We start from the raw sequence: 57671 nt of genomic DNA, 5'->3' as shown, positions 1-57671 counted from the left end.
TTAATAAATGGCTACTCAGAAAATCATCTATCGCATTGCTTCCAATCCATAAAAACGCAGCCAATATGATCAGAAGAATTGACACAAAACCGGCTGCATGCATGAGCAGCTTTTTGTAATATTTATTTAACAGATAATATAATCCCAAAAAAGGTATCATAACCAGCGCATACAATTTGGCCGCGATGGAAACCATCATTGCCGAACCGGAAACAAATGGCCGCGTAATTAAATAGCGGAGTGATACCGCGGTTAAGAAGGCAGTAAACGGGTCGAAACGGAACAGGAAGATGGGAAGTGATATGATTAACAAACCAAAATACCAGATCGCGACCGGCTTGCGGTTATCCGGGACTATATTGGAAATCAGATAACCTCCCGCCACGCCCAGCGAGATATTTTGTGCTGCAAACCAAAATATGTAGCCGTCAATCGTATCGTAAAAAATGCGGTTAAGAACTTCGGGCACGACAACCGGAATCAATGCCAGGATGGGGTATTCGATATGAAAATCCCGGTAAGGAACCTGCCCGTCGAGTATTTTAGAGGCACTCCCGTAATAAAGAGAAAGATCTGTGAAATGACTGACCTGCCGAAAGCAGAGGTAATACATTTCAAGGGCCAGATAGAGGGTGAATGCAGATGCGAAAAGATAATCGACAGCCGAAAAGCTGTTTAAACTGAACCGCTTCCAAATGTAGCCGGAGGAGTTATTTATTTCTGCCATGCATATAAAATTGTACTAAATATAATGACATACTATTTCCGGCTTCTTAATGTGACTGACTTTTTGAATAAACGACCATTGGTAATCTTTTTCCAGGCCGGTCTCCCATTAAGTTATTACAAGTGATCCCTATAAAATAGAAAATATAATGTCTTTTCCAGGCAGCGTTCCGAAGTGGAAATGTGTCCTGGTATTTCAAGGTAATTCAACAAAAAATCTATCGGCATGAGAAAGTACCTTTTACTTACCCATTTAATAGTTTTCGCACTTTTTGCCGGCTCCTGCTCGAATATGGAGGTGGGCAAGGAGGAGACCCGGGACACAAAGCTTGACAAGGACGAAGTGCTTGATCTCTTAGGCAGGAAACCTTTGTATATAGCGGCGGCCACCCGCGAAAGCAGTAGCGGCACTGAGGATCTGATGCTCGATCCGAAGTACATTACTTACCGAGAAAACGTGTTTTTAGTGTTTTCTGAGGACTTCGTCAATTTTTACGGAGGCTCGGCCATCACAAACGACACCATTCCACCAACCGCAAGAGCGTTCACCCTGAACACCCGGATTGCACTTCCGACGAATATCAGCCACAGTTGGGACGATGCAAAAGGCACGATGTTGTTAAAATTTAAGGGAACATCGTCGTACTTTCCAATGCTTCGCGACAACCAAACAGCTTATCTCGATCCGGAGGGCTTTAATCTTGTGCCGACTTACGATCCGAAAACGGATGGAATACCTCCATCGCTGAAATTTATTTCGAAGGAAAACGATCCTAAGCTGGGAGAGGTTACGTATACTTTTACTTTTAAACCGATGTGGTTTTATTATCGAATGCCTGGTCAGCAGGTGTATGAAAATTTTGTGGTGTATTGACAGTACCCATTCTAGGCTGCTTATTTATCTCCCAGCATCCGCCGCAGGTACCTGGCCGCCTTACCCAGCGACCCCAGCTTGTCCGACAGCGTTTCGATAAGCGCACTGTCTGCCTGCTCGATATCACTCATGTTAATACCTGATTCAAGCTGTTTCGGATAGATCAGGATCAGGCTCTGCTGGTGGAAATAGTGGGACAGGTAATACGGCAGCTTCTCCAATTGGGGAAGGTAGGAGGGCGAGGCTTTTCTTGCGGAAATAATCACGAAAAGGTCGTTTATTTTTAATTCTCGCGAAAAAATCAGAAAATCGTCCCACTCGTTGAAAATGCTGAATTGCGCTTCGACCGTTCCGCTTTTTCGCGAAATAATGCTTTTGGTAGCTTTAATCGTCTGAGCCGACGCGTAGAAATGAATGGGCAATGAACTCATTTTCCCGAACGATACCAGCTTGCTGAGCCAGTGCAAAAATCCCGGCTCGGTGCTGGCAGCCGGCGGTACAGCTACCACGATCCTGGTGAGTGTATTGAACGGCTGGGCCGGTTTGTATATATAAATCGTTTCAAAAATCCGTTTAACGATATTTTCGATTTTCGGGCCAAGAAAGGTTTTATGGTCTGTATCCTGGTGCAGCCCGATCACCACGTCGGTAATATGCTGTTCTTTAATAGTGTAGGTGATGCCATTGCTGATATTGGCGTCGTAGCGGGTGAGGGGTATCAAGGTGTTTTCGGATGCGCTCGCGTGCTCTACGGCTTTATTAAGTATTTTTTTGCCGTGCGAAGCCGAGTCATGCTTCTGGTCTTCGTCAGTTACAATATGCAGTCCGTAAAGTGGCACGGCACTCTGTTTCATTTTCAGCATAATCCCGAAATCGACCATATCTGCAATCATGTCCGGATAGGACAGGGAGACTAGTATTTTCTCGTCGGTATCAGAGCTGGAATCCTCGGAAACTTCCTCTTCCTGCAACAGCGCCAGTTTTTTCGAAGCTTTTTCTACAACAAACGAGCTTACGCCGCAGCTCACCAGGATCAATACGATCGTACCATTCAGAACGTCCTCATCCAGGAGACGGATCGGCTCACCCAGTGCCGATTCGCCTACTATAATATTGTATCCCACTAGAATGATGGCCAGGGTAGCGGCTGCGTGCGAGGCGCTCAAACCAAAGATCATCAAACCTTCATCAGCCGAAAGCCTGAATATTTTTTGCGTAAGCCATGCAGCAAGATATTTACTTGCGAGTGCGACGACCAGGATTACGCCAGCTACCTTAAATGCGCCCCAGCCTTTGAACAAAACACTGATATCCACCAGCATCCCTACGCTGATCAGGAAGAATGGGATGAATAACGCATTACCTACAAAATCGATCCGGTTATTCAGAGGGGAAGAATGCGGAACGAACCGGTTCAATACAAGTCCCGAAAAAAACGCGCCGATAATGGCCTCGACCCCCGCGAGCTCAGCAAGGAAAGAGGCAAGAAAGACCATCGCCAGCACGAATATGTATTGCGAGATACTATCGTCAAAACGCTTGAAAAACCACCGGCAGATAACAGGGAAAAGCAAAAGGACGACCGCGACAAAGACGATAAAAGAAAACCCGAGCCGAAACCAGAATGCCGGTGAAACGTCCCCCTTGGACATTCCGGCCACTCCGGCGAGGATTAAAAGTGCGAGAATATCGGTGATCATCGTGCCGCCGACAGTCATATTGATCGCCCGGTTGCGGGTCACGCCGTACTTACTCGCGATCGGATAGGAGACCAGCGTGTGGGTTGAGAACATACTGGCCAGCAGCAGAGAGGAGAGAAAGCCGTAACCCAGTATATAGTAACTCGCCAGTGTGCCCGAAACGAGCGGCAGCACAAACGTTAAAAGTCCAAAAACGACGATTTTATTACGGTTTTTTCTGAACTCCGCCAGATCGATTTCGAGTCCGGCCAGGAACATAATATAAAGCAAGCCCACCGTCCCGAACAGTACGATGCTGCTATCGCGGCTCAGCAGGTTCAATCCGTAGGGGCCCACGATCATCCCCGAAATGATCAGGCCGATAATGTGCGGTACTTTGATCCGGTTGAAAAGAATAGGGGCAAAAAGAATGATAAAAAGCACCACCGAGAAGATGATGACCGGGTTTTTAAGGGGCAGTGAAAGGTCGACTAAAAGCAAAGAAATCATACGCACATGTTTAGCTTATTTCGGCCTTTCGGCCGTGAGGGAGTAGCGAATTTTACAATCTGTGCGCTCTACTACCCTGGTACCTTCCATTTTATTTTCTTTAAGTTCCAATATCACACGCATCACCGATTCGGATCCCGGCTGGCCGTTTGTGGCTTCCAGCTGGGTTTGGGAAAAAGAACCGTTATAAATGCGTGAGAGTTCGTTCCCGGCAAAAGCATTGACGACAATTCCCTTGTTACTATACGTAATTTCCCAGGTTTCAGTTTTAGAATCCCCGATTGCCGAGCCGCTGCAATTGGTCTCCGTGCACCGCATTTTCACGACCCATTTACCGGTAACCGGCTGGGCATGCAGCGAGTCGGTGATGGCTGTGGAATCTTCCTGCTGCTTTTTCTTCTTCTCCTGCAATTCCTTTTCCCACACGGTCAGCTGCTGTTCCCATTGCATCAGTTTTTGTTCTGTTTTTGCAATTTGCTGTTCACGCAGGGTCAGTTTTTCCTCCCTTTCTTTATAGCCACAGCTCTGGGAGCATGCTGCCAGAATCAGCAAAAACAATGTCCATTTTTTCATGTGCGTCTCTATTTAATGGCATAAGGTAATCGAATTAAAGGTTTTTTTTACCCGGATGAAAAAAAAGCACCTGAATTCCCGCGAAGGAACCAGGTGCCGGTTCAGGGTTTAAACGGAAATTAGTGCTCAGGCAGGACTGAGATTTTTCTTTACAAGCTGCCAGATTATCGGTAAAACGGACAAGAGAATGATGCCCATGATCACTTTTTCAAAATTGTCCCTGACCAGTGGGATACTGCCCAGAAAATAGCCGGCCAGCGTCAGGCTGAAAACCCAGAGTATTCCCCCGATCACATTGTATTTGAAAAAAATACGGTAGTCCATCACACCTATACCTGCCACAAACGGCGCCAGTGTCCGCACAATCGGTACAAAACGCGCTATGACAATGGTCGATGGCCCGTATTTCTCATAAAAGCTGTGCGTATGCGCCACATGCTCGGGTTTGATTATATGTCTTCCGGAAATGCGCATCTGGAGTGCGGTCGCGCCAAACCGTTTTCCCAGCAAATAGTTACAAGTATCCCCCAGGATGGCCGCAATCAGAAGCAGCCCGATGATCAGCCAGATATTGAGCGACTCCGAGTACTTCGCAGCCATCATTCCTGCCGCAAAAAGCAATGAGTCGCCCGGTAAAAAAGGCATTACTACCACACCCGTTTCGACGAATATGATCATAAACAGGATGATGTAGGTCAAAGCCCCATACTCTTCAATAATCCGGCCCAGGTGCTGGTCCAGGTGTAAAAAAATGTCGACTATTTGATTCAGTATTTCCATTCCGGTAATTTTAAAAAACGATCGTCAGTATGCAGAATACAATGTAAACTGAGATCAGGGCCAGGGCGCAAAGCATCACGAAGAGCAAATTGTTCTGGCGTCGTTCCTTATCACTTTCTGGTACCACGGCGCTCATTTGGTTTTGTTTAAATGTTAAAAGAATAGCAACTAGGCCTGGTCGTATTGCGCTGCATTTTGAATTACATCGAGTACTTCAAATTTTTTCAGGCCGGCAGGCATTTTCCATTCCACTGTTTCTCCCTTGCAAAGCCCGATCAGCGCGGCGCCCATCGGGGTCAGTACCGATATTTTCTTTTCACGGATATCAGCGTAAGCAGGCATTACGATCGAGAACTCCAGTACCTTGTTGGTAGCGAGTTCCCGCACAATAACCTGGGAATTGAGGCGGATACTCTTTGCTGGCAATTCGTCATTTTCAACGACGATCGCCCTGTTGAGCTCATAGGAAAGGGACATTTCATTCACATTACTGCCTGAAAAATTTTCGGCAAACTGTTTCAGCATACGGAAGTCGTCTTCGCAAAGTATGACGTGGTTTTTTTGATTATCCATATTCGTTCGGTTTATAAAATAAAATTTCCGCCTGCCAGCTTGGAGCGGCAGGTCGGTAGGGGAGGAAAGTTGATTGAGTTAAAAAATGATCAAATGCGACGGGGATAATTGGCTTAATGTTTCGAACCGATCAGGGACCAAACCTGCTGAACAAAAAACCTTTCCTGGCGGGAAACCCCTGCCGGCCCATTCGCGACGCGGTTTAAAATGTTTAAGAACTTCCTTTCAGTCAGCTCGTTGAGTACGATAGGCTGCGGGCCGGCATATTTGAACGGAAGACCGGCATTTTGCCCAAGAATGTGCATATTCTCCTGGATGAAATGCGCATATACCGGCAGATCGGATTGGTTGCCAACCTTGTTGGCTGCCCCGGCATTTTGAAACTGTTTGTTCCGGAACATGCCGTCGACTTTGGACAATGCATTTAAAATGGAAGCCAGGCCCTTTGAAATTTGTTGTGAGTGCATCGCAAATGAATTGGTGTTACATTAAATAAGCTGTGCATTTACGGGAATTCTTCTAAATCAACCGCTTAGGCGAAAGATTGGGTCGCGAGTTGGTGAAAAACACGTTCGTCGAGCTTGTACCGGTCGTTGAGGGTCAGGCTGCTTCGCGCATTGAACAAAGCATGGTTTACAGCGTTGTAAATCAGCCAGTATGAAGTACTTGTCCCCAGCAACCGTTCTTCGAGCCGGAGCCGTTCCTGGGCCTGCTTGGCCAGCTGTACCGGGATCGGCAGTTTTTTGAGGACGTTTTCATCTGCCCTGGCTACTGTCTTCTCCTGGAAACGCTCATAAATGGTCGCAGTCAGGGACTGTTCCGGCCTGATCTGGTTTGAAAGCGCATCATAGAGTTGTTTCTGAAAAAGCGCGGGTGTCAGCTTGCTCTGGTGTATTTTTCGAAGCTCCCTGCTGTTTTGAGAATCCTTTTGCTGCCCCTTCATTTCGGTGTCCCGGCGCTTTTTATCCTTTGTCTGTGGCTTAAAAAGCCAGTCCCTGTAAGCGTTCATCCCGCCGAATGAATCCGCCCAGCCCATCAGGCCATTCTTGCAAATGTCACGGTATAAGCTACTTGCAGGCGTGCCAGCCAGGCTGAGCATTGCCGTAAAAGTTTGTCCCTGAATGCTAAACGGCGTTTTTCCATTATAGCTATTGGTGAGTATCAGACTCCGCTGCAATTTCTCCTGTCCCACCAAAAGTTCCTCCGGCAGGATGATACTGATGCTGAACTCACCGGTTGTGGTGTGTTTGATTTCAAGCTTGTAATTTTTCCCAAAAAGCTGGTCTATCACCTCACGGATCACCGTGTTGGGAATGATCGTATAATTTGCGCTCTGTATACCGAAAATGGTTTTCCTTCCTCCGCCCGGCTCACCAACCACCAGCTGCTGACGGTCCGTCGCAGTGATGTCGTAGTCCGGCAGCAGGTCCGAAAGCCACACTGGATTAACCGGGTAGCAGATATCGTCCCACTGATCGGTGAACAATGGCTGTGCGCTGATGTAAGTCATTTTCTTATTTTTATTTTTACAGTTGTAAATTTACAAGTATAAAAATGGTAAACCAAATTAAGATGCAGAATTTACGGTACGATGGTCGTAAACAGGTAAACAGCAAACAGGACCAGTAATACAACGCCCTGCATAATAGTGGTACGACCTGTACCGAAAGTGAGGACGACGGTAAAAAGGGACAGGATAAGCAGGAGAGTAGATTTGGTATCAATACCCAATGTGATGTTTAATCCGGTAACGATCGAGACAACCGCCACCACGGGAATAGTAAGCCCGATACTTGCCAGGGCCGATCCCAATGCGAGATTCAGGCTGATCTGCAGTTTATTTTTCTTTGCCGCCCTGAGCGCCGCCATTCCTTCGGGAAGCAGGATCACAGCTGCAACGATTACGCCCACCAGCGATTCAGGCGCTCCCAGGTCTACTACTCCTTTTTCAATGGTAGGGGCCAGCATTTTAGCAAGCAAAACCACCGCGACAAGACAAACCAGCAGCAAAACTGTACTCAGCGTGGTTACTTTGTTGGTAGGAGGGTCGACGTGGATTTCTGATTTGGTGTCAATATCTTCTGGCAGGAAATAAGCCCGGTGCCTGACCGTTTGTACCATCACAAAAGTACCGTATAGCACCAGGGAAATGACAGCAACAAAAATCAGCTGGCTGGTATTATACACCGGACCTGGCATGCTGGTCGTGTAATTGGGCAATACCAGCGTGAGGACCGATATGGCGGAAAGCGTCACAAGCGCGGCGCTGACCCCGAACCTGCCGAAATGTTGCTCCTGGTATTTAAATCCACCCACTAGCAGGCATAATCCGATGATGCCTGTCAAAATGATCATAATTGCCGCAAATACGGTATCCCGCGCCAGCGCTGCAGTTTCGGCCCCGCCTGCGAGCATGAGAGATACTATCAATGCCACTTCGATAATGGTAATGGCAACGGCCAGGACCAGTGTCCCGGCGGGTTCACCTACGCGGTGGGCGATTACTTCTGCATGATGCACTGCAGCTAAAACTACGGAGATAAGGGCGACGGCAAGCAGCATCTCGTACGCACCGCCGAACTCAAAGAATGTATTGAGATAATAAAGCACCCAGGCAATTACGGGGCTGACCATTGACCAGAGCGGAAGAGAAAATTTTGATTTCATATGTAGCAGTAAGGATTTTAGATTGCTGATACCGGGTTACACGCCGGCTAACAAAATGTGGAATGCGGGTATTTTTATAAAACGGATGCCGCTTATTTAAGCAACAGCGATTTTACGCGTGCCGTTTCCTGTTTTTACAGGTTTTTCAATTTCTTACTTTTATTACAATCATTTCAGAAAAATTTCAGGAAGTTTGGCGGCTGCTTTCCTTTTAAGCCTGCAAAGATCATTTCTAACACCAACCGGCCGATTAAATGAATAGGTTTCAGGAGTACATTGAAATTCGTGGAGCACGTGAGAATAATCTCAAAAATGTATCATTGAGTATCCCGAAACGGAAGATTACCATCTTCACGGGCGTTTCAGGTTCCGGCAAATCCTCCATTGTTTTTGACACAATAGCCACCGAGGCACAACGGCAGCTCAATGAGAATTTCAGCATGTTTATCCGCAACTTTTTGCCTAAATACGCCCAGCCACATGCCGACGCGATCGAAAATCTGAGTATGGCCATCGTGGTGGACCAAAGGCGGCTCGGCGGAAATTCGCATTCCACAATGGGGACGATCACGGACATTTCGCCTGTGCTCCGTCTGCTTTTTTCAAGGATCGGCGACCCGCATATTGGTAATTCAAATGCATTTTCATTCAACGATCCGCAGGGTATGTGCAGCGAATGTAATGGATTGGGAAGGAAAATGGGGGTATTGACCGACTCTTTTCTGGACATGGACAAGTCGCTGAACGAAGGTGCGGTACAGGTTCCGGTATTTGCTGCCTGGGAAAAAAGCAGTTACGCTAGTTCCGGTTTTTTTGACAATGATAAAAAGCTGTCGGACTTTACCGAGGAAGAAATGGACCTGCTGCTGTACGGCAAGAATCTGAAGTACAAGCTGCAGATCGGTGGCGGTACGATGAATGCGACTTACCTGGGGATTATTGAAAAATTTGAAAGGTCGTATATCAAAAGGGATCTTAAAACACTTTCGGAACGCACCCAAAAAATGGTCGCTCCCTATATTGCCCTGAAACCTTGCCCAGCGTGTAAAGGTGCGAGGCTAAGCCAGGCTGCTTTGGGTTGTAGGATAAAAGGGATGAATATTGCCGAAATGTCGGCACTGGAAGTTTCAACTTTGCTTTCGCTGATTAATGATATCAAGGATCCGGTAGCAGCTTCGATGGTGGCAACTCTGTCGGAGAGGCTGCAGCATTTGGTGGATATTGGCCTGGATTACCTGAGCCTGGATAGGGAAACGAGTACATTATCCGGTGGAGAATCCCAGCGGGTAAAAATGGTCAAGCATTTGAGCAGCAGCCTGATAGATGTCATGTATATCTTCGATGAGCCGAGCGTAGGCTTACATCCGAGGGACGTGCACCGGCTGAATGAGCTGTTGCGGAAACTCCGCGACAAGGGTAATACCGTGATTGTAGTCGAGCATGATCCGGACGTGATCAAAGTGGCCGATCATATTGTGGACGTAGGTCCGCACGCCGGAAGCAAGGGTGGGAATATCGTTTTTGAAGGCACATTTGACGAACTGGTGCGAGCCGACACACTTACAGGGCGGCACATCAAACAGTCGCTGCCGGTCAAGCAGCACAGCAGAAAGTCATCAGGCAAGTTACCGGTACAGAAGGCGAATGTGAACAATCTGCAGAATGTGAGTGTGGATATTCCCGAAGGCGTACTTACGGTGGTGACAGGTGTGGCCGGTTCGGGAAAAAGCTCACTGATCAATCACGTATTTTTGAAACAACACCCCAAAGCAATCGTGATCGATCAATCGGCCGTGGGGACTTCCACCCGCTCCAACCCGGCAACTTACACGGGCGTAATGGATGATGTGCGGAAGGCTTTTGCCAAAGAAAACGGGGTCAGTGCGTCGTTGTTCAGCTTCAATTCGCAGGGAGCCTGCGAAAACTGCCAGGGGCTTGGGGTAATCTACACAGACCTCGCGTTTCTGGACGGGATCAAAACAACTTGCGAAATCTGCGAAGGCAAGCGGTTTAAAGAAGAAGTGCTCGCTTACAAGCTCGATGGTAAATCAATTTCAGATGTACTTGAACTGACTGTTTTGCAGTCCCTCGATTACTTTAAACAAAAAGATATCAGAAACAAGTTGCAGGCTATGAGCGACGTGGGACTGGATTACCTGACATTGGGGCAGCCGCTCAGTACCTTGTCAGGAGGTGAATGTCAGCGAATCAAGCTTGCCAGCGAGTTGCATAAGAAAAGCGGCATTTATGTGCTTGACGAGCCTACCACAGGTCTGCATATGTCGGATATTACGCACCTGCTTGCGATTATGAACCGGCTGGTCGATTCGGGCAATACCATGATCGTCATCGAGCACAATCTCGATGTGATCAAGAATGCAGACTGGATCATTGATATGGGCCCGGACGGGGGAACAAAGGGAGGAGCAGTAGTATTTGAAGGAACCCCGACACAATTACTGGGTGCCGAAGGTTCTATTACAAGCTTGTACCTGAGAGGCGCAACCACGGCGCAAAATGGCAGGGAGAAATGAAAAGACACCTGAACCTTCCCGCTGGACTGCTGTTTTTTACACTTATTCTTTTCCTTTCAATAAATGCCTGCGCGGCAGAGCTGTATGTTTCCAAAAGCGGAAATAATAAAAATCCGGGTACCCGGGAAAAGCCGCTTGCGACGATAGAAGCCGCGCGCGACAAAGTTCGAAGCATAACGGAGAAAACCACCGTGTTTTTGCGACAGGGGACATATTACTTGTCGAAGCCTATTGTGTTCGGCGCGCTGGACACAAGGAAAAATGGGCAGGAGGTGGTGTTCAAAGCTTTTCCTGGCGAGAAGGTGATAATCAGCGGCGCAACGGAAATTGTGGCGAAATGGTCGGCAGGTGAGGGCAATATCCGCAAAGCGCTGGTACCTGCTTCCCTCATTTATGACCAGCTGTTTTTGGATGGAAAAATGCTGAGAATGGCCCGTTATCCAAACTACGACTCTACGAGCAGCCACTTCGGCGGCTTTTCATCGGATGCTATTTCACCCCAAAAGATCAGGTCGTGGAAAAATCCGGAAGGAGCTTACGTTCACGCCATGCATAAGCACGAATGGGGCGATTACCACTACCAGGTTATCGGAAAGCCTACCGACAGCACTCTTACGTTGTCGGGGGGCTACCAGAATAACCGGCAAATGGGGATGCACGATAAATATCGTTTCATCGAAAATGTACAGGAAGAACTAGACGCAATTAACGAATGGTATTTTGATAAAAAAACGCGGACACTTTTCGTCTACGCGCCTGCCGGAACCGATTTTTCAAAGGTGAAAGTACTTGCTCCGCAAATCCGTCACCTTTTTGAATTCAGAGGCACGGCGGAAGTGCCGGTGCAGAATATCAGTCTGGTGGGTTTCGAAATGACACATACCCTGCGCACTTTTATGGACACGAAAGAGCCGCTGCTGCGAAGCGACTGGGCGATTTATCGAGGCGCCGTGGTAGTCATGGAGGGTGCGGAAAATTGTTCTGTTAAACAATGCGATTTCAATGCGATCGGTGGCAATGGTATCTTTTTTTCTAACTACAATAAAAACAACGAGGTTTCGGGCTGCCATTTCCGGAACATAGGAGCAAGCGCGGTTTGCTTTGCCGGCGATCCCGCGGCTGTGCGCTCGCCAAGTTTTGAATATCATGAATCGGTGCCTTACGCGCAGCTCGACAAGAGCCCGGGGCCAAAAAGCAACAATCACCCTTCCGGATGCAGGGTTTACAATAATCTGATGCACGGGCTGGGGCAGGTTGAAAAGCAGGTTGCGGGGGTACAGATTTCCATGAGCATGGATATTACCGTAAGTCACAACACCATTTACAATGTCCCTCGTGCGGGCATCAATATCAGCGAGGGGACCTGGGGCGGGCACATCATCGAGTTCAACGACATTTTTAATACCGTACTGGAAACCGGCGATCACGGCTCCTTCAATTCCTGGGGCAGGGACCGTTTCTGGCACCCCGACCGTGGTTTAATGGATCGGTTGACAGCAGATCATCCCGAGGTGATCCGGCTTGACGCCATTAAAACCACGGTGATCCTTAACAACCGCTTCCGCTGCGATCACGGCTGGGACATCGATCTCGACGATGGCAGCAGCAACTACCATATTTATAATAATCTTTGTCTGAACGGTGGTCTCAAACTGCGGGAAGGGTTTAACAGGATCGTTGAAAATAATATTATGATCAACAATTCTTTTCATCCGCATGTGTGGTTTGCAAACAGCGGGGATGTGTTCCGCAAGAATGTGGTCACTAAACCATATTTCCCGATTCAGATAAAAGAATGGGGTAAGGAGGTAGATTATAACTTTTTCCCTGACCAAAACGCACTTGAACAAGCGCATAGCAACAAAACCGATTTGCATAGCCTGGCGGGAGATCCGATGTTCGTCGATCCAGCTTCCGGAAATTACCAGGTCAAGCCGGGAAGTCCCGCACTGACCGTCGGGTTTGTCAATTTTCCAATGGATCAGTTTGGTGTGGTTTCGCCGGAGCTGAAATCGCAGGCGGCCATGGTACCGCTGCCGGAGATAACCAGCTTTGCCGACAGCCAGACGAAAAATGAAATAGGGTGGCTTGGCGGCAGGGTACGGAATGTGGCAGGCTTGGGTGACAGGTCGGCTTATGGTCTTCCGGATGAAAAGGGTGTGATCGTTGAAACGTTGCCGGGCGGTACCATTTTGGGGAGGTCGGGATTACAGAAAGGGGATGTGATCCGCTCGCTTAACAAACGCGAGGTGAAAACCGTGGCCGATCTGATGAATATCTTCCAGGAAGTGAATTGGATGGGGAAGGGAGATATAGAATTTTTTAGAAATCAATCTTTGCAAGCACTTTCCGTTTCTTTTAAATAAAATAAAAATGTTCAGACTATTTCTGTCAAAAGCGACTAAAATCAGGTTGCTGCTAAGTATAACCGCTCTTTTTGCAGCCGGGAATTTCACGGAAGTGAATGCCCAGCAAGACCTTAAACTATGGTATAAACAGCCCGCGCGAAACTGGAACGAGGCTTTGCCGGTTGGAAACGGACGGATTGGTGCGATGGTTTTCGGAAGGGTCAATGAAGAGCTGATCCAGCTGAATGAGGAAACATTGTGGTCGGGAGGGCCTGTGAATAACAACCCCAACCCGGAGGCTTACAAATATCTTCCACAAGTCAGAAAGGCGCTGGAAAACGAGGATTACAAACTGGCAGAAGAGCTCACTAAAAAAATTCAGGGGTTATTTACTGAATCGTATGAACCACTGGGCGACCTGATGATCAGGCAGGAATTATCCGGTTCACCAACCGCATACCGCCGCGAACTGGACATTTCCAATGCAGTTTCAACCACAACTTTCACGATCGATGGCGTAGCTTACAGCAGGGAGATATTTATATCGGCAGCAGACCAGGTAATGGTTATAAAACTGACAGCGAATAAAAAAGGGGCATTGAACTTTACTGCGTCCACAGGCAGTCCGCTGGTTCACGCCAACGTAGCGATTGCGAAAGATCAGCTTGCGATGAAAGGCCAAGCGCCTGCGCATACGGATCCCAGCTATATGCAGACCATGGAAATTCCTGTGACCTATAACGATCCTTCCAAATGCAAGGGAATGCGATTCGAGTTGCGGGTCAAAGTGAAGGAGGCAGACGGAGAAGTTACCACGGACAGCGCAGGCGTACATGTTCGCAATGCCAGCAATGTGGTGATTTTGCTTTCCGCGGCAACCAGTTTCAATGGATTTGACAAATGCCCGGACAAGGAAGGAAAGAACGAAACCGCCCTTAACGAACAATATCTTGAAAAGGCCTCTGCGAAAAATTTCGATGCACTCAAAACCGCGCACACGGCAGACTATCATCAATTTTTCGATCGCGTGAGCCTTCATCTGAATGGAAATCCTGCGACAGACAAGCCCATGGATGAACGCCTGAAAGATTACACCGAGGGCGCAAAAGATCCGGGACTGGAATCACTTTACTTTCAGTTTGGAAGATATTTGCTTATCTCCAGTTCCCGGCCGGGTGGTATCCCCGCGAATTTGCAGGGAATCTGGAACAACCAGGTACGTCCGCCTTGGAGCAGTAATTTTACGACCAATATCAATACCCAGATGAATTACTGGATGGTTGAAACAGCCAATTTATCTGAACTACATACGCCATTACTTGATTTTGTGAGCCAGCTCGAAGTGACGGGCACGGAGGCTGCCAAGAACTTTTACAAGGCCAAAGGCTGGACATTACACCATAATACGGATATCTGGGCGACGACCGATCCCGTCAGCGGAAGTCCTTCGTGGGCCAACTGGCCGATGGGCGGGGCGTGGCTCTGCCAGCATTTGTGGGAGCATTATCAATTTACGGGAGACCAGGAATTTTTGACAAAAACAGCGTACCCACTTATGAAGTCTGCGGCGCTATTCTGCCTCGACTGGCTTATCGAGGATAAAAACGGAAAGCTCATAACATCCCCGGCGACGACGCCTGAAAATATTTTCATTGACGAAAAAGGTTATAAAGGCTCGGTATCTGTCGCGACAACCATGGATATGGCTATCATTTGGGATCTTTTTACCAATCTGATCGAAGCGTCCGAACGCACCGGAAGTGATGCCGAATTCAGGAAATTGCTCATTGAAAAGCGGAGTAAATTGTTTCCAATGCAGATTGGTAAAAAGGGGAATTTGCAGGAATGGTACAAGGATTGGGAAGAAGCAGAACCCGAGCACCGTCACATTTCACATCTGTTCGGGCTTTTTCCAGGTCGGCAGATTTCTCCGGTTTATACGCCTGCATATGCAAATGCAGCGCGCAGAACCATGGAGTTGCGGGGCGACGGAGGTACCGGTTGGAGCAAAGGTTGGAAGATCAATACCTGGGCAAGACTGCTGGACGGAAATCATGCTTATAAGCTCATTCGCGAGCAGTTAAAACTGACAGGCGTTGAAGGAACAAATTACGCAAACGGGGGAGGTACCTATCCCAATCTGCTCGACGCGCACCCGCCTTTTCAGATCGACGGGAATTTTGGCGGGACTTCGGGGATTACCGAAATGCTGCTGCAAAGCCACGATGGAGTGATCAATGTCCTCGCTGCGATCCCGGACGACTGGACAACCGGCGAAGTGAAGGGACTGCGCGCAAGAGGCGGGTTTGAGCTTGATATCGCCTGGGAAAAGGGCAAAGTATCGAAGCTGACCGTACGTTCCAAACTGGGCGGAAATTGCCGGATAAGTGTGCCAAATGCTTTGAAACTGAGCGGAAAGAAACTGAAACCCGCAACAGGCGCAAATGCAAATGCATTTTACAAAACGCTGCATACTGCCTCAGGTCAGGCAAAAACTGATTCAAAGCCGGCTTTCGATTTCATGACGGAAGCGGGTGAGGATTATGTATTGACGGCTAAATAACAACATCAGTTTTTTATCGAGCCACAGGATTAATCAGTCTTGTGGCTCGATGATGAAAATGTCCTCCACGGATTTGTCGAATACCCGGGCAAGCTTAATAGCGAGGATAGTCGACGGAATATATTTACCCGTTTCAATAGAATTGATTGCCTGGCGCGATACGCCCACCTTTTCGGCCAGCTCTGCCTGTGTCACACGCAGGATCGCTCTTTCAACACGAAGCGTATTTTTCAATGTTCAGTTAATTCAGTGAGTCTTTTTCGGCCCGAAACCGAACGATGTAATAGTAGCGCGCTATATAGGTGATCCAGAAGCCTGCGAAGCTCAGTGATAAAATTGCGGTGAATGTGTTTTCCATCTGGTATTTACCTGAAAAATAGAAAAAACAATACAGCAGGCCTGCAACCAGCAGTTGCGATAGGATTGCGAACTGGATAGATTCCAGTCTGATCTTGTAGAAAAATTCGTCCCGCTCCTTTGAAAGAAAAAAGAACAATAGTCCCAAAACCATCAGGGCAATCGAGGTGTATTCCAGAATTATGTTTTTCTGCCAGAAATCGGAAGGGTAGGGATAGGATCCGTCGGACAGGGTGTCGCCGGGTAACAGGAGCCGGTATACATTGATCAGTCCTTCCTGACTGGCCACGGCCAAACCAACCATGCCGACTGCGATCATCAGCAGGCCGTTTCTTTTAAATGCACTGGGAAATAAGAGTAATTTGTCCATAGCTGCATGTTTAAATTAAGTTTTTCAAATGTAATCTAAACGTTTCTTAATGTCAACTATGCATTACATTTTACCTCAAAATTTTTTGCTTTAACGATCAGAAGCTGATCTCTGGTGAAGTACGCCTCTCCTGACGAACAGGCAGGCAGATCGTAAACCGTGCGCCTTCACCTTCTTTACTTTCCACGGAAATAGTGCCATTATGTTTATCCAGGATTTTCTTGGTGATCGCGAGGCCGATACCGGAGCCTTCGTATTTTTCCTTGGTATTCAATCTTTCGAACAAAGAGAATATCCTTTCCTGATAGGCCTTGTCAAAGCCGATTCCATTGTCAGAAATGACGATATTGCAAACTGCGTTGTGATCAGCAGATGCTGTCTGTAATTCATGATTGGCTTCCCATGCAATTTCTATTACCGGTGGCTTGTCCTGTTTTGAAAACTTGATGGAATTACTGATCAGATTCTGAAACACCTGTTTGATCTGTGCGCGGTTGGCTTCAATGAGCGGGAATTCGTCGATTTTGACCTTAACGTTCTTTTCGTTCACGAGTATTTCATAATCTTCGAGAACTTCATTAATTATCTCTTTCAGATTGACCTGCTCAAAATTACCTGCTTCGGTAGACAGCCGGGAATAATTAAGAATATCAGAAATCATCGTCCGCATTCGGTGTGAAGAGGTAATGATCTTTTCCAAATGCTTCTGGCTTTCGACCGGCAATTCGGCCTCATGCTTGTTTTTGAGCATTGTAGAAAATATAAGTATTTTTCGCAACGGCTCCTGAAGATCGTGAGAAGCGACAGACGCGAATTGCTGCAGGTCGTAATTACTTGCTTCAAGTTCTCCGTTTATTTCTTCCAGCCGCCTGTTATTTTCTTTGAGCAGATGCTGAACGTTTTTTTGAAAGGTAAGATCGGTGACGATAATACTTAGCGACGGGCCTTCATCCAACTGCAAGGTGTTGACAGACAATTGGCAGGGAATGAGTATGTTATTTTTTTTGATAGCCAGCTCCGTTTTCGAGTCTTGTTTCCAGCCATCGTTGAATAAGTGCTTATAGGCAGCGGTTGCGCTTTCGGCTACAAAATTCTCAAACGGGGAGCCTACTACCTTTGAAAGCGGCGCGTCCACCATGGTTGCGAACATGGAATTGGAATACAGGATAATGCCTTCTTCATTCAAAGTGACGGCTCCCTCATTCATCTTCTCGATAAAAACGCGGTAGGTCTGATCGGCCGTTTTGAGCGTGTATAGCTGAAGTCCCTGGTCCCCGTCATTGACCACCAAAGCATCCACCTGGCCCGTCCGAATGGCCGTGATGGTGTCTGTGGCTTCTTCCAGCCGCATTGTAAGCTCCTGGTTCTCTCTGATCAGTTCATCGTAAGTCTTCACTATACTCATCTCATTATTGGGGAATTCCGAGCCCTTTCAAAACTTTCGCCGTGTCCGACATATCTCCTATGAGCCTTCTTTCTGGAAGCGGACTTATCTTCACCAGTAACGGTAGCGCGATAAGCTGTTCTTTTTCAGCAATTGATCTTTGCTGATGTACATCTACGATTTCCAGTGTATATTGATCCCTGATGTATCGTTCACAAATTTCTTTCAAATTAATAACCGCGCGGACCGAATTGGCTGACGCACCGGTAATGAACAACCGGAGCCTGTAATGGTTGGCCGCTTCGCTTTCCGCTTCGAGAAACTGTTGTGACGACTCGCTCATTCGATTTTAGCGGCTGGGCGGATATTAAGTCCTACCAGCACTTTTTCCTCATTTGACAGGTCTCCAATAATTTTGCGTATTGGTTCCGGTACCTTTTTTACCAGCGTTGGTATTGCCAGGATCTGATCGCCTTCCGCTAATTGCGGTTGAACAAGCAGGTCAATGACCTCTATCACGTACTTATCCTTGAGGTGTTCTTCACAATATCTTTTCAGATTGGTAAGAGCAGTCACCGAGCGGGCTGTTTTTCCCGCAACATAGAGCCTGAGCTCCCATAATTCTTCCTTTTGTACTTCCATATCGATTGGTAATGAAGGAGTTAGGCTAGTCGTCACGCTTGCGGGTAATTTCTTGCCGGTTGTCTTCCATGATGTTTTTTTTCAGCTCCTCTTCTATATAGCTTTTGTTCAGATCTTCCTGTAAGGATTCGAACTCTTCTTTCAGGGAGGCAATTTTTGATTCGAGGACAAACCTTTTGCGTTCTATCTCGCGATCTTTTCTGGATACTGCGTGGTCGCGCAATGCTACGGTTGTTTTTTCAAGAAGCTGTTGTGTTTCCCGCGCCGAGCCTGTCAATACGCCCTCGGGGCCCAGGAACACATCCACCAGTTTGAGTCCCTGGTCAGATATGACAAACTCGCGTACCTGGTTTGAATGCTTCATGCCTCGTGACTTCATTACATATAAACCCCGGTTGCGTTCCCCGTTGAACTCAATGTCACGCACGAGTAGCCAGGCGTCCACAAGTGAAGAAATACCTTCATCGGACTGCTCGGTTTTATTTTCATTGTATGCTAGGGCAGTAAACAGAACGGTGACTTCGGCAGCCTGCAAATAATCGATTAACCGGGTAAGCAGACTTTTTACCTCACTGGCAGAGCCTACTGTGATCAGATTAGTGATGGGGTCCAGCACCACCGCCGCCGGTTGGAACTTGTCGATGAGTTTAGTCATCGCAAGCAGGTGCATTTCAAGTCCGTTCAGGGTAGGCCGGGAAGCGCTGAACAGCAGTACCCCACTATCCAAATGCTTTTGAAGATCGATATTGATCGAGCGCATATTACGGACTATTTGCTGCGGAGATTCTTCGAAAGCGAAATAAATGCATCGCTGCCCATTTTTGCAGGCCTCATTAATGAAGCTGCCTGCAATGCTGGTTTTACCCGTTCCCGCAGTACCCGACACCAATATGCTGCTGCCTTTGAAAAAACCTTCACCGCCGAGCATTTTATCCAGGGCCGGAATTCCGGAAGAGATCCTTTCCGAGGAGACTGGATTGTTAAGCCCGAGAGAAGTAACCGGCAGCACTGAAATACCTTCTTCGTCGATCAGGAATGGATATTCATTTGTTCCGTGAACTGAACCCCTGTATTTAATAATACGGAGGATACGCGTCGAAATCTTGTTTTCTACACGATGGTCAAGCAGGATTACACAATCAGAAACGTATTCCTCGAGTCCCTGGCGTGTCAAAGAAGCTTCTCCTTTTTCACCTGTGATAATCGCCGTAACGCCTTTTTCTTTCAGCCACTCGAACAACCGGCGTAACTCCGCACGAAGGATTGCCTGATTGTTAAGACCTGAAAAAAGACTTTCAATAGTGTCTAAAACCACACGTTTCGCACCTATGCTATCGATTGCGTAGCCTAATCGGATAAAAAGCCCATCGAGATTATACTCACCTGTTTCTTCAATTTCACTTCGTTCGATGTGTACGTGGTCGAGCTTGATCAGTTTGTCTGCCTGTAATTGCTGAAGGTCGTAGCCGAGCGATGCGACATTTACAGTTAGTTCTTCCGACTTTTCTTCAAATGCCACGAAAACACCGGGCTCGTTGTAAAGCTTAGCGCCGTGAACAAGAAATTCCATTGAAAAAAGCGTCTTTCCCGAGCCTGCCGCTCCGCATATCAGGGTAGGTCTGCCGCTGGGTAAGCCGCCCGCCGTGATTTCATCTAAACCACGGATCCCTGTTGGGGATTTTTGAAGAACTGTGAGCGTATGTTTTGAATTGGAGGATTCGATACTCATCTTGAAAATAATGTCAATGCTGTTCCGTACATTTTTTAGTTAAAGGTTTGGATAAAAATATCATGCCCACGTTTCCGGATACAAACTTTGGGGGCCAATAGGAACAGTCAGGATAGAAACTGCTTATTCAGAAAGTTTATCAGGTCAATAAATTCCTCGAAAGTGTTGGGTTTGGGCATAAAACTTTGAACGCCAGCCTTATACGCCTTATCTAGAAGATCCTGGCTCGGGGATGTAGAAATCATCACTACGGGCACGGACGCAATTCGCTGCATGGCTTTTATTTCCGAAATAGTTTCCAGGCCGTTCATTTTGGGCATGTTCATGTCGAGGATAATAAGCGAAATAGCGAGCGTTGAATGGCTGAGCAAGGCGATCAGTTCTGCACCGTTTTCGGCTTCTATTAATTTTATGCTCAGGCCGGAGGATATGATGGCTTGCTTTATGAAATAACGGTCGTCGCTGTCATCATCAGCTAAGAGCACTATCTTCTCACTCATTGAGGCTGGGTTAGGTGGTGCCGCAAAAATCAACAAATAACGAATACCATCAAAGTGCGCTATCAGGGAAGCACAATAATTCCGCAGCCTGCATAGCGATGAGAAAAGGCCCTGCATGCTCAGCAATATGTTGTCCACCCGGCTGCGGGAATAATATGTATTGAGTATGAGGAATGTAGGTGGTATCTTTTTTAACTTTATCAGTACTTCCCAGCAGAGCAGGAATTTAACACACTAATGTAATCCGGACAATATGAATTTCTCAGACGATAATACACAGGAGAAATTATTGATTGAGCGCCTTCGCGAAGGTGATCACCTGGCGTTCCGGAATATTTATGACAAGTATGCTGATGCTTTGCTGAAAAGACTTTTGAGATTGACCAAAGCCGGGCCTGTCGCGGAAGATTTGTTGCAGGAAACTTTTGTGAAATTGTGGGAAAAGCGTCAGACCATTGACCCGGAGCTATCAATAAAACCTTGGCTATATAAAGTAGCCGAAAATCTCGTCTTCCAGTTTTACCGCGAATTGGCGCGGGACAAGCGATTACAACAGCAGGTATCTGATTGGTACATGAAAGAAGAACTCGTCGCCTTCGAAGAGGCTATCTTTTCCCGTGAAAAGCAAAATCTGGTTCAAAAAGCCATACAGCAGCTTCCGCCAAAACGGCGGCAAGTGTTCAATCTCTGCAAATTACAGGGACAGAGCTATGAAGAAGCTGCAATTATTTTGGGCATTTCTCCTTCCACCGTAAGCAATCATCTGATCAAAGCGAATGCCAGTGTGCGCTTGTACCTCAGTCAGCATAAAGATTCCATTTTCAGCCTGTTATCTATTTTTGTTTAAATTTTTTCAAATTTTTTTACAACACGAGTAGTGTCTTTTTAAACGCTGTGCATATAGGGAGAAAAAGAGCATTTTGAAAAGTTCCAAAAGCATACACGACCTGTTCCCCAGCTTTCTGGACGGCACATTGATGCCGGCAGAATTAGGCCGGCTTTTTCATCATTTTGAGGTGGCGGATGAGCAGGAGTTACGAAAATTGATTGAGGAAGCAATGAGGGGCGCACAGGAAGCCGATCAGCTAACCGACCTGCCGGAGCATCCGCATCTGGATGCCATTTACGACAGGATCGACAGGCGTTTAGGCAGGGAAGTGGAACTTGCTGCAGCTCCCCGCAAAATGCTTCTTCCCCGATTATTTAAATACGCAGCCAGTATTTTATTGGTGATCGGTGTGGCCTGGACGCTTCTCACGATGCTGGATCCTTTTGGAAATGAAGTCCAATGGAGCAAGGTCACAACCGGATATCAGCGAAAGAAACTTGTCTTGCCCGACGGGACCGGCATCTGGCTGGCACCACAGAGTACTTTCGAATACCCGCAGGAATTCACCGGAGGTAAGCGCTCTGTCAGATTGAATGGTGAGGCCTTTTTTGAGGTAATTAAGGATACAAAACGTCCATTTACGATACAATCCGGCTCTTTAACGACCCGTGTGCTTGGCACCTCATTTAACATAAATGCCTATCAGGCCGAACGGTCAGCTACGGTTACGGTCCTGACAGGAAAGGTTTCTGTGGCTGCCGAGAGCATACCTTCCGGGGACTTAAATCTATTACCCTTTCAGCAAGCCCTGTTTCAGTCAGATTCTCAAAAAATTAGCCTGCGGGAGTATCCCGACGCGAATGAATTGCTACGGCGACGTGAAGGGCATATTCGCTATGCAGGGACTGGATTGGCAGATATAATCAGAGACATACAAAAAATAGCCCCTTACCAGATCGTCGCAACAGGTGATCTTGCCAACTGTGTATTTTACGGGGAAATGAAGGCTGGCGACGATCCGGTCGCATTTTTAGAAAACGTTTGTCGTGTCAACAATTTAACCCTCAAAAAGCAAAATGAAACCCTAACCGTCACTGGTAAAGGCTGCGGGAGGTAGCCGGAACCAAAAAATGCCCCTCCTCATCGCCAAACAAGAAAGGGGCACCAGTTAACTGATTTTAAACTGACAATGGCCAGAGAAGCCGCTGAGTTTGTATGTAACAACTAACACAGGTAAATCTATGTATTTAAATCTATCAGTCAAAACGGTCTTTGCAGTGGCAACGACTATGAAGTGGCTTGCTGTGCTATTTTTGCTCCTGACCGTCACCGCATTCTCGCCAGATGCACAGCCAGTGGGTGAACAGGAAATTCTGGACCGGGAGATCTCTGTGAAATTTCAGGCCGTTCCTTTAAAAGCAGTACTGGAGGAGCTAGCCGGCAAAACGGGATTTCGGTTCATGTACGGAGGGGAAGTGGTTAAAAGCGGGTCACTGGTGACCTTTACGGCCAGCCGCAAACCGCTTAGATTCATACTGGACGAAATTTTCAAGCTGACAAAGTTCAATTATGTCGTAGAGGACAGGAAGATCCTCATCTTACAAAACCAGGCGTCGGCTGCAACAAAGTCTCTGATCGCCGGGAGGAATGTGTCCTCAGCGGCCGGCCAGCCTGCTGTAGATGCTGAAATTACGTTGACCGGGAAAGTAACGGACGCAAATGGTCAGGCCCTGACCGGGGTAAATGTGATGGTAAAAGGTACGACCCAGGGAACCAGTACCGATGAAAACGGCGCATTTACGTTGAAATTAGAAGATGCCGAACATTGGCTGGTTTTTTCCTTCGTTGGTTTTCAGACCAGGGAAATCGAACTAAAAGCCCAGACACGCCTTGAAATTATCTTGCAGGATGCCGATAAAACGCTGGAAGAGATCGTCGTGGTTGGTTATGGCACGCAGAAGAAACGCGACCTTACCGGAGCTATATCCCAGATCAGCGCTGCCAGGCTTGAAAATGAGAACCCAGCCTCCGTTCAGGATATTCTGAGAGGCAATGCTGCCGGACTTAATGTCGGCTATTCTACTTCTGCCAAGCCTGCAAGCTCGTTGCAGGTTCGTGGAAACAATACATTGAATGCAAACGGAGACCCGTTGATCGTTTTGGACGGTATTATTTATTACGGGCAGCTACTCGATATCAACCCAAATGATATTCAGACTATTGACGTGTTGAAAGATGCCAGTTCGGCTGCTGTGTACGGTGCCAAGGCCGCAAACGGGGTGATCCTGATTACTACCAAAAGCGGGCAAAGCGGGAAGGCGCTGATCACATTCAATGTCAATACCGGAATAACGACACTTGCCAATCACCAAAGGCTGTATAACGCCAACGATTTTCTCGCTTTCCGTGCGGATGTCCAGCGTAGCATGAATGCAAATCAAAACCCGCTCAAATATACCAATCCGGCATCCCTGCCCGCTTCTATGTCGGTGGATGAATGGCTGGCATTGGACGGTTCTACGGGAGATCCGACGACTGCTTGGCTAAACCGCCTGAACCTGAACCAGGTAGAAATTGATAACTACGGCGCCGGGCGTTCCATCGACTGGTACAAAAAGGTATTTCAAAAAGGGGTTCAGAAAGACTACACGGTTAGTATATCCGGGAAAAACGACGACATTTCTTACTATGTATCGCTAGGTTACCTGGATAATGAGGGCATAGTGGTCGGTGATAAGTACCGGACTTTCCGGTCGCGGCTAAACCTGGATGCCCGTATCGCGAAATTTCTTAAAGTAGGGATCAATACCCAGTTCAGTAACCGCGACGACGGTTATGTGCCCGTTACCTGGAACTACATGGTAAATGCGTCTCCCTGGGGTTCTGAATTTGATGATAAAGGGAACCTGAGGCTTAGCCCCCAGGATGATCAGATTGCGCTGAACCCCGGGTTGGCGCGGACCTATACCAATCGTTTTAGTGCCAATAACACGCTAATCAGTACACTCTATTCTGTGATTTCTCTGCCTTTCGGCATTACTTTTCAGACTAACTTTTCTCCCCGACTGGAAGGTTACCGTTATTTCAATCACCAATCTGCCAAAAGCCCGCAGTGGGCGCAGGCCGGCGGTTATGCGCAGAGAGAGCAGATGGATATCTATAACTGGCAGATCGACAACCTTATCAAATGGAAAAAAACTTTCAAGTCGCACGAACTGGATGTCACGCTCCTGGCAAATATGGAAAAGTACCAAAGCTGGCAGGACAAGATCGAGAACAACGATTTTGATCCGAGCGATCTGCTGGGCTACCATAACATTGGAGGAGGCGGCAACCCTATTGTCACCAGTAATGACGAATATGGAACGGCGGACGCTTTGATGGCGCGCGTATTCTATTCATTCAAAAGTAGGTATATGCTTACGCTTTCACTCCGGCGCGATGGCTATTCTGCTTTTGGCCAGAAGAACCCGAGAGCTACTTTCCCCGCTGCGGCTTTGGGTTGGGTTGTGAGCGATGAAAAGTTCTTTGGTTCTCCCTGGCTTGATTATCTGAAACTGAGATTGTCTTATGGTTTGAATGGCAACCGGGATATCGGGCGCTATGTAGCGATTTCAGATCTTGTGACCGGAAAATATCTCCATGTATCTCCCACAGGCACGCTCAATCAGGTTTCCATGCTTTATGTGAACCGCATGAGTAATGATAACCTGCAATGGGAAAAAAAGTCTTCACTCAATTTCGGCTTTGACTTTAACATGTTCCGAAACAGGATCAGCGGAAGCATGGAAGCCTATACCATGTCAAGCACGAATTTGCTGGTGCAGCGGTCTCTGCCCGATGTTACCGGCTTTAAATCGGTGTGGGACAATCTGGGCGAATTGCAAAACAGGGGAATTGAATTGAATCTGACTTCCGTGAATATTAACAGGCCGCTTTTCTCCTGGAATTCCACCCTGAATGTCTCCGTAAACCGCAACAAAATCGTGAGCCTGTATGGAGACAAGGAAAATATCCTGGACGCACAGGGCAACGTGACAGGCACCCGCGAACCCAACGATATTACCAATAAATGGTTTATCGGTCAGCCACTGGATGTGATCTGGGATATCAAAGTACTGGGAGTGTATCAGGAAAGCGAAGCGGAACTTGCCAAAAAATATGGGGTCAAGCCAGGCGATTTCAAATTACAGGATGTGAACGAGGATGGAAAATATACAGACGCGGACAGGCAGTTTCTGGGATACACCCAACCGCGGTTGAGATGGACCTTCCGGAATGAGTTTCGATTGCTGAAGCGGTTCGACGTGTCTTTCATGATGTATTCCTACTGGGGCCACAAGGGTGCATTCAACACTGCTAAAAACCAGAATGGCTATATGGACAGGGTCAATGCCTATTCGCAGCCATACTGGACCCCGGCGAATGCGATCAATGATTACGCGCGCCTTTCTTCAAGTGACGGAAGTGCTTCGTATAGTGTTTACCGTGATAAGTCGTTCATCCGGCTTGAAAATATATCCGTTGCCTACAATCTTCCGGCTGCCTGGGCCGGGAAACTGGCCCTCAAAAATGCCAAAGCCTATTTTAGTATGAGAAACGCTGCAGTTTACGGACGGAACTGGAATTTTTGGGATCCCGAAAGCAGTGCCCCGACGCCCAGGATTGCGACGCTGGGCCTGACCTTGACATTGTAATTATTGCACTGGCTTTTTTACAACAAAACTGAGCGGGCCAATTGCCTGCAACATTCAAAACCCGGTTTTTTAATCAATGACTATGAAAAGATACATTCTCATTTCGACCTGGGCTACCGGGCTAATCCTGATGGCCGGATGCAGCACCGACTTTCTCCAGCCCAAACCGCTATCCTTCTTTTCGCCCGAAACTACATTTTCAGACGCCGAGGCTTTGCGGGCGGGCCTGGTGTCCTGCGAAAGCCTGCTAAGAGAAGAGTGGCTGGGTACTGGCTCTCCGATTACCACACAGCTGGTCTTCTCGGAAGTGGCAGTGGAAGGTACCACCGATGCCGCCAAACCGTCGCAAAACCTGAATTTGCAAATCACACCGGACGCAGACCTAAACAATTCGGCGACAACGCGGATAGGATGGTTTTGGCAAAAATATTATGAAGGAATCCGCTACGCCAACACGGTCATCAGCCGCATTGATCAACCCAAGTATGCATCGGAAGCAGAAAGAAACGCGATCCTGGGGACTGCCTATTTTCATCGTGCTTACCGGTATTATGGACTTTGCCACGAGTTCGGCGATGTGCCGCTCGAACTGAAAGAAAGGACAGATACCAAACTGGATTACTATTCGACCAAGAGGGAAGTGATCCTGAAAAAGATGAAAGAGGACCTTGAATTCGCGGAGGAATGGGTAAAAGACGATGTTGACAAGGGAACGGTGACCAAAGCTGCTGTTAGCCACTTATTGACAAAGGTGAACCTCGCGCTGGGCTTATTTGACGACGCCATTGCATCTGCCAGTAAGGTGATCGACGGCGGAAAATATAGTTTGATGACCACGCGCTTTGGTATTGACAAGAATAATGCTGCTAAAAACATAACCTGGGATCTGCACCGTCCTGAGAACAAAGCTTTACCGGAAAACCAGGAGGGCATCATGCTTGTCATCGATCGCCGCAACGTGGCCGGAAACTACACGGGCAGTAATGGTAGCGACCTGATGTACAATGCGGTACCCTTATGGTGGAATGGTATCCTGACGCCAAATGGAAACAGGGGCACATTGGATAAGGCAGGTATCGAAATAGATCAGGTAACATCTAACGGACGGGGAGTCGGAAAGGCAAGATCCACCTGGTATACCACACATACGATTTGGGGTAGCGGTGAAAAAGATGACTATCGTCACGCGCCGGGCAACTGGATGCGGATCCAAGACCTGGTATACAATCATCCCAACCTGAAAACGATTGGGGATCCCTATTACGGAAAGCCGATTCAGATGTTTAGCAGTGCTGGCGTTTTGTTATGCAGTGATACCATTCGGAATTGGTACGAGTGGCCTCAGTACAAACTTTTTATTCCCGACCTCGACCGTACACCGGCATTTGGCGGAAGAACGGACTGGTATGTATTCAGGGTTGCAGAAACCTTTCTTTTGCGTGCAGAAGCTCGTTTCTGGAAAGGAGAGCTCACGCTGGCAGCGGAAGATTTAAACCAGGTCAGGCTGCGGGCAAATGCCAAAGCACTTAATGCCGCTCAGGTCAATATCGGTACCATTTTGGACGAGAGAGCGCGGGAGCTGTATTACGAAGAGCACCGGAAAGTAGAACTGACGCGCATTGCCTATATTCTGGCCATGACAGGTAAAACTGCCTATAACGGCAAAACATACTCTCTGGCTAATTTTTCGGAGAAAAACTTCTGGTATGACCGGATCATGGAGAAGACGGAGTTCTACAACAAAGGGGCGGTAACGCGTTATGGGAATCCCTACACGATGAGTGCCTATCACGTGCTCTGGCCGGTACCTTCCAGCGCCATCAGCGGCAATAGCAGGGGCGTGATCAATCAGAATGCGGGATATGCGGGTTTCGAAAAGAATGTGCCTGCACTTACAACAGTCATTGATGAATAATCGAAAAATGAATCGGGAAAATATGAATACGAACAAAAGTACTCGCAGGACGTTCATCAAGAACAGCATAGCCGGTTCGGCTGCGCTATCTATCGGAGGGATTTTACCACAATTCAGTCCCAGAAGCTATGGAAATATTATCGGTGCCAATGAAAGGGTAAATGTTGGTATTATGGGGGTTAACAACCGTGGGAGGGCGCTCGCAAAGAATTTTGCCGGCCAGCCCAACAGCCGCGTCATTCATATTTCGGATGTTGATACAAGGGCAGCGGCCCGGTCGATTGAAGAAGTAAATAAAATACAGGAAGTAAAACCTGCCGATACCCCTGATTTTAGAAAATCGCTGGAAGATAAGCAGATGGATGCGCTGGTGATCGCCGCACCTGACTTTTGGCATGCGCAAGCCTCCATAATGGCACTGAAAGCGGGCAAACACGTTTATGTCGAAAAACCATGCAGCTATGATCCTAACGAAGGGGAGCTGCTGGTTCAGGCTTCCAAAAAATACAAAGGAGTAATACAAATGGGCAATCAAAGACGATCCTGGCCCAATATTATCAAGGCGATTCAGGAACTTCATGCCGGTGTGATTGGCCGCGTTTACTTTGGAAAGGGTTGGTATGCCAATACCCGTCAGGACATCGGAAAGGGGAAAGAGGCAGCGGTACCTTCCTGGCTCAATTATGATCTCTGGCAGGGCCCGGTTCCCCGCAGGCCATACCGCGACAATCTGGTGCACTATAACTGGCATTGGTTCTGGCACTGGGGTACCGGAGAGGCTGTCGGGAACGGAGTACATATGCTGGATATGCTCCGCTGGGGGATGGGCGTTTCATACCCTGTACGCGTGACATCGGCCGGCGGTCGCTACCGTTATAAGGACGATTGGGAAACACCCGACACGCAGATAATCACCTGGGAGTTTGACAATAAAAGCAGCATAGTTTGGGAGGCCAGAAGCTGCAATGGTCATGGCGTGGACGATATTGGGGTTGGTGTTACTTTTTATGGTGAGGACGGTTCGCTTACCATCAATGGAAATGGCTATACCATTTTCGATGTTAAGGGTAAAGCGATTAAAGAGATTAAGGAAGATAGTAATATGAACCTGCTCGACCCTACAAATCCTTCGCAGAACCTGGATTCTATACATTTCCAAAACTTTTTCGAGGCCATCAAAACGGGCGCGCCTCTGAACGCGGATATTCCGAACGGGCACATCAGCACATTACTTTGTCAGCTCGGCAACATTGCCTGGCGGACAGGTGACATGTTACTCACCGATCCCAAGAACGGTCATATCCTCAATAGTACCAACGGCAAAAAGCTCTGGGCGCGGCAGTATGAGCCTGGCTGGGAACTGTCAGTTTAGTTTAGCCTTTCCGCCCAGATGATAACACAATAGTGGTCCGTAGTCCCTGCGGATCGACATTTCCGGTTCTTGTAAGCGATATTTTATGCAGAGCATTCCATTAGCAGCATTGACGAAATCACAGATAACCCGTTCCATTTTTGTAATCGGGAGCCTGTTCTTTGTATTCGGCTTTGTAACGTGGATCAATGCTATCCTGATCCCGTACTTCAAGATCGCGTGTGAACTCACGAACTTCCAATCCTACCTGGTTGCATTCGCGTTTTATATTTCTTACTTCGTTATGTCAGTACCGGCTTCATTTCTTTTGAAAAAAGTGGGCTTTAAAAACGGTATGCTGTTAGGTTTTCTGGCGATGGCGACCGGCGCGTTTATTTTTCTTCCCGCTGCCTACACCCGGACTTACGGTCTTTTCCTTGTCGGATTATTCACGATAGGAACAGGTCTAGCGGTTTTGCAATCTGCTGCCAATCCTTATATTACTTTACTGGGTCCCAAAGAGCGTGCGGCGCAACGGATCAGCATCATGGGTATCTGTAATAAAGGTGCCGGAATAATGGCTCCTCTGGTATTCTCTTTCTTTTTGCTGCGACCAGAAGATAACGATGTCATTGCGCATCTGAGCGAACTGACGGCAGGCGACAGAAATACTTTCCTCGATCAACTGGTTAGGAGGGTTATGTTGCCCTACTCGTGTCTGGGTGTCGTTTTAGTCGCGTTGGGTGCACTGGTGAAATTTTCGCCGCTACCGGAAATTGATACAGATCATGATGCGTCTCAGAGTTACCGGGACGGTGCGGGAAAGACCACTATCTGGCAGTTTCCTCACCTGATTCTTGGCGCAGTTGCCATCTTCACGCATGTCGGTACACATGTGATTGCCATCGATACCGTCATCGGTTACGCCGGCTCAATGGGGATTCCGCTGACAGAAGCTCGTCCATTTCCGTCGTTCACGCTCTTTGCTACCATGGTGGGCTATATCGCGGGCATCATCCTGATTCCGCGGTTTATCAGCCAGCTCCACATGTTCCGGCTCTGCACTTTGTTGGGTACTTCGTTTTCAGTCGGTATTTTGCTTGCGAGGGCGAATGTGACCTTACTTGGCTATCATGCCGATGTGTCTCTTTGGCTGGTCGTATTGCTTGGACTTGCAAATTCGCTGATCTGGGCTGGTATCTGGCCGCTTGCCCTTGATAATCTCGGTAAATTCACCAAGCTCGGGGCCTCTATTCTGATCATGGGACTATGCGGGCAGGCCGTCATGCCGCTGATTTATGGGTACCTGGCCGATTTACACGATCACCGGTCGGCGTATGTGATCCTTCTGCCGTGCTACATTTATCTTATTTTTTATGCTTTCAGAGGCTACCGAATACGTAGCTGGAAATCCTAACCGTACAACAGAAAAAAGTAATTTAACCAGTTCATTTTTGCATATGATGACCTTAAAAAGAGAACTTCTCGACATTACAATTTTTCCGGACCGACGGGCACTTGGGACGGCAGCGGCGCTGCGGATCTCGGCGACTATAAAGCAACTCCTTGAAGAGAAGGAATGTATTAATATGGTTTTTGGTGCGGCTCCTTCCCAGGATGAAACCCTTAATGCGCTCGCCAATGACGTCTCCATTGACTGGTCGCGCATTCGTGCTTTTCATATGGATGAATATGTAGGTCTTTCTCCTGACGCTCCCCAGCTTTTCAGTACTTATCTTCGAAATCACTTGTTCGACAAGGTAAATTTGCGAGACGCGTTCTTGATAAATGGAAGTGAGCTTGACCCCGCACTGGAATGTAAGCGCTATGCTGAGCTCCTCGAAAAATATCCTGCTGATATTGTTTGTCTCGGCATCGGAGAAAACACGCATATTGCATTCAATGATCCGCATGTAGCAGATTTTTTTGATAGGGATTTGGTCAAAATAGTCGATATGGACGTGCAATGCCGCTTACAGCAGGTGAATGATGGATGTTTCTCCTCGTTTGATGATGTACCGAAACAAGCGATAACGCTGACAGTACCTTCCCTGTTCCGTGCCACATACGCGTTTTGTATGGTTCCGGGTGTAAGAAAGGCAAGGGCAGTGTTGCTTACGCTGACAGCGCCGGAGATCACGAGTGAGTATCCTGCATCTATTCTTCGCGCTCATCCCAATGCTTCACTCTTTCTCGATGCGGACAGCGCAAGTCAGATTGCAGAAGTATATGAAGGGGTATTTGGGTTATAACCGTTTGAAACGGAAAAAAGAAGTCCTTCATTAAATTTTCAGCTCCATAAACATGCAGCAAATAAACTCAACATCTGTGAACAGAAATATTGAAATGTGCTACAAGTGGCTGTATCGCATCTCGCTTGTTTCACTCCAAATTCTTTTTATTAATTCCACTGCCAGAAGGCCCACCGAAGAAGCAGGCTTGATTGTGCCCGAAGGTTTCGTCATTGAAAAGGTAGTTGAAACCGGACTGCTGTCGTATCCCATGCTGGCCAGTTTTGACCCGGACGGCAGGCTGTTCGTATTTGAGTCTACGGGGCCTAATACGATGGGCTCGGAAGAAATGCTTAAAAAACCTTCATACCAGGTACGGCTGCTGGAAGATACAGATCAGGATGGGAAGTTTGACAAAGGTACGATTTACGCCGACGGCATTCCGTTTCCAAAAGGAGGCGTGTTTTATCAGGGAAGCCTGTATGTGGCGGAAGCCCCGAACCTTGCGAGGTATACGGATATCGATGGGGATGGTGTTTCGGATAAAAAGGAAATCATTCTTTCCGGCTGGAACTTTCACTCAAACGGTGCCACATTAAGCGGGCCATTTTTAGGTCCCGACGGCTGGCTTTATCTTACCGATGCGCGCAGAGGGTTTAATATTAAAACTAGGGAAGGAACCATATTGAGCGGAAAAGCTACCAGGATATGGCGATGCCGTCCGGATGGCACCGGGCTGGAAGCCCTGGCCGGTGGAGGGTTTGACAATTCGATCGAACTGGCTTTTATGCCTTCTGGTGAGACCATTGGCACAATGACCTATTTCATAAACCCGCAGGACGGGCAACGCGACGCCATTATGCATTGGGTGGAAGGAGGGACCTATCCCAAGCCTAATCCGGTAATCGCCGAAGATCAACTGAAATTAACGGGCGACCTGATGCCCGTCATGACAAAGCTGGCGCGGGTAGCCCCTTCAGGTATCATGCGATACCGGGGCAAGGCTTGGGGCATGACCTACCAAGATAATTTATTCACCGCAGAGTTTAATACCGGGCGGATCATGCGGTATATCGTTGAAAAGGATGGCTCAACATTCAAGACCACGAACGAAGTCTTTCTAACATCCTCGTTCCCTGATTCACATCCTACGGACGTTCTTCAGGATGGCGATGGCAGCATGCTGGTGGTTGTAACCGGGGGATGGTTCAGTGAAGGATGTCCGCTTTCAAGGGTCGCCAAACCTGATTTGAAGGGCGGTATTTACAGGATCCGTAAAATTGGCGCTCCAAAAGTATCCGATCCCTATGGCAAGGGCCTCGATCTGGAAAACTTGTCTCCTGAGAACCTGGTGCGCTACCTGACAGATTTCAGGCCTGCTGTGCGGGATAAGGTGGCGAACTTATTAATTGAGAAAGGGAGTGCATCAGTACCAGCAATATTAAAAATTTTGCCAACAATAGCAGACGCCGAGCTAAGAGCTGCGGCGTTGTTCGCACTTTCAAGAATCAATTCGGAGGATGCACGAAACGGTGTTCGCAATGCCCTGCATGATAAAAGTGCAGTTGTCCGGATAGCTGCTGCCCGTGCTTTGGGGCTGGCGACAGATAAAAAGGCTGTTGAAAAGCTTTGCGAAATGGTGAAAAGCGATTCCATCCACGTCCGGCGCCAGGCAGCCACAGCCCTGGGCCAGATCGGTGATTCCAAAGCAGTTGAAGCATTGTTACACGCTTCGGGTGGAGAAAATGACAGGGTCTTGAACCACGCTATCATTCACGCTCTGATCATACTCAAAGAGCCGTCGCAGGTAATTTCTGCTTTGACGAACCCGTCCCAGAAAGTAAGGGCCGCCGCCATGATCGCCCTGGATCAAATGGATGGCTCCCCGCTGACGAAGGAGCAGATAGCACCGGCACTTGCCAGTAAGGATTCGCTTGTACGGAACACCGGTATCTGGGTCGCCGCGCACCATCCCGAATGGACCGATCTTGTTGTTGATTTTTTGGAAAAAACGGTTCGCCGGAATGACATTACTAATGTGGAAATGGCTTCCATGCAGGATATCATGTTTACGTTCATTAAAGAGCCGCGGTTGCAAAGCTTCATTACCGAGCAACTGAGCAACCCCGGCGTGCCGGAAGCACGCAAAAAGCTGATACTCGATGTTATTGATAAATGTGCACTGAAAGAACTGCCTGATTCATGGATTAAGGGAATAGGTCAGCTACTTTATAGCAGAGAACCTTCCCTGCGGTCCCGTGTTTTTGCACTAATAGAATCGAGGCGGATTAACGCCTTAAAAAATAATCTAGATCAGCTCATATCCGATCCTAAACTATCGCCAGATATTAGGCTTAAAGCGTTAAGTGCGAGGGTTATAACTTTACCGCAGCTTTCAGACAATGAGTTTGACTTACTGATGAAATGTCTTGGGCCGGAAAATAATTCTCCGCTAAGACAGCGGGCGGTTCGCGTCCTGGGTTATACGGAACCTACGGATTTTCAACTTCTCAGAATCGCCCAGGTTCAGATTCCACACGCAGATCCTTTCCTTTTGCCCGGACTAATGCAGGTATTCGAAGGCAGCGCCAGTGAGCAAGTAGGAAATGCACTGGTTACCGGAATGGAAGCAGGTATTGGCCGGTTGGACAATGTTTCAGAACAGGATTTACAACGCCTGCTGAAAACTTTTCCTGCCTCCGTGCATAGCCGCTCTGAACCCTTGATGGCCAGGATCCGCGCAAAAAATTCCGAGCGTTTATCCCATTTAAAGCAACTAGAGTCAAAGCTCAAAGGGGGAGATGTGGGGGAGGGGCGCAAGCTGTTTTTTGGAAAAGCTTCCTGCTATTTATGCCACTCCGTTGGTCCGGAAGGAGGGCGCTTCGGTCCTGACCTTACCAATATTGGGGAAATACGCTCGAAGCATGACATGCTTGAGGCCATTGTGTATCCCAGCGCCAGCTTTGCAAGAGAATATGAAACATTCAGGGTTGTGACCAATACTACGGCTTATGTAGGTATTATCAAAGAAGAGCTTCCCGATGTAATCGTGCTTGAAGTAGGCCCTGCTCCCGGTCTAAGAATCGCCAGGTCTGAAATAAAATCCATTGAACCGCACACCACATCCATGATGCCCCCGGGTCTCGACCAGACATTGACAATCTCAGAAATGGCCAATCTGACGGCATTTTTGGAAGCCTTGCCTTACCGCATTGACAGGATGCTAAAAAACAAGGAAAACAGATAGGTTGAGCCCACACCCCAGCTTTGTAAAACACGACATGAGAAAACTATTTTTTCTGAGTTTAATAATTGCCCTGAGCACTTGTCATACCCTCACTTTTGCGCAGAAAAAGCAACCGGAAGAGATTCCGCTTTTTGACGGCAATAGCTTAGACGGCTGGTATTCCTTTATATCAAAGAGAGGTAAGGACAACGATATCAAAAGTGTATTCTCTGTTAAAAATGGGCTAATCCACGTTTCCGGGGAAGAGTACGGCAGTATCGTTACGAACAATGAATATGAGAACTATAAGCTACTGTTAGAGTTCAAATGGGGTGAAAAAACCTATGCTCCAAGGATAGACCGCGCACGGGACAGCGGCTTGCTGGTTCACTCGACGGGGCCTGACGGGGGGTACCGCGGGATTTGGATGCGTTCCATTGAATGCCAGATCATAGAAGGTGGTACCGGAGATTTGCTGGTCGTCGGCGATGGCAGTGACTCCTATGCAATTACTGCTACGATAGCTAAAAAAACTGGTACAGCGAATGTTTTTATACCTGGCGGTGAGCCGCTGACCGTTCATAGCGGACGGATCGACTGGTTTGGCCGGGACCCGGAATGGCGCGATGAGAAAGGGTTTCGCGGCCGGAATGATCTTGAAAACCCTTTGGGAGAATGGAACACAATTGAATGTATAGCCAGGGACGATTCTGTGAGCATCTATCTGAACGGCACACTGGTGAATCAGGCAACTGCCGTGAAACCTTCCAGAGGTCGTATTCAGCTTCAATCCGAGGGGGCTGAAATGTTCGTGAGAAAGGTATCGCTCTTTGCGTTGGACCCGCGCTGAAATTGATTACTTATTCAACGTTGGTGAATAAAAAAAGAGTTAGCTAAATTAGCTAACTCTTTGACTTTCAAGAGCCCCCAGTCGGGATCGAACCAACGACCTACTGATTACAAGTCAGTTGCTCTACCAGCTGAGCTATGGAGGCTTTTATTTTATGATTGCGGTTTCTTATTCCGTTATCATGGTGCAAAAGTAGCCTCAGAGATTATATAAAGCAATATTTTGCGATAATTTTTTCTAAAATTTTTGAAGGTTTCAGATAGCTTCCTGAATAATAGAGAGTTGGTGTTTCAGCTCTTCCAGCTGCCCGAGCGCACTGTTGATCTTTCTGTCGAACTCTGCTTTCAACCTGTCAGAAGTTTTGGACTTGGCGAAGAACTCAATGTTATTTTGCCACAACGCAATGTCGTTTTCAAGCTGCGTGATCTTGCGCCGGATATCGCTCTCCTTCCGGTACAGGTTCCGTGTGTTTTCTCCATCCCTTACCAATTCCACTTCACTTTCCAGCACTGCCTGCTCTTTTTCTTTGGTTGAAAGCTGACCAATAGCGCCTACGTAAGTGTTAATTGCCGCGATATACCGTTTTTGAACTGACTGCATATCTTTTTTGGGAACAAAGCCGATCGAGCTCCATTCGCTCTTAAACGCATTGAGCAAGTTTAGTGAAGATTCATCTTTGCCTTTTGCTGCGGCTTCAATCCGTTCGATCAGATCTATCTTACGCGCCAGATTGCCTTCAAATTCTTCCTCTACTTCCTTGTTTTTTGCACGTTTCTGGTCGAAATAGCCGTCACAGGCCTTTTTAAAGCGATCATAAATCGTGTCTTTATATTTCTCAGGGACCTGACCGATCCCTTTCCATCTCTTTTGTAATTCAATTACTTTTTGCGTGGTGGCAGGATTATCCTCACCGGTGGCAAGAAGCGCTTCAACCTCCGTGCAAAGCTGCGTTTTCAGTTCAAGGTTCTGCTCTCTTTTCGATTCAAGCTGGCGGAAAAATTCTCCTTTGTTATTAAAGAAGGTTTTCAATGCAGCCCAGAATTTCTTGCTAAGATCTTTGCCTTCCTCACGGGGCATAATGCCTTTCAACGCAACCCACTGATCCTGGTAAGCCATGATTTCTTTCGTCTTGGCATTCCATTCCTTAATGCTGCCGGAGTTGTATGTGGTAAACGGAACAATGGCGTCGTAGATCGCCAGCTTCTGTTCGTAGTTCTCCTGCATGGACTTTTTTTGCTCGGCAAACTGGCCCCGCTGCGCGTCATAAAGTACGTCCAGCGCTTCTTTAAAGCGCTGCCAGAGCTTTTCCTGTTCCTCTTTCGGGGCAGGTCCGAGGTGTTTGTAATCTTCGAAAATATGGTTGGCTTCGTTCAGGATTTCCTTGGTCATCGGACGGTTCTCCAACGATTTACCCAGTTCCTCTACTTTCTCGCACAGCTCAGCCTTTAATTCTGCGTTGCGTCGTCTGTCGAGTTCTTTTAATTCGAAGTAGATATTCCTGTTGCTGAAATAACGGTCGATCAGTGCATTGTAGGTTGCCCATAATGTTCCGTTATGAGGGGAAGCGATATTGCCTGCGGCTTTCCATTCCTCCTGTATTTTCTTAAATTCTTCCCAGCTTGATTTCAACCCGGACGCGTCGGTTTCACGCCCTCCTTCTTCTTCAAGCAAGCCGCGTAAGCGTTGAAGCAAAGCGGTCTTTACATTGAAGTTTTTCTCTTTCTCTTTCTCCTGAGATTGATAGTAAGAGTTTTTCAGCCCTTTTATTTCTCTGCTCAGGGAATCAATTTTCTGGGTATCCGCATCATACTTATATTCGAAACCTTCCTCACCACCATTGTCAGCAATATAGGACTGAAGTGCAGTTTCTCTTTCCTTCAATTTGATCTGATCGAGTACCGGACGTATTTCCCGTGAAACCGTTTCTGCCTTTTTCAGCAAAGCAGGTTTAGCACCTTCTTCCCGAATTGCTGACAGCTCATTTTCTAATATGCCGATCAGCTGTTCCTTCGATAATTGGGTGTAATCAACGTCTGGCGCAACCTCCTCATGCTCTTCCGTTAACTCATTGTTAAGATCAATTTCAAGGGTGTCAACCGCCTTTTGTGCAAGGTCTTCCTGCTCCTCGCTTTTGACCCCTTCTTGTTGTTCTTGTGCCATCGTGATTCTTGTTTCGTAAGTACGTCTTCTCGAATTACAAATCTAACAATCTTTCCCTTGAAATGGCTACTTTTGACTTCTCAACATTGACATATTAGTACCAAATGGACCATAATATTGCCAAAATTCGTCACGATTATCATTTAAAAGGTCTCAGTGAGGCTGATCTGAAAGCGGATCCATTGAAACAGTTCAGGTTATGGTTTGATGAAGCTGTGGAAGCAGGTATTTCCGAAGCCAATGCAATGCTGCTTAGCACGGTTTCAAATGGTAGACCGTCGGCACGTGTGGTGTTGCTGAAAGATCTTGACGAACAGGGTTTTTCCTTCTTTACAAACTACCGTAGCAGGAAGGGGAGGGATATGGAAGAGAACAGCCAGGTCGCGCTTACTTTCTTTTGGAAGGAATTTGAAAGACAGGTCAGAATTGAAGGTGCTGCGGTGAAAACAAGTGAGGAAGAATCGTCGGAATATTTCGCTGTCCGGCCACGTGGAAGCCAGATCGGTGCCTGGGTTTCGGATCAAAGTGAGGTGATACCTGACAGGGAGTTTCTAGAGGGAAAAACCAAAGATTTTGAGACAAAATTTGAAGGGCAGACGGTATCGCGGCCACCGCACTGGGGAGGCTACCGCGTAATCCCGGATTTTATAGAATTCTGGCAGGGAAGGCCCAGTCGGCTGCATGACAGGCTGGCCTATACGAAAAGTGAAGGTAACGTTTGGAAGATCGAAAGGCTATCACCATAAAAAAGGCAGGACCCCTAAAAGCGTGTGGTCCTGCCTGAAATTTAAATTTAATAATCTTACCGCTCGCTCATTGCTACGAAGTCCCTTTTTGGGGCGCCTACGTAGATCTGACGGGGACGGCCGATCGGTTCCTTGTTGGTCCTCATTTCTTTCCACTGTGCGATCCAACCCGGAAGGCGGCCTATTGCAAACATTACGGTAAACATATTGGTAGGAATACCCAGCGCGCGGTAAATGATACCTGAGTAGAAATCTACATTCGGGTATAGCTTGCGGCTTACGAAATATTCGTCTTCAAGGGCTGCTTTTTCAAGTTTCTGAGCAATTTCCAGAACCGGATCGTTAATGCCCAACTTATTCAATACATCGTCGGCGGCTTTCTTAATGATGCGCGCGCGCGGGTCGAAGTTTTTATAAACACGGTGACCGAAGCCAAACAGGCGGAAACCGCTGGTTTTGTCTTTGGCCATATCGATATACTTCTGGGTATCGCCACCGTCGTTCTTGATCGCTTCCAGCATTTCGATCACTTCCTGGTTGGCGCCTCCATGAAGCGGGCCCCACAATGCGCTGATACCGGCAGAGATCGATGAGTATATATTAGCATGGGAAGAACCAACCAATCTGACAGTTGAAGTGGAGCAGTTCTGTTCGTGATCTGCATGCAGGATCAACAGTTTATTCAGTGCAGCCGATACTACCGGATCCACATTGTATTTCGCTACCGGCAGCGAGAACATCATGTTCAAAAAGTTGGAACAGTAGTCCAGGTCGTTTTGAGGATAATTTACCGGATGTCCCTGTGACTTTTTGTAAGACCAGGTTGCGATGGTAGGCAATTTTGAAAGCAGGCGTATGATATGCAGCTGCGTAACTTCCTCACCATTTTGCTCAGAATCGGGGTAAAAAGAGCTCATTGCACTCACCAGCGACGACAAAACGCCCATCGGGTGCGCATTGACCGGGAAACCCTCGAAAATCTTGCGCATATCTTCATTGACCAGTGTATGCGTCCGGATCTCGTGTTCAAAATCTGCAAATTGCTTTTCGGTAGGCAGTTCCCCATAAATAAGGAGATATGCAACTTCCAGGAATGATGCCTTTTCGGCCAAATCTTCTATCGAATATCCTCTGTAATTCAGTATACCTTCTTCGCCATCCAGAAAAGTAATGGCACTTTTTGTTGCACCGGTGTTTTTGTAGCCGGCATCAATCGTAATATACCCTGTCTGGTCACGCAACTTCGCAATATCTATCGCCTTTTCCTGCTCACTTCCTTCAATTACCGGGAATTCAAACTTCTTACCATCAAGGGTTAATTCAGCTATTTGGGACATACAATTAAGAATAAAATTAAAAAGGTTAATGACGGGACAGGTCCAAATCAGGTCAACGCTTTGCAAAGATTTAGCTTGACAACGATTTACTTATCCAACAAATTAATTTTGTGTTAAACAGCTCCGGAATAGGCGATTTCCTCGTCCGGGACAAGCCGCAATATCTTAAAAAACGGCGTATTTTCTATTATTATCCATGTTTTATTTGTGAAAAATCAAGTCTTGAACAATAATATTTCATAATAGAATGGAATAATACCATATTGTACTGCCTTGCCCCGCCCAGTTCCAAAATCGCTCTAAAACTTCTCAGATTTGCCGACTGTCCGGCACCTTCGGCACATCCAAATCCGCGTTAATCAGACCAGGTTCCAATACCCTTTTGAAAAAGTAACGACTGAAAATGCCGATCAAAATCGCCGGCAGCAAATGTGCGCCATAAATAAATGCCTTGCCCGTAAGCCGGTACGAAAATGACGAAAAGCTCACATAGATATATATAAACCAGGCTACTGCAACCACTTCCAAAACCAAGAAAAATACGATTGCCGCTTTTTTTCCGAGAAACCGGTAGGCCAACTCGCAGAGCGCAAGCGAAATCCCAACCGCCAGCATCACCGTGAGCAATGCCCTGGGAAAATTTCGGATATAAATGTGTTTGTAAATAAAAATACCTATCCTGCCGATCAGGTTCGGGTGAGCCAGCAGGTAGGCGTCTGTGACGGTCAGTACCAATAATAACAGCAGGCTGCTTAATTTTTTGTTCATTGCATTAAATGACGCGATTTTTATGATTCAACTCCTACTTTTCGCTGAGCCGAATGCAAGGTATTGTTCAGAAATAAAGTCTACTTTTTCAGCTTCTGTCGATTCGTGGCTGAGCCAGTGAATGCGAAGCCCGTCCTTCTCCATTTTTCGGAAAAAGGTCATTTGTCGTTTTGCGAAGCGATGGATTTCAGTTTCCAGCCGTGCTTTCATCGCTGCAAAGTCCATTTCTCCGATCAGGTACTGCGTGATATACTTGTATTCCAGGCCATAATAAATCAGCTGCTCGGGCGACAGTTTTTTCAAAAGCTGCTCTACTTCTTCAATCAAGCCACTGGCAAGCCGCTGATCCAACCTGGCGCTGATCTTTGCCCTCCTTATTTCAACAGGCGGGTTAAGTCCGAAAATAATGCTGTGCTGATCTATGCCGGGTTTCGTGAATTGGATACCTGCTTCCGGAAAAGCAGTGAGGTATTCAGAGATTTCAATTGCCCTGATCAATCGTTTTCTGGTAGAGGTGTCCGCAAGTTTTTGATATTCAGTTTCATATCTTTCCAATCGCTGATTCAGCTCTTCCACGGGCAATTGTTCAAGATCCTGTCGAAGTTGAGTATTAACTGGTATTGCCGAGTAGGCGTGACCTTTCAGCAATGCGTAAATGTAGAAGCCAGTGCCACCGCAAAGTATTGGAACACTGCCTTTTGCGATAATATGCTGATGAATTCCTTCGAAATCATGCTGAAAGTCGTTGACATTATACTGGCTACCGGGATCTGCAATGTCGATCAGGTGATAGGGGACAGGCGTTCCTCCGACTCTATATTCTTCAAGATCCTTACCGGTGCCGATATTCATTTCCCTGTATACCTGTCTGGAATCCGCACTGATAATTTCTCCGCCCAGTGCGGAGGCAATTTGCACTGCCAGATGCGTCTTTCCCGAGGCCGTAGGGCCCAGAATGACCAGGAGCGGTTTTTCATTGGACATGTTCCGAATCGGTTTGGCCGGGAATACTCACAGGTTTGACAAACTTGATGCTTCCCATGTTCATGATTTGTACATAGTTGTGCGACGATGCGGCTGCCAGTTCTGCCCTGCTTTTTCGAAGCCTTGTCTCGGGATCAAGGTAAATGGCTTCCGGCTGCGTTTGGGCAATTGTTTTAAAACCTAGTTTAGCATAGCTGTCACCGGCAGACCATTCTACATCAGCATAAGTCATGATATCGCCTGGCTCCTTGTCGCGGATAAATGCCTGCAAAAGCTTATCAAGCCCACCGACCACATTCGTACCCCTCAAACTTGCAAATCTGATCAGTTCATGCGAGCGCAGCGGGTTTGTTTCTTTATTGAAAATGCGTGGGAAGCTGAATGTTGCAACGGCTACCAATAGTTCGGCAGACGTAGGGTCGGGCATTAATGCGGTGCTCAGGACCCTGAAATAACTTGAAGGAAGAAACAAGCCATATTTATATTTGGCCGATACAACGTTATTTAAATGGTTTTCAGACAAAAAGTGGTTTGCAGTTTCTTTGTCTATCCTGCGCACTTTTGTGAGCCTGGCCGGAATTTTATGAGCAAGTCCCAGTACAGCAACCAGCCTTGACTGTACAATTTCCTGATTGTTAACCCAAAAATCCTCCCACAATACGATGATCTTCAAGCCATTTTCCCGGGCTTCCCGGACATATTGAATGCAGGCCGGCCAATCTACTGACACCTTTGTTTTGAGCCAGCTATTCATATCGATCAAAATCAGGGAGAGTTGGCGCCGATGTTGCAGATTAATAGTAAGTACAGGAAAGATTTCTGCAACTACGCTTGTTTCCGAGCATTCAAAACCCATTGATAAAAACCAATTAGATACTTGCTCTTTAAATGCGTTTGGAGGTTTCAATGCAGATTTTTTCAATGCAAGTTAAGATTGAATGCCGTTAGAAACAAAAAAAACGCGCCTCCCGACGCGTTTTCAATACCTTTTCAAAAGTGGCTTATTTACCTCCCAGACCGAAAATAATACCTACGTTAACACCGCCGAATTGTGATGTCGATTCAAAATCGATGTTGTCGGCATTGCCGGTTGTGGACCTGTGGTTTTTGTTCCCGAATACAAAATGGTAAATACCCTCTACCTGGATACCCATGTTACCAAATGCAAAAAGTAAACCTGCTCGTGGTGCCGCGCCAAAATTGCTGTGACGAGAAGATTCAACGATCGTATTACCGTTAAACTTTGCATTGTATTTAGAGAAATACACCCCTGCGTCGCCACCGATGTAAGGTCTTAAAAGGCCCTCCGCAAAGTAATAGTCCAGTGTACCGGTAACTGGTGTAAGTGTTCCAGTCGAGCTCAGAGTTTGTCCTGCAAAAGTATAATCGCTTCCATCTGCATAAATTTTCCCGGCCACACCGACGGCGAAACGTGGTGAGGTAAATACTCTTAAGTTAACTCCACCGCCTGCCACCGTTTTGGAATCTTCTACATTTGATTTTGCAATACCTCCCTGAAGTCCAAGCGAGAACTGAGCCTGGCTTGTTGTGCTTACCGCGGCTACGAATGCTACAATAGCCAGTGTGCGGATTAATGTCTTTTTCATGTCTGATGAATTGGTTAGTTACTGAAATAACCGGCTTCCAATATCAGTCCATCCTGAAAAAGTTGTATTGAGGGTGTTATCTATACGTTGAAATACAGCGTGTTACAATAGCTTTTGAGTGCAATTATACTATTTAGTTCAAAATATGCTGTGCAAATTATTCCTCAATCTGGTGGGCAGCCTCCCAGCCGATCAGTGCCTTTTTGCGAAGACTTCCCCAGCGGTACTCACCTAAAATTCCTTCTTTTCTGATAACCCTGTGACAGGGAATCAGGTATGCGATCGGGTTGTCACCGACGGCGGTACCCACTGCCCGGACTGCGCGAGGATGACCGATGCTTTGCGCAATTTGCTGATAAGTCGTCACGGCTCCGGCCGGAATGCTGAGCAGCGCTTCCCATACTTTTAGCTGGAAATTGGTACCCTGAACGATGAGCGGTAGTTTTTCCAGGGATTTTTGTTGCGGACTGAATATCCTGCGAATGTAGCCGGACGTGATATGCTGATCGGCCTTGATATTTGCGTAGTGCCATTTTTTGGCGAGACGGATCAATTGGTCTTCCTTCGTGTCCGCGTCAACAAAAGCCATTGCACAAATTCCGCGTTCGGTCACAGCGAGGAAGCAGTTTCCGAATGGCGTTTCGTGGTAACCATAGCTGATATCGAGTCCTTTTCCAGAACTTTTGAATTCCTGGGGAGTAACCGCTTCAATGGAAGTGAAATGGTCATAAACGCGGCTCTGGCTCGACAAGCCCGCCAGCTCAGCCAGTTCCACGAGGTTTGAAGATTCGCGGATTTTTTCTTTCAGGTAACCGGCTGTAATGTATTGAAGAAATTTCTTCGGGCTCACGCCAGCCCATTCGGAGAAGACGCGCTGAAAATGAAACTGACTGATGTTTACTTCTTCCGCAACATCAAACAGGGAAGGCTGTTCTTTCGCATTAGCAACAATGAATTCGATCGCTTTTGCAATTTTCTCGTAATTATAAGTTTGCTGGTCCATTGGATGAATGTTTTGTTATACAAATCTGGCATGTATTTTTATGGCCTTCAACCTGAAACTTGCTCATTACAGTCAGACAAAAGCAATTGCAAAACGTTCTCCATGAAAAATTTAATTACCACTTTTTTCCTTGCCCTTCTTTGTTCAGCCGGTGCATTCGCCCAAAACTTCAAGGCGGACCTCAAAAAACTGAACGGGCAGATCGAAATAAGTTATAAAAGCAAAAAGCTCTCTGAAAACGAATACAGGAAACTCAAAAACGAACAGGAGATCATCAAGCTGGCTATCGACAAAGCGATGGCGGACGATTATATGTCGCCGGACGAAAAGAACAAGATCCATTCCAAAATCATCCGGTCGAAAAAAAGGCTGGCGAAATACAAAACCAACCGGGAGATATACTAAAAGAGAAAGCTCCTTGCGGAGCTCTCTTATGGACCAGTCTTCTCAGATCAGTAATCTTTCTTACCGTCCTTTTTTGCCTTTTTCTCTGCACGTTTCTCCTTCAATGTCTTTTCAGGCTCTTTTTTGGTGCTGCCTTTGTCAAGATTCTTACCTTTTGCCATGACTGTTCATTTTGAGTTAGCGTTTTACAAATAACAGAAATAGTATAAAATTTTGTATCAGCAAAAACGAAAATTATTGCTTCTGAGTAATCCAATCCATGATCAGATTGGCGCGTGCGCCTGATTCACCGGTACTCGGGCATTTGCCTTCCCCGCGTAAGTCCTGAACGATCAGCTCAATGAGCGGCTGCTGTACATGGGTTGGATATGGAATGTTAATGGTTTGGGTACCTTTTTCAGTTTCTATTTTAATATCGAATTTTTCAAAAAATGAGAAGCTGATCCTGCCTTTGGATCCGACAATTTGCGCGTGATCTGTACGCTGCTCCTTGTTGACGGTATAGCACCAGCTTCCTTTACCCAAAACTCCGCTCTCGAACTCATAACTTGCGACAACAATATCGTCGGCTGTGTAAAGGCCGACCTGGTTCCGGGCAAAACCGGTTGCTGATTTGACGGGACCAAAAATGAATTCCAGTAAATCAAACTGGTGCGAGGCAAGGTCGTGAAAATGTCCGCCTCCCGAAATAGCCGGGTCAACCCGCCATCGGGGTTTTGGCTTGTCGCCGATTTCCTCGTCGTAGGGTTGCCACTGCAAATAAATATCTACAAAACGGATGTCGCCGATCACCTTGTTATCGACCAGTTCTTTCACTTTCAGAAAATAGTCCAGCGCGCGGCGGTAGTAGGCGACGAAGACGGGAATGCCTGTACGTTTGCTTTCGGCATTGATACGCTCGCATTCCGCAAAGTTGCGTCCCATTGGTTTTTCAATGTAAACGGGCTTTCCTGCCTGCATGGCCTTCATCGCCAATTCTTCGTGAGCGTCGGGTGGGGTAGCAATATAGATTGCGTTCACTTCCGGATCGTTGATCAGCTCGTCGGCATCGTCATACCATTTGGGAACATTGTGCCGGGAGGCATAATCCTCTGCCAGCCCGGGATTGCGGCGCATGACTGCCACGAGTTTTGAATTTTCTACTTTATTAAATGCGGGGCCGCTTTTTACTTCGGTTACATTGCCGCAGCCAATTATACCCCAGTTGATTTGTTCCATCAGAAGAAAAAAGATTTGAACTAAACTATTGGCTTAATAATTATTTAGATGGTTAAATCTACTTTAAAACTTATATCAAAACGCGCTTAAAATGCAAAGTCAGCCTAATAACCCACTTCACGGCAAAACGCTCGAAACGATTTTAAACGAGCTTGTCGACTATTATGGATGGGAGCAAATGGGTTATCATGTTAATATAAATAGCTTTAACCACGACCCGAGCGTCAAATCGAGCCTTAAATTTTTGCGAAAAACGCCGTGGGCACGAAAAAAAGTGGAAGACTTGTACATCGAGATGATGGAACGAAAATAGTATCATTCCTGATCCCGCACACTTACTATTAATCAACATTATCGTGTACTGATTATGCCGTTTTTAGACTATTATCAGATTTTAGGCGTCGACAAAAATGCCGACGAGAAAGCGATCAAAAACGCTTACAGAAAGCTCGCACGCAAATTTCATCCTGACCTGAATCCGAACGATAAGGAGGCAGAAAAGAAATTCAAGGAGCTCAACGAAGCAAATGAGGTACTGAGCGATCCTGAAAAACGCAAGAAATACGATCAGTACGGCAAGGACTGGCAGCATAGTGAAGAATTTGAAAAAGCGCGCCGAACACGTGGAAGTGCTGGTAGCCAACAGGAACAATGGTATTCGGGAGGCGATCAGTTTTCCGATTTTTTTGAGTCGATGTTTGGCTCGGGAAGTGGCTTCGGGGGCGCACGACAGGCGCGTTTTCGCGGACAGGATTACCAGGCGGAAGTAGTGCTGACTTTGCAGCAGGCATATGAAACGCATAAGCAGATGCTGACCGTCAATGGGAAAAATATACGCATTACCATTCCTGCCGGCATCGAAAACGGACAGACGATCAAAATTGCAGGTCACGGAGGAAAAGGCAGCAATGGAGGCCCTGAAGGGGACTTGTATATAACTTTTCAGGTACAGAGCGATGATAATATCAGAAGGGCTGGAAATGATCTCCACATGAAAACAGAGCTGGACCTCTACACGGCTGTGCTGGGAGGAGAGCTGATTTTGGAAACCTTAAGCGGAAAGGTCAAGCTGCCTGTTAAGCCAGAAACGCAGAATGGAAGTGTTGTCAGGTTGAAGGGCAAGGGTTTTCCGGTTTACAAAAAAGAAGGCCATTTCGGAGATCTGTATGTGACATTTGATGTGAAAATACCGAAGAACCTTACCGAGCGTCAGAAAGAGTTGTTTACAGAATTATCAAAATCTTAAATCCATGTTGTTATGGAAAATGATCAATTGATAGCTATCGATGCATTCTGCACTTATTATGAGGTGGAATATTCATTTGTGGAGTCGCTTGAAAGCAGCGATTTGATAGAATTTGTAGAAGTTGATCAGGGGCGCTTCCTGCACATTCCGCAGCTGCAAAGGATAGAGCGGTTGATCAGGCTTCACCGCGACCTGGATATTAACCTGGCCGGGATCGAAGCGATCGATAACTTGCTTGCTCGTGTGGAATACCAATACAAAGAGATTATGTCCCTGAAAAACCGCCTGCGTTTCTACGAGCCAGGGCTTTGATGTTAATCGGTTGTTTTAAGCTACTTTTGATGCTATTTGCACGGGCGTTGCTTGCAGATAAGCATTGCCACTATTTTTATATATGAAATTCGAAGATTATCACATCTCGGCTGAGATCAAAAGAAACCTCGAAACCGCAGGGTTCAAGCGACCGACCGATATTCAGTTCAAAGCAATTCCTGCCATTCTGAAGGGGGAGGACGTGCTGGCCATTGCGCAAACAGGTACCGGCAAAACGGCCGCCTTCGCCATTCCGGTTGTTGACTTACTCGCCCGGGACAAGTCTTCCGGCCGCTCTGACGGTATAAAATGTGTTGTGATGGTACCGACGAGAGAACTGGCGATTCAGATTACAGAGGTATTTAGCAAGCTGGCGAAACATACAAAAGTGAAGGTGTTCAGTGTTTTCGGCGGAGTAGAGCAGGGACCGCAGATCGCACAGCTTGAAAAAGGAATTGATATTATGGTATCCACGCCGGGACGGATGTTTGATCTGGCCAGCCAGGGGCATATCAAGCTGAATAAAGTGGAAATACTGATCCTGGATGAAGCAGATCACATGCTTGATCTGGGATTTATCAAAGACATTCAGGACCTGATTAAATTGCTGCCCAAGAAAAGGCAGACGCTATTTTTCTCGGCTACTATTAACGAAAAAATAAAAAAGCTGGCTTATTCACTGGTCCGGAATGCGATCAGGATCCAGATTTCTCCGAACAACCCCGTAGCTCGCAACATTAACCATTCAGTAGCTTTTGTGGGTATGGATGATAAACGTTTTTTTCTCGAAAGAACGATCAAATCCAATCCTGAAAGTAAAATACTGGTATTCGTGCGGACAAAAGTGCGGGCAGAGCGGGTATTTGCAGCTTTGGAAAGAATGGAGATTAAAAGCCTGACTATTCACGGTGACAAAGACCAGGCTGACCGCGTAAAGGCATTAAACCAGTTTAAAACAGGTGAAACGAAAGTCCTGATAGCGACGGATGTGAGTGCAAGGGGGATCGATATTCCGAATGTAGATTATGTAGTGAACTACGATATGCCCGAGCAGCCCGAAAATTACGTGCACAGAGTAGGACGGACCGGACGTGGCACACAGAAGGGACTTGCAGTATCTTTTTGCAGTCCGGAGGAAAAGCCTGTCCTGGAACAAATACAGGAATACCTGGATAAACCTATTGATGTACTTAAGATCAGCCAGTCGGACTATTCAGCTACTCTGGAATATACGTCAGACCAGAACGACGACCTGAGTTCGCTTATGAAAGAAGTAGAGGAATATCAGAGTTCACGGAAAGGCAAGAAGAAATAGGTAACTGATTGAATGAAAAAGAGCCACTGCATAGATGCGGCGGCTCTTTTTCATTCTGATAGATTATATCTTTTATTCTTCGAAATCGTCGGCAAGGATTTGACCGCGGATCTCGCCATAAATGTTTTCTTCTGTTGGAATGTTCACATAAAGCATTCCGGTAATCAGCATGGTTTGTTGCTCAATGTTCAGTTTGACATTTCCCTGAACCTGGTTTCCTGCCGGCATATTAGAAAGAGGAAAAACCATTGGTCCTGCTTCCCAGGCCGGGTTAGCGCTGTGGATGTTGACTGATGTAGGGGTGATATTCTGGTAAGTAATATTGTATTTAAGATCCATGGTAGTTTTGTTGTACTCGAAAACCCCGGTGCCCTGAGCAGAGGAAGTAGCTTTCGGAACAGTAGGTGTACTATTAATGACTGCAGAGAATCTTACAATGTCATCTTTATGAGGTCCTTCCTCTTTGCAGGAAGACACAAATCCCAACATCAGAACCCCCGCGATCAATAGTAAAAAACGTTTCATTGGCTTTTTCATACAATTTAATTTAAAAATTTAACCCTTAAATATACATACAAACTTATACGCTGCAAAAATGATACCATCGGCCTGTCAGATATTCCAAAGATCATTTCTTCTGATGTAGACGATCCTGTTGTTCCAAATGACCCGGTTCCAGTGATCTACTGATCCGAGAATAGTGAGCTTATGTCCCTTTCCAACCTGTTCAACCACAGGGGCGGCGGAAGATGGTTCGTCTCTTAAAAATGTATTTTCATTGACCACAATGCACGTTTGATAAAGCGAAGGGATGTTTAGTATCCCCAGTAACACCAGCAAATAAACGATAATAGAAATTTTATGGATTTGGAGGATCGGCTCCCGTCTTCTTGTCTTTGTAACCATTATGACGACAATATAGGTACCCAATGTCAATAAAAGAAGCGGGAAATAGTCACCATATCTTCTATAAAAAATGATGAAGTAGTTGTAGTCATCGAATTCGTACCCTGAAAGATTGTGTTCCTCCGCAAGTTTGTCCATCTTCTCGAACAGTCTTCTGGAAGGATTTTGGAGGGCAAGTTTACTGAGGTAATAGAGGCAGTCGGTGTAATTATTAGTCTTTTCAGCCAGGAAAGCTAGTTTAAGGAGTAAGCTTTGACTATTTTTTTCATCCCTGTCAAAATTTTTTCGATAGAGTAGGAGCGACTCAGGGTATCTGCCCATAGCGAACAGAGAATCAGCCGTTTTTAACTCCTTCATATCTACTGCCACAGCTGGCCCGCAGGCAAAAAGCGCACATAATACGATCCCGGAAGCCAGGTATTTCTTAAATAGGGCTTGCATTATACTTTTAAGAATTCTACTTTTGCATCGCAATTACGGAAAAGGCCACGGCTAATACAAGATTGCCAATAATAAGAAAAGCAAGATTCCGTAGCTCAGCTGGTAGAGCAACCGGATCGCCGGACCGACACTTTTAAAGTATGGGTCTTGAGTTCGAAAAGAAAACCAGAAATAAGATTCCGTAGCTCAGCTGGTAGAGCAATACACTTTTAATGTATGGGTCCTGGGTTCGAATCCCAGCGGGATCACTGAAAGCGCCTCAAAGGGCGCTTTTTTCGTTTAAAAACGTCATTTTTTAACTGTTTTCGAAGATAAGCAAGTCATTCTAATTCAATCCAGATCAAAGCATTCGGTAACCTATTCGGTAACCTGCTTTGCTTACTAAATTAGGTTACCGAATGGACATGTTTGACAGAGGCGATTTTGACCAGGGTTTCTCAAACATAAAATGTTTTTTAACCTTAAAATGTGAGGATGATGAATTTCAAACAAAACCTGACTGTACTCTTCTGGCTGTACAGGCAAAAAGCGAAAACAGACGGCAAAGCCCCTATTTATGCCAGGATTACTATTAACGGTAAGTACACTGAAATCTCAACAGGAAAGAAAGTAAACCCGGAATCCTGGGACTCGGATGCCAAACAAGTGGTCGGCGGCGGGATGGAAGTAAAACTGGCCAACCAGAAGCTGGCCCAGCTTCAAACCGACGTCGAGCGGATCTTCAATGGTCTTCAAACGCAGTTCCCGCAGGTAACCCCTGCCATGGTCAAGAATGTTTACCAAGGCAAGCCTGCAATCGAAGAACCCAAGCTCGTTAAGCCAACTGCAAAGAATGAGCAAAGCGTGCTGGAAGTCTGTGACGAGTTCATCGTCAAATTCCAGAAACGCGTTGAAGTAGGTAATGCCTCATTTCAAACCCTGAAGCACTGGCGTAGCACCAGGAAAAAGGTCGCAGCTTTCATCAAATACCACTTTGACCGCGACGACATTTATTTTTCTTCACTCCCGGACACCGTCGCCGAGGACTTTTATGATTATCTGACGCTACATGTCTCAAAGCCTTTGGCAGAAGTAACTGCACGAAAAGAGGTGAAGTGGGTAAGACAAATTGTCAAAATCGGCGTTAAAAAGAAATTCATCGCCTCCAATCCGATGGATGGGTTTAAATGCTCCGGCGGGGATGTTGAGGTTATCCCACTTGAATTTTGGCAGGTTGAAAAAATCCAACAGAAGCATTTTAGCGTAGAGCGGATTGCCGAGGTCCGTGATGCCTTCATTTTCCAGTGCTTTACCGGCTTTGCCTATCAAGACATCTATGATTTGTCGCCGGAGAACATTGTCTTGGTGGGCAGAAAGAAAGAACGTTGGCTTGTTAAACATCGGGGTAAAACAGAAGTTGGCGAGATGGTGCCGATACTGCCAATTGTTGAAGAACTGATTTCCAAATATAAGAACCATCCGTATTGCATTGCGAATAACAAACTGATCCCTGTAAATAGTAACTACCGGTATAATGTTTATTTAAAGGAGATAGCAGACCTCTGTGAGATCCGGGACATTACTGGTGCCATCAGGCGGCTTGACACCCATGATGCCCGTCACTTCTTTGCTGATTTGATGCTTAATAATGGTGTCCCACTTGAAGATGTCAGCAAGATGCTAGGACACAAGAGTATCCGGACGACGATGCGTTATTGCCGTGTCCGGAAGTCGCGGATCAGTGAAAATGTGGCCAAGGTCAGACAGAAACTTTTCTCGAAATCTGGTAGCCTGCGTGAGTTTGCTTGAAGAAAAAGAGCTGTGACCAACCTGGCCACAGCTCTTTTTCTAAATTGCTCATAGCATAAGACGTCGCCTAACGCTCTTCATTTCCCCGAAGTCCTATACCAGATCCATGTCCAGGCAAGTTTCTTCCAATTTGTTACTGGCTTACCAGAATCGTTGCGCCACCGTCGGTACTGGTAATGCTTGAAGAAATCTACCGCCTGTTTAATACAAGCAGCCTGCTGCACAAAGTAAACGCTGACCTGATGCCAGGTTGGCGGGACTTGTTTGCCAAATCCATTCATAGCGATGGTAAGACTTTTATTTAGACATAGGCGTTTTGAAACATTCAAACATCTTTTCGATGTCTACGTAATCATAGTAGATCGCACCTCCAATCCGCATAAAGCCCAACTGACGGTTTGCACGAAGCTGGTGCAGCTTGCCAGGGGAAATGTCCAGGAGCTTTCTGACTTCCCTGGATTTAAGCCATTTCTTGGTTGTGTCTTGACGTCCGTGCTTCAATAACTTGTTGATTTCCTGCAAAATGTCCTGCTTGAATTCTTCCAAATCTTTGATGGTTACCAAGTGGTCTGCCGGCAAACTGCCCGAGGAACTCCTTCCGCTTGCTTTTCTATCGATCATAGAGATATGAGTTTTTAGTTATGTTTCTAGCCCTGCTACCAGCTGCGATCCAAACTTAAATGCATGAAGCAACTTCTTCAAGTACAACATTTTGTTGTACCCGGCTTGTACCCAGAAACGGATTTCAGCAAGTCTGGAACACGCGGCATGCTTTGCCGAAATAACCAGAAGTATTACTTAGATTTTTGATGCGACCACAGGAGTAGCGGGTTTATTGGCTTGCAAAAAGTATCAAATGAAAGATCTGAGGAACTACTAAGTTCATGCTTGACAAACAAACTCGGCAAAAGCGCAGCTAAACTAGTGGCCTATTTTCCGAAGATTGTTCAAAGCAGCCAAAAGCTTACGGCATAATGGCGGCTTCTCTATTGATTTAGGTTTCGCAAATTCAGCCGCCAGCCATGCTGGCACTTATTCCGTTTCCTTTTGGCTTGTTGTGGGCCACTGTTAGAAGGGCTTTCTTTTTTCTCGTTTTTTCTTTGTCAAACATTTTGTTAAAGGAGAAAGAGAGGAAGAAGAAAGAAAATTATTTCTAACTTCTAACATGTGAAATCATGGCTCACAACATCAATTTCAACGAAAACAGTGACAAACACAGCTTTTTTTCTGTGAAGGAAAAAGCTTGGCACGGGCTCGGACAAGTTGTCGATCAGTACCCGACCAGCCAAGAGGCAATCGTCCATGCCGGATTAGATTACCGAGTTGAAAAAGCTAAACTGTTTACCGAGGGGCTGCACGAGAATGAAGAACAGAATATGCCTGCCATTTCTGTCCCAGGATATTTTGCGACTATGCGGACAGACAACAATGCTATTTTGGGAGTAGTCGGCAAGGATTATCAGATCGTTCAAAACCGGGACGCATTCACTTTTTTTGATAGCATTGTTGGCGGTGATGGGATTATGTATGAAACAGCCGGGGCTTTGGGCAAAGGAGAGCGGATCTTTATTACTGCCAAATTACCGGGCTATATTAAGGTTGGCAATGATGATCTGATTGAAAAATATTTGTTCCTGACCACTTCCCACGATGGAAGCGGAAGTATTACGGCAGCTTTTACGCCTGTCAGAATTGTCTGTGCCAACACGCTCAACGCTGCGATGAAAAATATGACCAACGTGGTCAAGATCCGGCACACGAGCAATGCAGCCGAAAGGTTAAGAACAGCTCACAAAGTGATGGGCATAGCCAGCAGGTATAGTGAGGAGATCGGAGCAACCTTCAATCGATGGACAAAAAAGCCTATTACCGATCCTCAACTTAAAAGACTGATCGAGATCGCTATGGCACCCAACAAGGAAGTTTTGGGGAATCTGAAAGATGGAAAAGTAAATGCGCTCTCAACACAGTTCGTCAACATTGTCGAGGATGTTTATGAATACGCATTATCGAATCCCACACAGCAATTACCGACGACAATGGGCACCGTTTTCGGTGCCTATAATGCGGTCACTGGTTATTTTCAGAATGTTCGCAAATTCCAAGACGATGAGGCAAAGTTAAAATCGATCGTTCTCGGGGGCACGGCCCAGCTTCGTACGCAAGCAGCTTTTAACCTTTGTGCTGACGTTGCACGTGATGGGGCAGCCGCTTTAAATCTTAACTAGATGAGGGGAGCGTGTCTCCCCTTTTCCTGCCGACAAAAAAGGCCGCCGCGGATGCGAAGCTTCAATCAGCTCCACATCCGCGGCGGTTTATTGTTTGAGACGATTGAAAACTAGGTTATTAACGCGTATTGAAAAGCTCTATGATAAATAAAAAAGTCCCTGACACAATTGCCAGTGCCGAGACAATCATCAGCAAGCATTCCAAAGTTGACGTTAGGATTGCCGACCAGTAACTATTGTATTGTTGCGTCCCGCCGATGCCCCTTCTGCTAAACCTGCGCTGACCTACAAAGAGCCGTAATCCTATGCCAACGAAAACCAAAACCGCTCCATAAGTCATGACTGATGTTATGCCAAATGCTAGAACCATAGCCTCGATATTTAATGATGGATGATCTGAGCAAATTTAAATATTACAGTTAGCAGGATCCAGACTTGATACAGGCCTGCACAGTATTTCATTCAAACAGCCAAATTTTACTTCCCTGCGTAGGATGAAATGAAGGGAGATATTTTATGTAGCCGAAGGTCTCTAGCTCCTTCAAATACTTGTGATATGTCGCCGGGCTTCTTGTTCTGGACATTTGCATGATCATCCGCCGTGTTACCTGGAATGGACTCGATTGTCTGTTTCTATCCCAAAGCAGGACCAAGGCAAGGTAAGTGCCAACGTGCCAGACCCTTACCCGTCGGTCTATCAGGATCCGGTTAAAGAATTTTGCTATTGATCTTTCCATCATTTTGTTCGTTTTGTATCACCGAGCATTAGCGACTGGATGTCCTGGAATGCATAGAAAAATGATCCTCCAATCTTGCTGGGTTTTAATTGTCCGTTTATCCTCAAATTTTGAAGGGTGCCAGCCGAGATATTGAGCATCTTTCGTACATCAGCGCTTCTAAGCCATTTCTTCGGCTCTTGTTTCGAGCTGGATATAAACTGCTTTAAATCTTCCAGAAGCTCTCGCCGTAAGGCTTGTAAGTCTTCCTTGGTTATAACTTCAATATTCATCTTTCAAAAATTTTGTTGGTCAATCACTAGACTCAGGCAGTGAGATCCTGCTCGGCCTGTTTTTCTTGAACGACGGCTCGTAACAGATGTAGCCGAACTCATTGAGTTCGCGGACCGCTTTGTAGTAGGTTTTCCCGCTGGAAATTTTGACGACTTGCATCAATTCAAAACCAAACATTGACAGGTACTTTGTGCCGCATTTCCGTAAGCTTTGAAGGATGGCAGCGTAGATGCTGATGTGCGTCACTGTTACGCGTGCGTCTACACTGATATCCTTGAAAAACCGGTCAAGGTGGGATGCTGTATCCATAGCTTACTGGCTTATTGATATCCCTTTTGTTTTCTTGGTTTTCTTGCCGGAATGATGATCCTTCTCGTCATCCCCAACTAACTCCTGACCATTTCTCTGCTGTTGAATGTTGGCATTGGACTGTGATAACTGCTGAGACTGGCGGTTATGGATCTTGTGCATGTTTGCATCATAAACGGTCACGGATTTGAACTGTGGGTTGGCCTCAATATACCGGCGCTGCTCGCTGCCATGCTCCATAAAAGTTACTGCTTGGCGGTTCCCTTTTTGAAGCGAATCCAGTAACCTGGATTTGTCCTGGTATTCTGGATCTCCTTGATAGGATGCTTAGCAACTTCTTTTTCAAGATCAAACCCATAGTTTGAGTGAAATTGTTTGAGTTTAAAGTTCCCCGCGCTATCTGTTTGCTTGAAGTCCATTTGAAGCCAGGCATTATAAATTTTTCCCTCTTTATTAGTCAGGTCTTTATTGACAGCCCGCCCGTTCATCAGGTTATAACCCTCTTTCAAGGTAATGTTGTTATCCTTGCCAATGTAAAAAGTCTGGTTCAAATCCCTGCCAGCCTGTTCCTGTTTCATGGTAGCGGTATAGCTGTTAAAGAAATACATATCGGTCGTGGCCGAGCGCTTAAAATGTAGCGCGCTACCGACTTCATCTTTCCCAAATGTCCCTTGGTGTTGAAGCGTAAATTCAGGCAGTTGTCTTTTGATGTTTTCTTTTAGCTGGTTTTCCAGGCCTTCCCCAAAGCCGGAATATTTAACTTGATCGCGCAGATATTCGAAATTTTTTTCATTCATGATTTCTAAAATTTAGTTGGATGATTATTGACGGATTGGAAGGGCTTTAAGAAGATGCCGGTTTCTGACTTTAAGAGTCATGTGTCTTCCCCCATTTTTTTCCTGGACCTGGGCGGCAAGGTACTTTTTGTCTGGGAAGGTCATTTTAGGAAGAACGAAGACGAAAGTGTGCGACGTTTGAGGTGAGACAGCATTGGTGTCTCCAAGAATATGAAGCGGCTTTATCTCAGTTTCTTGGATCGCCGTTCGCTTGCGGTACTTTTTGTCCCTGACGAAAAACCTCAGGTTTTCAATCTCGTATTTTAATGCAGAGTTATTTGCAAGCTCAATGCTGTATAGTAGCAAATCGTCATCGACAAAAATGCTTGACAGTAATAGTTCTGACTGCGACGATCTTTCTTTGATGGAAACATTATGAGCTGGATTGCTCTTTGCTAAAAGTGCTGACTGAGCTACCTTGCCATCATTCAGATCTCCATTTCCAAAAGTTGCAATTTCGACGGCAGCACTATTAATTTGAATGTTCAGGGATAGCGGCTGGTCTGCATATCCCACCAGAAATGAAAACAGTTTTCCATCAGCCGTGATAACAGTCAGGTTCGTCGTATCAAAATCAGGTCTGGCGGCTTTTACTTGTAAAATGTTTTCAACACCCGTCGCCTTTTGGGCTAGAATATCGCGGCTTCCCCGGTCTACGGTTTTGATCCCGAATGGAAAGATCAAATGGGTGGTCTTGCTTGTCGTCACTTCCAGTGGGAACGGATCAATAACGCTGGTTCCAGTAACCTGACAGAAGCCGTTTGCCTGAAAAAGCAGGCAAAGCAGTAGCTGGCATAAAAGAAAAATTCTCATGATAACAGTTGATTAGTATGTAATTGAATTAGATAGACTTCACGTTGGCGTCTTTGAGAAGCACCCGGTAACCAGCTTTCACGCTAACCTGTATGAGTTTGGTTTTCCGGCCCAGGAATGTTTTCGCCGCTTCAATTCCAGCGCTGGCCGCCTGGGCACCAATGGAAGGATCAATGATCGGAATGTTTACGCTTTGGATAGCGCGGTCAGAGGATTGCTTGCCGACATCTCTTGACAGTGCACCAGGAATATAAATTCCTTCGACGCCATCCATATCGTAAACCGACAGATCAACTGGGAGCAGGGAATTGTTCGACCTGATCGACTCGAT

The 57671-nt window shown here is 46.6% G+C and carries 54 protein-coding genes and 2 tRNA genes (2 of these 56 running past the window's edge); 22 read left to right on the top strand and 34 right to left on the bottom strand.

The window, feature by feature from the left end; all coding sequences use genetic code 11:
- Positions 1 to 727, bottom strand: the 5' portion of a protein-coding gene (locus FXO21_RS26455; RefSeq protein ID WP_149642907.1) for a hypothetical protein. It extends 539 nt beyond the left edge of the window; the window shows 727 of its 1266 coding nt (coding positions 1-727); its start codon is at positions 725 to 727; its stop codon lies off the left edge, out of view.
- Positions 728 to 952: 225 nt separating this feature from the next.
- Between FXO21_RS26455 and FXO21_RS26450 the strand changes: the two genes are divergently transcribed.
- Positions 953 to 1600, top strand: a complete 648-nt coding sequence (locus FXO21_RS26450) for a hypothetical protein (protein WP_149642906.1) — start codon at positions 953 to 955, stop codon at positions 1598 to 1600.
- A 20-nt stretch (positions 1601 to 1620) separates the two neighbouring features.
- Here the strand turns inward: FXO21_RS26450 and FXO21_RS26445 are convergent, their stop codons facing one another.
- The 8 genes from FXO21_RS26445 to FXO21_RS26415 form a co-directional block, all read right to left on the bottom strand.
- Positions 1621 to 3789: a cation:proton antiporter gene (locus FXO21_RS26445; RefSeq protein WP_149642905.1), complete on the bottom strand. Its 2169-nt coding sequence runs from the start codon at positions 3787 to 3789 to the stop codon at positions 1621 to 1623.
- Positions 3790 to 3804: 15 nt separating this feature from the next.
- Positions 3805 to 4362, bottom strand: a complete 558-nt coding sequence (locus tag FXO21_RS26440) for a hypothetical protein (protein WP_149642904.1) — start codon at positions 4360 to 4362, stop codon at positions 3805 to 3807.
- 126 nt (positions 4363 to 4488) lie between these two features.
- Positions 4489 to 5142: a DedA family protein gene (locus FXO21_RS26435; protein WP_149642903.1), complete on the bottom strand. Its 654-nt coding sequence runs from the start codon at positions 5140 to 5142 to the stop codon at positions 4489 to 4491.
- A gap of 10 nt (positions 5143 to 5152) precedes the next feature.
- Positions 5153 to 5278: a hypothetical protein gene (locus FXO21_RS29120; protein WP_255486831.1), complete on the bottom strand. Its 126-nt coding sequence runs from the start codon at positions 5276 to 5278 to the stop codon at positions 5153 to 5155.
- Between the two features lie 32 nt (positions 5279 to 5310).
- Positions 5311 to 5715, bottom strand: coding sequence for a GreA/GreB family elongation factor (locus FXO21_RS26430; RefSeq protein ID WP_149642902.1), 405 nt, complete (start codon positions 5713 to 5715; stop codon positions 5311 to 5313).
- A gap of 113 nt (positions 5716 to 5828) precedes the next feature.
- A complete protein-coding gene (locus FXO21_RS26425) occupies positions 5829 to 6182 on the bottom strand; it encodes a hypothetical protein (protein WP_149642901.1) in 354 nt (117 codons plus the stop codon).
- Between the two features lie 65 nt (positions 6183 to 6247).
- A complete protein-coding gene (locus FXO21_RS26420) occupies positions 6248 to 7225 on the bottom strand; it encodes a hypothetical protein (RefSeq protein WP_149642900.1) in 978 nt (325 codons plus the stop codon).
- 71 nt (positions 7226 to 7296) lie between these two features.
- Positions 7297 to 8382 carry a calcium:proton antiporter gene (locus FXO21_RS26415; protein WP_149642899.1) on the bottom strand — a complete coding sequence of 362 codons (1086 nt, stop codon included), beginning with the start codon at positions 8380 to 8382 and terminating at the stop codon, positions 7297 to 7299.
- A gap of 254 nt (positions 8383 to 8636) precedes the next feature.
- Here FXO21_RS26415 and FXO21_RS26410 point away from each other — a divergent pair, with 254 nt between their 5' ends.
- From FXO21_RS26410 to FXO21_RS26400, 3 genes are read left to right on the top strand one after another with little or no spacing between them, the layout of a single operon-like run.
- Positions 8637 to 10916 carry an ATP-binding cassette domain-containing protein gene (locus FXO21_RS26410; protein WP_149642898.1) on the top strand — a complete coding sequence of 760 codons (2280 nt, stop codon included), beginning with the start codon at positions 8637 to 8639 and terminating at the stop codon, positions 10914 to 10916.
- Positions 10913 to 13282: a PDZ domain-containing protein gene (locus tag FXO21_RS26405; RefSeq protein WP_149642897.1), complete on the top strand. Its 2370-nt coding sequence runs from the start codon at positions 10913 to 10915 to the stop codon at positions 13280 to 13282. Before FXO21_RS26410 ends, FXO21_RS26405 begins: the two co-directional genes overlap by 4 nt.
- A gap of 7 nt (positions 13283 to 13289) precedes the next feature.
- Positions 13290 to 15827: a glycoside hydrolase family 95 protein gene (locus FXO21_RS26400; protein WP_149642896.1), complete on the top strand. Its 2538-nt coding sequence runs from the start codon at positions 13290 to 13292 to the stop codon at positions 15825 to 15827.
- Positions 15828 to 15860: 33 nt separating this feature from the next.
- Here FXO21_RS26400 and FXO21_RS26395 read toward each other — a convergent pair whose 3' ends face one another.
- The 7 genes from FXO21_RS26395 to FXO21_RS26365 form a co-directional block, all read right to left on the bottom strand.
- Positions 15861 to 16061 carry a helix-turn-helix transcriptional regulator gene (locus tag FXO21_RS26395; RefSeq protein WP_149642895.1) on the bottom strand — a complete coding sequence of 67 codons (201 nt, stop codon included), beginning with the start codon at positions 16059 to 16061 and terminating at the stop codon, positions 15861 to 15863.
- 7 nt (positions 16062 to 16068) lie between these two features.
- Positions 16069 to 16554, bottom strand: coding sequence for a hypothetical protein (locus FXO21_RS26390; protein ID WP_149642894.1), 486 nt, complete (start codon positions 16552 to 16554; stop codon positions 16069 to 16071).
- 97 nt (positions 16555 to 16651) lie between these two features.
- Positions 16652 to 17959 carry a sensor histidine kinase gene (locus FXO21_RS26385; protein ID WP_149642893.1) on the bottom strand — a complete coding sequence of 436 codons (1308 nt, stop codon included), beginning with the start codon at positions 17957 to 17959 and terminating at the stop codon, positions 16652 to 16654.
- Between the two features lie 4 nt (positions 17960 to 17963).
- Positions 17964 to 18281, bottom strand: a complete 318-nt coding sequence (locus tag FXO21_RS26380; RefSeq protein ID WP_149642892.1) for a circadian clock KaiB family protein — start codon at positions 18279 to 18281, stop codon at positions 17964 to 17966.
- The gene (locus FXO21_RS26375; protein WP_149642891.1) at positions 18278 to 18580 is read right to left on the bottom strand and encodes a circadian clock KaiB family protein; all 303 of its coding nucleotides are present in this window, start codon (positions 18578 to 18580) and stop codon (positions 18278 to 18280) included. The genes FXO21_RS26380 and FXO21_RS26375 overlap by 4 nt, the downstream gene beginning before the upstream one ends.
- Positions 18581 to 18605: 25 nt before the next feature.
- The gene (gene kaiC / locus FXO21_RS26370; RefSeq protein ID WP_149642890.1) at positions 18606 to 20309 is read right to left on the bottom strand and encodes a circadian clock protein KaiC; all 1704 of its coding nucleotides are present in this window, start codon (positions 20307 to 20309) and stop codon (positions 18606 to 18608) included.
- Positions 20310 to 20416: 107 nt separating this feature from the next.
- Complete coding sequence (locus FXO21_RS26365; protein ID WP_192579332.1) at positions 20417 to 20809, bottom strand: response regulator; 393 nt, start codon at positions 20807 to 20809, stop codon at positions 20417 to 20419.
- A gap of 253 nt (positions 20810 to 21062) precedes the next feature.
- Here FXO21_RS26365 and FXO21_RS26360 point away from each other — a divergent pair, with 253 nt between their 5' ends.
- The 9 genes from FXO21_RS26360 to FXO21_RS26320 all read left to right on the top strand — a co-directional run bounded on the left by FXO21_RS26360 (position 21063) and on the right by FXO21_RS26320 (position 35908).
- Complete coding sequence (locus tag FXO21_RS26360; protein WP_149642888.1) at positions 21063 to 21656, top strand: RNA polymerase sigma factor; 594 nt, start codon at positions 21063 to 21065, stop codon at positions 21654 to 21656.
- Positions 21657 to 21729: 73 nt separating this feature from the next.
- Positions 21730 to 22755, top strand: coding sequence for a FecR family protein (locus tag FXO21_RS26355; RefSeq protein WP_149642887.1), 1026 nt, complete (start codon positions 21730 to 21732; stop codon positions 22753 to 22755).
- A 124-nt stretch (positions 22756 to 22879) separates the two neighbouring features.
- Positions 22880 to 26335, top strand: a complete 3456-nt coding sequence (locus FXO21_RS26350; RefSeq protein ID WP_225865879.1) for a SusC/RagA family TonB-linked outer membrane protein — start codon at positions 22880 to 22882, stop codon at positions 26333 to 26335.
- 82 nt (positions 26336 to 26417) lie between these two features.
- The gene (locus FXO21_RS26345) at positions 26418 to 28250 is read left to right on the top strand and encodes a RagB/SusD family nutrient uptake outer membrane protein (RefSeq protein ID WP_149642886.1); all 1833 of its coding nucleotides are present in this window, start codon (positions 26418 to 26420) and stop codon (positions 28248 to 28250) included.
- 22 nt (positions 28251 to 28272) lie between these two features.
- A complete protein-coding gene (locus FXO21_RS26340; protein ID WP_149642885.1) occupies positions 28273 to 29622 on the top strand; it encodes a Gfo/Idh/MocA family protein in 1350 nt (449 codons plus the stop codon).
- 85 nt (positions 29623 to 29707) lie between these two features.
- A complete protein-coding gene (locus FXO21_RS26335; protein WP_149642884.1) occupies positions 29708 to 31018 on the top strand; it encodes a sugar MFS transporter in 1311 nt (436 codons plus the stop codon).
- Positions 30978 to 31853, top strand: coding sequence for a 6-phosphogluconolactonase (locus FXO21_RS26330; RefSeq protein WP_225865878.1), 876 nt, complete (start codon positions 30978 to 30980; stop codon positions 31851 to 31853). The genes FXO21_RS26335 and FXO21_RS26330 overlap by 41 nt, the downstream gene beginning before the upstream one ends.
- A gap of 76 nt (positions 31854 to 31929) precedes the next feature.
- On the top strand, positions 31930 to 35079 hold the full coding sequence (locus tag FXO21_RS26325) for a PVC-type heme-binding CxxCH protein (RefSeq protein WP_192579331.1): 3150 nt from the start codon (positions 31930 to 31932) through the stop codon (positions 35077 to 35079).
- A gap of 34 nt (positions 35080 to 35113) precedes the next feature.
- Positions 35114 to 35908 (top strand): 3-keto-disaccharide hydrolase, encoded by a 795-nt coding sequence (locus FXO21_RS26320; RefSeq protein ID WP_149642881.1) that lies wholly within the window; start codon positions 35114 to 35116, stop codon positions 35906 to 35908.
- A 72-nt stretch (positions 35909 to 35980) separates the two neighbouring features.
- On the opposite strand, the gene FXO21_RS26315 is transcribed toward FXO21_RS26320, so the two are convergent.
- Both FXO21_RS26315 and FXO21_RS26310 read right to left on the bottom strand, forming a co-directional pair.
- Positions 35981 to 36053: transfer RNA gene (locus FXO21_RS26315), tRNA-Thr, on the bottom strand.
- Positions 36054 to 36163: 110 nt separating this feature from the next.
- Positions 36164 to 38068 carry a DUF349 domain-containing protein gene (locus tag FXO21_RS26310; RefSeq protein ID WP_149642880.1) on the bottom strand — a complete coding sequence of 635 codons (1905 nt, stop codon included), beginning with the start codon at positions 38066 to 38068 and terminating at the stop codon, positions 36164 to 36166.
- Between the two features lie 104 nt (positions 38069 to 38172).
- Between FXO21_RS26310 and pdxH the strand changes: the two genes are divergently transcribed.
- Entirely contained in the window at positions 38173 to 38814 is a 642-nt protein-coding gene (pdxH, locus tag FXO21_RS26305; RefSeq protein ID WP_149642879.1) for a pyridoxamine 5'-phosphate oxidase, read from the top strand.
- 56 nt (positions 38815 to 38870) lie between these two features.
- On the opposite strand, the gene FXO21_RS26300 is transcribed toward pdxH, so the two are convergent.
- The 6 genes from FXO21_RS26300 to FXO21_RS26275 form a co-directional block, all read right to left on the bottom strand.
- Positions 38871 to 40151 (bottom strand): citrate synthase, encoded by a 1281-nt coding sequence (locus FXO21_RS26300; protein WP_149642878.1) that lies wholly within the window; start codon positions 40149 to 40151, stop codon positions 38871 to 38873.
- 309 nt (positions 40152 to 40460) lie between these two features.
- A complete protein-coding gene (locus FXO21_RS26295) occupies positions 40461 to 40919 on the bottom strand; it encodes a hypothetical protein (protein WP_192579330.1) in 459 nt (152 codons plus the stop codon).
- Positions 40920 to 40946: 27 nt separating this feature from the next.
- Positions 40947 to 41903: a tRNA (adenosine(37)-N6)-dimethylallyltransferase MiaA gene (miaA, locus tag FXO21_RS26290; protein ID WP_149642877.1), complete on the bottom strand. Its 957-nt coding sequence runs from the start codon at positions 41901 to 41903 to the stop codon at positions 40947 to 40949.
- Entirely contained in the window at positions 41893 to 42825 is a 933-nt protein-coding gene (locus FXO21_RS26285) for a hypothetical protein (protein WP_149642876.1), read from the bottom strand. The genes miaA and FXO21_RS26285 overlap by 11 nt, the downstream gene beginning before the upstream one ends.
- A 79-nt stretch (positions 42826 to 42904) precedes the next feature.
- On the bottom strand, positions 42905 to 43510 hold the full coding sequence (locus FXO21_RS26280; RefSeq protein WP_149642875.1) for an outer membrane beta-barrel protein: 606 nt from the start codon (positions 43508 to 43510) through the stop codon (positions 42905 to 42907).
- Positions 43511 to 43667: 157 nt separating this feature from the next.
- A complete protein-coding gene (locus FXO21_RS26275) occupies positions 43668 to 44513 on the bottom strand; it encodes a methylated-DNA--[protein]-cysteine S-methyltransferase (RefSeq protein ID WP_149642874.1) in 846 nt (281 codons plus the stop codon).
- Positions 44514 to 44615: 102 nt separating this feature from the next.
- Here FXO21_RS26275 and FXO21_RS26270 point away from each other — a divergent pair, with 102 nt between their 5' ends.
- Positions 44616 to 44918, top strand: coding sequence for a hypothetical protein (locus FXO21_RS26270; protein WP_149642873.1), 303 nt, complete (start codon positions 44616 to 44618; stop codon positions 44916 to 44918).
- Positions 44919 to 45152: 234 nt separating this feature from the next.
- On the opposite strand, the gene FXO21_RS26265 is transcribed toward FXO21_RS26270, so the two are convergent.
- Positions 45153 to 46136 (bottom strand): Gfo/Idh/MocA family protein, encoded by a 984-nt coding sequence (locus tag FXO21_RS26265; RefSeq protein WP_149642872.1) that lies wholly within the window; start codon positions 46134 to 46136, stop codon positions 45153 to 45155.
- Between the two features lie 91 nt (positions 46137 to 46227).
- On the opposite strand from FXO21_RS26265, the gene FXO21_RS26260 reads away from it, so the two are divergent.
- The 4 genes from FXO21_RS26260 (at position 46228) to FXO21_RS26245 (ending at position 49009) form a co-directional block, all read left to right on the top strand.
- Complete coding sequence (locus FXO21_RS26260; protein ID WP_149642871.1) at positions 46228 to 46449, top strand: VF530 family protein; 222 nt, start codon at positions 46228 to 46230, stop codon at positions 46447 to 46449.
- Positions 46450 to 46503: 54 nt separating this feature from the next.
- The gene (locus tag FXO21_RS26255; protein ID WP_149642870.1) at positions 46504 to 47382 is read left to right on the top strand and encodes a DnaJ C-terminal domain-containing protein; all 879 of its coding nucleotides are present in this window, start codon (positions 46504 to 46506) and stop codon (positions 47380 to 47382) included.
- Positions 47383 to 47394: 12 nt separating this feature from the next.
- The gene (locus FXO21_RS26250; RefSeq protein ID WP_149642869.1) at positions 47395 to 47694 is read left to right on the top strand and encodes a chaperone modulator CbpM; all 300 of its coding nucleotides are present in this window, start codon (positions 47395 to 47397) and stop codon (positions 47692 to 47694) included.
- Between the two features lie 82 nt (positions 47695 to 47776).
- Positions 47777 to 49009, top strand: coding sequence for a DEAD/DEAH box helicase (locus FXO21_RS26245; protein ID WP_149642868.1), 1233 nt, complete (start codon positions 47777 to 47779; stop codon positions 49007 to 49009).
- 72 nt (positions 49010 to 49081) lie between these two features.
- On the opposite strand, the gene FXO21_RS26240 is transcribed toward FXO21_RS26245, so the two are convergent.
- Both FXO21_RS26240 and FXO21_RS26235 read right to left on the bottom strand, forming a co-directional pair.
- Positions 49082 to 49546: a CHRD domain-containing protein gene (locus FXO21_RS26240; protein WP_149642867.1), complete on the bottom strand. Its 465-nt coding sequence runs from the start codon at positions 49544 to 49546 to the stop codon at positions 49082 to 49084.
- 75 nt (positions 49547 to 49621) lie between these two features.
- Positions 49622 to 50356 carry an SH3 domain-containing protein gene (locus FXO21_RS26235; RefSeq protein WP_225865877.1) on the bottom strand — a complete coding sequence of 245 codons (735 nt, stop codon included), beginning with the start codon at positions 50354 to 50356 and terminating at the stop codon, positions 49622 to 49624.
- Positions 50357 to 50531: 175 nt separating this feature from the next.
- Here FXO21_RS26235 and FXO21_RS26230 point away from each other — a divergent pair.
- Together FXO21_RS26230 and FXO21_RS26225 are read left to right on the top strand one after the other, a co-directional pair.
- Positions 50532 to 50604, top strand: a tRNA-Lys gene (locus FXO21_RS26230).
- Positions 50605 to 50830: 226 nt separating this feature from the next.
- Entirely contained in the window at positions 50831 to 52144 is a 1314-nt protein-coding gene (locus FXO21_RS26225) for a site-specific integrase (protein ID WP_149642866.1), read from the top strand.
- 297 nt (positions 52145 to 52441) lie between these two features.
- On the opposite strand, the gene FXO21_RS26220 is transcribed toward FXO21_RS26225, so the two are convergent.
- On the bottom strand, positions 52442 to 52765 hold the full coding sequence (locus FXO21_RS26220) for a helix-turn-helix domain-containing protein (RefSeq protein ID WP_149642865.1): 324 nt from the start codon (positions 52763 to 52765) through the stop codon (positions 52442 to 52444).
- A gap of 554 nt (positions 52766 to 53319) precedes the next feature.
- On the opposite strand from FXO21_RS26220, the gene FXO21_RS26215 reads away from it, so the two are divergent.
- Positions 53320 to 54372 carry a DUF932 domain-containing protein gene (locus FXO21_RS26215; protein ID WP_149642864.1) on the top strand — a complete coding sequence of 351 codons (1053 nt, stop codon included), beginning with the start codon at positions 53320 to 53322 and terminating at the stop codon, positions 54370 to 54372.
- A 736-nt stretch (positions 54373 to 55108) separates the two neighbouring features.
- Here FXO21_RS26215 and FXO21_RS26205 read toward each other — a convergent pair.
- The 6 genes in view from FXO21_RS26205 to traM are tightly spaced (at most 28 nt apart) and all read right to left on the bottom strand, a layout consistent with a single transcriptional unit that may run on beyond the window.
- Positions 55109 to 55381, bottom strand: coding sequence for a helix-turn-helix domain-containing protein (locus FXO21_RS26205; protein WP_149642863.1), 273 nt, complete (start codon positions 55379 to 55381; stop codon positions 55109 to 55111).
- 19 nt (positions 55382 to 55400) lie between these two features.
- Complete coding sequence (locus tag FXO21_RS26200) at positions 55401 to 55691, bottom strand: hypothetical protein (protein WP_149642862.1); 291 nt, start codon at positions 55689 to 55691, stop codon at positions 55401 to 55403.
- A gap of 3 nt (positions 55692 to 55694) precedes the next feature.
- Entirely contained in the window at positions 55695 to 55931 is a 237-nt protein-coding gene (locus tag FXO21_RS29025) for a hypothetical protein (RefSeq protein ID WP_225865876.1), read from the bottom strand.
- A 5-nt stretch (positions 55932 to 55936) separates the two neighbouring features.
- Entirely contained in the window at positions 55937 to 56488 is a 552-nt protein-coding gene (locus FXO21_RS26195) for a hypothetical protein (protein ID WP_225865875.1), read from the bottom strand.
- Positions 56489 to 56512: 24 nt separating this feature from the next.
- A complete protein-coding gene (gene traN, locus FXO21_RS26190) occupies positions 56513 to 57340 on the bottom strand; it encodes a conjugative transposon protein TraN (RefSeq protein WP_149642861.1) in 828 nt (275 codons plus the stop codon).
- A 28-nt stretch (positions 57341 to 57368) separates the two neighbouring features.
- Positions 57369 to 57671: the final stretch of a conjugative transposon protein TraM gene (gene traM, locus FXO21_RS26185; RefSeq protein WP_149642860.1), read on the bottom strand. Its footprint extends 1005 nt past the window's final position; the window shows 303 of its 1308 coding nt (coding positions 1006-1308); the start codon falls outside the window, past its right edge — the gene reads right to left on this strand; its stop codon occupies positions 57369 to 57371.

It is taken from the genome of Dyadobacter sp. UC 10 (assembly GCF_008369915.1).
Lineage (GTDB): Bacteria > Bacteroidota > Bacteroidia > Cytophagales > Spirosomataceae > Dyadobacter.
This window is presented reverse-complemented; position numbering and strand designations above follow the sequence as displayed.

Bases quoted from the DNA above. Each gene is read 5' to 3' on its own strand.
- FXO21_RS26450 (WP_149642906.1), top strand. From the start codon at position 953: ATGAGAAAGTACCTTTTACTTACCCATTTAATAGTTTTCGCACTTTTT.
- FXO21_RS26445 (WP_149642905.1), bottom strand. From the start codon at position 3,789: ATGATTTCTTTGCTTTTAGTCGACCTTTCACTGCCCCTTAAAAACCCG.
- FXO21_RS26440 (WP_149642904.1), bottom strand. From the start codon at position 4,362: ATGAAAAAATGGACATTGTTTTTGCTGATTCTGGCAGCATGCTCCCAG.
- FXO21_RS26435 (WP_149642903.1), bottom strand. From the start codon at position 5,142: ATGGAAATACTGAATCAAATAGTCGACATTTTTTTACACCTGGACCAG.
- FXO21_RS29120 (WP_255486831.1), bottom strand. From the start codon at position 5,278: ATGAGCGCCGTGGTACCAGAAAGTGATAAGGAACGACGCCAGAACAAT.
- FXO21_RS26430 (WP_149642902.1), bottom strand. From the start codon at position 5,715: ATGGATAATCAAAAAAACCACGTCATACTTTGCGAAGACGACTTCCGT.
- FXO21_RS26425 (WP_149642901.1), bottom strand. From the start codon at position 6,182: ATGCACTCACAACAAATTTCAAAGGGCCTGGCTTCCATTTTAAATGCA.
- FXO21_RS26420 (WP_149642900.1), bottom strand. From the start codon at position 7,225: ATGACTTACATCAGCGCACAGCCATTGTTCACCGATCAGTGGGACGAT.
- FXO21_RS26415 (WP_149642899.1), bottom strand. From the start codon at position 8,382: ATGAAATCAAAATTTTCTCTTCCGCTCTGGTCAATGGTCAGCCCCGTA.
- FXO21_RS26410 (WP_149642898.1), top strand. From the start codon at position 8,637: ATGAATAGGTTTCAGGAGTACATTGAAATTCGTGGAGCACGTGAGAAT.
- FXO21_RS26405 (WP_149642897.1), top strand. From the start codon at position 10,913: ATGAAAAGACACCTGAACCTTCCCGCTGGACTGCTGTTTTTTACACTT.
- FXO21_RS26400 (WP_149642896.1), top strand. From the start codon at position 13,290: ATGTTCAGACTATTTCTGTCAAAAGCGACTAAAATCAGGTTGCTGCTA.
- FXO21_RS26390 (WP_149642894.1), bottom strand. From the start codon at position 16,554: ATGGACAAATTACTCTTATTTCCCAGTGCATTTAAAAGAAACGGCCTG.
- FXO21_RS26385 (WP_149642893.1), bottom strand. From the start codon at position 17,959: ATGAGTATAGTGAAGACTTACGATGAACTGATCAGAGAGAACCAGGAG.
- FXO21_RS26380 (WP_149642892.1), bottom strand. From the start codon at position 18,281: ATGAGCGAGTCGTCACAACAGTTTCTCGAAGCGGAAAGCGAAGCGGCC.
- FXO21_RS26375 (WP_149642891.1), bottom strand. From the start codon at position 18,580: ATGGAAGTACAAAAGGAAGAATTATGGGAGCTCAGGCTCTATGTTGCG.
- kaiC (WP_149642890.1), bottom strand. From the start codon at position 20,309: ATGAGTATCGAATCCTCCAATTCAAAACATACGCTCACAGTTCTTCAA.
- FXO21_RS26365 (WP_192579332.1), bottom strand. From the start codon at position 20,809: ATGAGTGAGAAGATAGTGCTCTTAGCTGATGATGACAGCGACGACCGT.
- FXO21_RS26360 (WP_149642888.1), top strand. From the start codon at position 21,063: ATGAATTTCTCAGACGATAATACACAGGAGAAATTATTGATTGAGCGC.
- FXO21_RS26350 (WP_225865879.1), top strand. From the start codon at position 22,880: ATGTATTTAAATCTATCAGTCAAAACGGTCTTTGCAGTGGCAACGACT.
- FXO21_RS26345 (WP_149642886.1), top strand. From the start codon at position 26,418: ATGAAAAGATACATTCTCATTTCGACCTGGGCTACCGGGCTAATCCTG.
- FXO21_RS26340 (WP_149642885.1), top strand. From the start codon at position 28,273: ATGAATACGAACAAAAGTACTCGCAGGACGTTCATCAAGAACAGCATA.
- FXO21_RS26335 (WP_149642884.1), top strand. From the start codon at position 29,708: ATGCAGAGCATTCCATTAGCAGCATTGACGAAATCACAGATAACCCGT.
- FXO21_RS26330 (WP_225865878.1), top strand. From the start codon at position 30,978: ATGCTTTCAGAGGCTACCGAATACGTAGCTGGAAATCCTAACCGTACA.
- FXO21_RS26320 (WP_149642881.1), top strand. From the start codon at position 35,114: ATGAGAAAACTATTTTTTCTGAGTTTAATAATTGCCCTGAGCACTTGT.
- FXO21_RS26310 (WP_149642880.1), bottom strand. From the start codon at position 38,068: ATGGCACAAGAACAACAAGAAGGGGTCAAAAGCGAGGAGCAGGAAGAC.
- pdxH (WP_149642879.1), top strand. From the start codon at position 38,173: ATGGACCATAATATTGCCAAAATTCGTCACGATTATCATTTAAAAGGT.
- FXO21_RS26300 (WP_149642878.1), bottom strand. From the start codon at position 40,151: ATGTCCCAAATAGCTGAATTAACCCTTGATGGTAAGAAGTTTGAATTC.
- FXO21_RS26295 (WP_192579330.1), bottom strand. From the start codon at position 40,919: ATGAACAAAAAATTAAGCAGCCTGCTGTTATTATTGGTACTGACCGTC.
- miaA (WP_149642877.1), bottom strand. From the start codon at position 41,903: ATGTCCAATGAAAAACCGCTCCTGGTCATTCTGGGCCCTACGGCCTCG.
- FXO21_RS26280 (WP_149642875.1), bottom strand. From the start codon at position 43,510: ATGAAAAAGACATTAATCCGCACACTGGCTATTGTAGCATTCGTAGCC.
- FXO21_RS26275 (WP_149642874.1), bottom strand. From the start codon at position 44,513: ATGGACCAGCAAACTTATAATTACGAGAAAATTGCAAAAGCGATCGAA.
- FXO21_RS26270 (WP_149642873.1), top strand. From the start codon at position 44,616: ATGAAAAATTTAATTACCACTTTTTTCCTTGCCCTTCTTTGTTCAGCC.
- FXO21_RS26265 (WP_149642872.1), bottom strand. From the start codon at position 46,136: ATGGAACAAATCAACTGGGGTATAATTGGCTGCGGCAATGTAACCGAA.
- FXO21_RS26260 (WP_149642871.1), top strand. From the start codon at position 46,228: ATGCAAAGTCAGCCTAATAACCCACTTCACGGCAAAACGCTCGAAACG.
- FXO21_RS26255 (WP_149642870.1), top strand. From the start codon at position 46,504: ATGCCGTTTTTAGACTATTATCAGATTTTAGGCGTCGACAAAAATGCC.
- FXO21_RS26250 (WP_149642869.1), top strand. From the start codon at position 47,395: ATGGAAAATGATCAATTGATAGCTATCGATGCATTCTGCACTTATTAT.
- FXO21_RS26245 (WP_149642868.1), top strand. From the start codon at position 47,777: ATGAAATTCGAAGATTATCACATCTCGGCTGAGATCAAAAGAAACCTC.
- FXO21_RS26240 (WP_149642867.1), bottom strand. From the start codon at position 49,546: ATGAAAAAGCCAATGAAACGTTTTTTACTATTGATCGCGGGGGTTCTG.
- FXO21_RS26235 (WP_225865877.1), bottom strand. From the start codon at position 50,356: ATGCAAGCCCTATTTAAGAAATACCTGGCTTCCGGGATCGTATTATGT.
- FXO21_RS26225 (WP_149642866.1), top strand. From the start codon at position 50,831: ATGATGAATTTCAAACAAAACCTGACTGTACTCTTCTGGCTGTACAGG.
- FXO21_RS26220 (WP_149642865.1), bottom strand. From the start codon at position 52,765: ATGATCGATAGAAAAGCAAGCGGAAGGAGTTCCTCGGGCAGTTTGCCG.
- FXO21_RS26215 (WP_149642864.1), top strand. From the start codon at position 53,320: ATGGCTCACAACATCAATTTCAACGAAAACAGTGACAAACACAGCTTT.
- FXO21_RS26205 (WP_149642863.1), bottom strand. From the start codon at position 55,381: ATGAATATTGAAGTTATAACCAAGGAAGACTTACAAGCCTTACGGCGA.
- FXO21_RS26200 (WP_149642862.1), bottom strand. From the start codon at position 55,691: ATGGATACAGCATCCCACCTTGACCGGTTTTTCAAGGATATCAGTGTA.
- FXO21_RS29025 (WP_225865876.1), bottom strand. From the start codon at position 55,931: ATGGAGCATGGCAGCGAGCAGCGCCGGTATATTGAGGCCAACCCACAG.
- FXO21_RS26195 (WP_225865875.1), bottom strand. From the start codon at position 56,488: ATGAATGAAAAAAATTTCGAATATCTGCGCGATCAAGTTAAATATTCC.
- traN (WP_149642861.1), bottom strand. From the start codon at position 57,340: ATGAGAATTTTTCTTTTATGCCAGCTACTGCTTTGCCTGCTTTTTCAG.